Origin of the sequence: Streptomyces caeruleatus (genome assembly GCF_001514235.1) — a bacterium.
Taxonomy (GTDB): Bacteria; Actinomycetota; Actinomycetes; order Streptomycetales; family Streptomycetaceae; genus Streptomyces; species Streptomyces caeruleatus.
Window position 1 is genome coordinate 598,827 of sequence record NZ_KQ948926.1, and the last position, 56,071, is coordinate 654,897.

The 56,071-nt window shown below is 71.3% G+C and carries 52 protein-coding genes (2 of these 52 only partly in view); 20 read left to right on the forward strand and 32 right to left on the reverse strand.

All coding sequences use genetic code 11. The features are described from left to right. Together AQJ67_RS11525 and AQJ67_RS11530 are read right to left on the reverse strand one after the other, a co-directional pair. On the reverse strand, positions 1-1,367 hold the start of the coding sequence (locus AQJ67_RS11525; protein WP_079055888.1) for an ATP-dependent helicase. Its footprint begins 2,041 nt before the window's first position; the window shows 1,367 of its 3,408 coding nt (coding positions 1-1,367); the start codon lies at positions 1,365-1,367; the stop codon falls past the left edge of the window. A gap of 257 nt (positions 1,368-1,624) precedes the next feature. Then, positions 1,625-2,050 (reverse strand): MGMT family protein, encoded by a 426-nt coding sequence (locus tag AQJ67_RS11530; protein WP_062718117.1) that lies wholly within the window; start codon positions 2,048-2,050, stop codon positions 1,625-1,627. A 186-nt stretch (positions 2,051-2,236) separates the two neighbouring features. Between AQJ67_RS11530 and AQJ67_RS11535 the strand changes: the two genes are divergently transcribed. The 3 genes from AQJ67_RS11535 (at position 2,237) to AQJ67_RS11545 (ending at position 8,375) form a co-directional block, all read left to right on the forward strand. Then, positions 2,237-4,999: a lysylphosphatidylglycerol synthase transmembrane domain-containing protein gene (locus AQJ67_RS11535; protein WP_062718119.1), complete on the forward strand. Its 2,763-nt coding sequence runs from the start codon at positions 2,237-2,239 to the stop codon at positions 4,997-4,999. A 148-nt stretch (positions 5,000-5,147) separates the two neighbouring features. Continuing rightward, positions 5,148-6,695 (forward strand): alpha/beta hydrolase, encoded by a 1,548-nt coding sequence (locus AQJ67_RS11540; RefSeq protein WP_062718121.1) that lies wholly within the window; start codon positions 5,148-5,150, stop codon positions 6,693-6,695. 132 nt (positions 6,696-6,827) lie between these two features. Further along, on the forward strand, positions 6,828-8,375 hold the full coding sequence (locus tag AQJ67_RS11545; RefSeq protein ID WP_062718123.1) for an alpha/beta hydrolase: 1,548 nt from the start codon (positions 6,828-6,830) through the stop codon (positions 8,373-8,375). Between the two features lie 161 nt (positions 8,376-8,536). On the opposite strand, the gene moeZ is transcribed toward AQJ67_RS11545, so the two are convergent. From moeZ to AQJ67_RS11600, 12 genes are all read right to left on the reverse strand, one after another. Beyond that, positions 8,537-9,715, reverse strand: a complete 1,179-nt coding sequence (gene moeZ, locus AQJ67_RS11550; protein WP_062718125.1) for an adenylyltransferase/sulfurtransferase MoeZ — start codon at positions 9,713-9,715, stop codon at positions 8,537-8,539. A gap of 63 nt (positions 9,716-9,778) precedes the next feature. After that, positions 9,779-10,558 (reverse strand): spherulation-specific family 4 protein, encoded by a 780-nt coding sequence (locus tag AQJ67_RS11555; protein ID WP_062718127.1) that lies wholly within the window; start codon positions 10,556-10,558, stop codon positions 9,779-9,781. Continuing rightward, the gene (locus AQJ67_RS11560) at positions 10,546-11,550 is read right to left on the reverse strand and encodes an NAD-dependent epimerase/dehydratase family protein (protein WP_062718129.1); all 1,005 of its coding nucleotides are present in this window, start codon (positions 11,548-11,550) and stop codon (positions 10,546-10,548) included. Before AQJ67_RS11560 ends, AQJ67_RS11555 begins: the two co-directional genes overlap by 13 nt. A 158-nt stretch (positions 11,551-11,708) precedes the next feature. Further along, complete coding sequence (locus AQJ67_RS11565; RefSeq protein ID WP_062718131.1) at positions 11,709-13,118, reverse strand: hypothetical protein; 1,410 nt, start codon at positions 13,116-13,118, stop codon at positions 11,709-11,711. Further along, complete coding sequence (locus AQJ67_RS11570) at positions 13,115-14,845, reverse strand: DUF3492 domain-containing protein (RefSeq protein ID WP_062718561.1); 1,731 nt, start codon at positions 14,843-14,845, stop codon at positions 13,115-13,117. The genes AQJ67_RS11565 and AQJ67_RS11570 overlap by 4 nt, the downstream gene beginning before the upstream one ends. Positions 14,846-15,057: 212 nt before the next feature. After that, entirely contained in the window at positions 15,058-16,659 is a 1,602-nt protein-coding gene (locus AQJ67_RS11575; protein ID WP_062718133.1) for a dipeptide ABC transporter ATP-binding protein, read from the reverse strand. Beyond that, positions 16,656-17,654 (reverse strand): ABC transporter permease, encoded by a 999-nt coding sequence (locus AQJ67_RS11580; protein ID WP_062718135.1) that lies wholly within the window; start codon positions 17,652-17,654, stop codon positions 16,656-16,658. Before AQJ67_RS11580 ends, AQJ67_RS11575 begins: the two co-directional genes overlap by 4 nt. Further along, entirely contained in the window at positions 17,651-18,637 is a 987-nt protein-coding gene (locus tag AQJ67_RS11585; RefSeq protein ID WP_062718137.1) for an ABC transporter permease, read from the reverse strand. Before AQJ67_RS11585 ends, AQJ67_RS11580 begins: the two co-directional genes overlap by 4 nt. A 4-nt stretch (positions 18,638-18,641) precedes the next feature. Next, entirely contained in the window at positions 18,642-20,369 is a 1,728-nt protein-coding gene (locus AQJ67_RS11590; protein ID WP_062718139.1) for an ABC transporter substrate-binding protein, read from the reverse strand. A gap of 256 nt (positions 20,370-20,625) precedes the next feature. Next, the gene (locus tag AQJ67_RS50415; protein ID WP_341846150.1) at positions 20,626-20,718 is read right to left on the reverse strand and encodes an Ms4533A family Cys-rich leader peptide; all 93 of its coding nucleotides are present in this window, start codon (positions 20,716-20,718) and stop codon (positions 20,626-20,628) included. Positions 20,719-20,774: 56 nt separating this feature from the next. Then, positions 20,775-22,439, reverse strand: a complete 1,665-nt coding sequence (locus AQJ67_RS11595) for a DUF3152 domain-containing protein (RefSeq protein WP_062718141.1) — start codon at positions 22,437-22,439, stop codon at positions 20,775-20,777. Between the two features lie 8 nt (positions 22,440-22,447). Next, complete coding sequence (locus AQJ67_RS11600) at positions 22,448-23,509, reverse strand: alpha/beta fold hydrolase (RefSeq protein WP_062718143.1); 1,062 nt, start codon at positions 23,507-23,509, stop codon at positions 22,448-22,450. Positions 23,510-23,784: 275 nt separating this feature from the next. Between AQJ67_RS11600 and AQJ67_RS11605 the strand changes: the two genes are divergently transcribed. The 4 genes from AQJ67_RS11605 to AQJ67_RS11620 all read left to right on the forward strand — a co-directional run bounded on the left by AQJ67_RS11605 (position 23,785) and on the right by AQJ67_RS11620 (position 25,725). After that, on the forward strand, positions 23,785-24,009 hold the full coding sequence (locus tag AQJ67_RS11605; protein ID WP_062718144.1) for a hypothetical protein: 225 nt from the start codon (positions 23,785-23,787) through the stop codon (positions 24,007-24,009). A 241-nt stretch (positions 24,010-24,250) separates the two neighbouring features. Then, positions 24,251-24,892: a TetR/AcrR family transcriptional regulator gene (locus AQJ67_RS11610; RefSeq protein WP_030053079.1), complete on the forward strand. Its 642-nt coding sequence runs from the start codon at positions 24,251-24,253 to the stop codon at positions 24,890-24,892. Positions 24,893-25,047: 155 nt separating this feature from the next. Further along, positions 25,048-25,275: a DUF3107 domain-containing protein gene (locus AQJ67_RS11615; protein ID WP_062718146.1), complete on the forward strand. Its 228-nt coding sequence runs from the start codon at positions 25,048-25,050 to the stop codon at positions 25,273-25,275. Between the two features lie 180 nt (positions 25,276-25,455). After that, a complete protein-coding gene (locus tag AQJ67_RS11620; RefSeq protein ID WP_062718148.1) occupies positions 25,456-25,725 on the forward strand; it encodes a hypothetical protein in 270 nt (89 codons plus the stop codon). Between the two features lie 152 nt (positions 25,726-25,877). Here the strand turns inward: AQJ67_RS11620 and AQJ67_RS11625 are convergent, their stop codons facing one another. Then, complete coding sequence (locus tag AQJ67_RS11625) at positions 25,878-26,633, reverse strand: ferritin-like fold-containing protein (protein ID WP_062718563.1); 756 nt, start codon at positions 26,631-26,633, stop codon at positions 25,878-25,880. A 481-nt stretch (positions 26,634-27,114) separates the two neighbouring features. Here AQJ67_RS11625 and AQJ67_RS11630 point away from each other — a divergent pair, with 481 nt between their 5' ends. Further along, positions 27,115-29,796, forward strand: coding sequence for a DEAD/DEAH box helicase (locus tag AQJ67_RS11630; protein WP_062718565.1), 2,682 nt, complete (start codon positions 27,115-27,117; stop codon positions 29,794-29,796). Positions 29,797-29,898: 102 nt separating this feature from the next. Continuing rightward, positions 29,899-30,801 (forward strand): alpha/beta fold hydrolase, encoded by a 903-nt coding sequence (locus tag AQJ67_RS11635; protein ID WP_062718567.1) that lies wholly within the window; start codon positions 29,899-29,901, stop codon positions 30,799-30,801. Positions 30,802-30,814: 13 nt separating this feature from the next. Here AQJ67_RS11635 and AQJ67_RS11640 read toward each other — a convergent pair whose 3' ends face one another. Next, positions 30,815-31,708, reverse strand: a complete 894-nt coding sequence (locus AQJ67_RS11640; RefSeq protein WP_062718150.1) for an NYN domain-containing protein — start codon at positions 31,706-31,708, stop codon at positions 30,815-30,817. Positions 31,709-31,917: 209 nt separating this feature from the next. Between AQJ67_RS11640 and AQJ67_RS48195 the strand changes: the two genes are divergently transcribed. Next, positions 31,918-32,070: a hypothetical protein gene (locus AQJ67_RS48195; RefSeq protein WP_107083726.1), complete on the forward strand. Its 153-nt coding sequence runs from the start codon at positions 31,918-31,920 to the stop codon at positions 32,068-32,070. 78 nt (positions 32,071-32,148) lie between these two features. Here AQJ67_RS48195 and AQJ67_RS11645 read toward each other — a convergent pair whose 3' ends face one another. The 3 genes from AQJ67_RS11645 to AQJ67_RS11655 all read right to left on the reverse strand — a co-directional run bounded on the left by AQJ67_RS11645 (position 32,149) and on the right by AQJ67_RS11655 (position 34,632). After that, complete coding sequence (locus tag AQJ67_RS11645; RefSeq protein ID WP_062718152.1) at positions 32,149-32,754, reverse strand: MarC family protein; 606 nt, start codon at positions 32,752-32,754, stop codon at positions 32,149-32,151. A 161-nt stretch (positions 32,755-32,915) separates the two neighbouring features. After that, complete coding sequence (locus AQJ67_RS11650) at positions 32,916-33,773, reverse strand: PHP domain-containing protein (RefSeq protein ID WP_062718154.1); 858 nt, start codon at positions 33,771-33,773, stop codon at positions 32,916-32,918. 217 nt (positions 33,774-33,990) lie between these two features. Then, complete coding sequence (locus AQJ67_RS11655; RefSeq protein WP_062718156.1) at positions 33,991-34,632, reverse strand: DUF6758 family protein; 642 nt, start codon at positions 34,630-34,632, stop codon at positions 33,991-33,993. Between the two features lie 161 nt (positions 34,633-34,793). On the opposite strand from AQJ67_RS11655, the gene AQJ67_RS11660 reads away from it, so the two are divergent. After that, a complete protein-coding gene (locus AQJ67_RS11660) occupies positions 34,794-36,020 on the forward strand; it encodes an MFS transporter (RefSeq protein WP_062718158.1) in 1,227 nt (408 codons plus the stop codon). A 30-nt stretch (positions 36,021-36,050) separates the two neighbouring features. Here AQJ67_RS11660 and AQJ67_RS11665 read toward each other — a convergent pair whose 3' ends face one another. Further along, a complete protein-coding gene (locus tag AQJ67_RS11665) occupies positions 36,051-36,635 on the reverse strand; it encodes a suppressor of fused domain protein (protein WP_062718160.1) in 585 nt (194 codons plus the stop codon). 504 nt (positions 36,636-37,139) lie between these two features. Between AQJ67_RS11665 and AQJ67_RS11670 the strand changes: the two genes are divergently transcribed. Both AQJ67_RS11670 and AQJ67_RS11675 read left to right on the forward strand, forming a co-directional pair. Next, on the forward strand, positions 37,140-38,255 hold the full coding sequence (locus AQJ67_RS11670) for a magnesium and cobalt transport protein CorA (protein WP_062718162.1): 1,116 nt from the start codon (positions 37,140-37,142) through the stop codon (positions 38,253-38,255). Between the two features lie 33 nt (positions 38,256-38,288). Beyond that, on the forward strand, positions 38,289-38,798 hold the full coding sequence (locus AQJ67_RS11675) for a hypothetical protein (RefSeq protein WP_062718164.1): 510 nt from the start codon (positions 38,289-38,291) through the stop codon (positions 38,796-38,798). Positions 38,799-38,900: 102 nt separating this feature from the next. On the opposite strand, the gene AQJ67_RS11680 is transcribed toward AQJ67_RS11675, so the two are convergent. Then, positions 38,901-39,647: a hypothetical protein gene (locus AQJ67_RS11680; RefSeq protein ID WP_062718166.1), complete on the reverse strand. Its 747-nt coding sequence runs from the start codon at positions 39,645-39,647 to the stop codon at positions 38,901-38,903. 221 nt (positions 39,648-39,868) lie between these two features. Here AQJ67_RS11680 and AQJ67_RS11685 point away from each other — a divergent pair, with 221 nt between their 5' ends. From AQJ67_RS11685 to AQJ67_RS11695, 3 genes are read left to right on the forward strand one after another with little or no spacing between them, the layout of a single operon-like run. Next, positions 39,869-41,164, forward strand: a complete 1,296-nt coding sequence (locus AQJ67_RS11685) for a magnesium transporter MgtE N-terminal domain-containing protein (RefSeq protein ID WP_062718168.1) — start codon at positions 39,869-39,871, stop codon at positions 41,162-41,164. After that, on the forward strand, positions 41,154-41,750 hold the full coding sequence (locus AQJ67_RS11690; RefSeq protein ID WP_062718169.1) for a DUF1003 domain-containing protein: 597 nt from the start codon (positions 41,154-41,156) through the stop codon (positions 41,748-41,750). The genes AQJ67_RS11685 and AQJ67_RS11690 overlap by 11 nt, the downstream gene beginning before the upstream one ends. 42 nt (positions 41,751-41,792) lie before the next feature. Beyond that, the gene (locus AQJ67_RS11695; protein WP_062718177.1) at positions 41,793-42,926 is read left to right on the forward strand and encodes an Mrp/NBP35 family ATP-binding protein; all 1,134 of its coding nucleotides are present in this window, start codon (positions 41,793-41,795) and stop codon (positions 42,924-42,926) included. 79 nt (positions 42,927-43,005) lie between these two features. Here the strand turns inward: AQJ67_RS11695 and AQJ67_RS11700 are convergent, their stop codons facing one another. The 5 genes from AQJ67_RS11700 to sigE all read right to left on the reverse strand — a co-directional run bounded on the left by AQJ67_RS11700 (position 43,006) and on the right by sigE (position 48,748). Beyond that, a complete protein-coding gene (locus AQJ67_RS11700; protein ID WP_062718179.1) occupies positions 43,006-43,674 on the reverse strand; it encodes a hypothetical protein in 669 nt (222 codons plus the stop codon). Between the two features lie 228 nt (positions 43,675-43,902). Continuing rightward, positions 43,903-44,349, reverse strand: a complete 447-nt coding sequence (locus AQJ67_RS11705) for a sec-independent translocase (RefSeq protein ID WP_062718181.1) — start codon at positions 44,347-44,349, stop codon at positions 43,903-43,905. A 218-nt stretch (positions 44,350-44,567) separates the two neighbouring features. Continuing rightward, positions 44,568-46,739, reverse strand: a complete 2,172-nt coding sequence (locus AQJ67_RS11710; protein WP_062718194.1) for a S1C family serine protease — start codon at positions 46,737-46,739, stop codon at positions 44,568-44,570. A 348-nt stretch (positions 46,740-47,087) separates the two neighbouring features. After that, the gene (locus AQJ67_RS11715) at positions 47,088-48,053 is read right to left on the reverse strand and encodes an anti-sigma factor family protein (protein WP_062718197.1); all 966 of its coding nucleotides are present in this window, start codon (positions 48,051-48,053) and stop codon (positions 47,088-47,090) included. Further along, positions 48,050-48,748, reverse strand: coding sequence for an RNA polymerase sigma factor SigE (gene sigE / locus AQJ67_RS11720; protein WP_079055891.1), 699 nt, complete (start codon positions 48,746-48,748; stop codon positions 48,050-48,052). The genes AQJ67_RS11715 and sigE overlap by 4 nt, the downstream gene beginning before the upstream one ends. Positions 48,749-48,983: 235 nt before the next feature. On the opposite strand from sigE, the gene AQJ67_RS11725 reads away from it, so the two are divergent. Next, positions 48,984-49,682 carry an O-methyltransferase gene (locus tag AQJ67_RS11725; RefSeq protein ID WP_341846153.1) on the forward strand — a complete coding sequence of 233 codons (699 nt, stop codon included), beginning with the start codon at positions 48,984-48,986 and terminating at the stop codon, positions 49,680-49,682. Between the two features lie 72 nt (positions 49,683-49,754). Here AQJ67_RS11725 and AQJ67_RS44985 read toward each other — a convergent pair whose 3' ends face one another. Continuing rightward, positions 49,755-49,922, reverse strand: coding sequence for a DUF3117 domain-containing protein (locus tag AQJ67_RS44985; protein WP_003966491.1), 168 nt, complete (start codon positions 49,920-49,922; stop codon positions 49,755-49,757). Positions 49,923-50,069: 147 nt separating this feature from the next. After that, entirely contained in the window at positions 50,070-50,234 is a 165-nt protein-coding gene (locus AQJ67_RS47605) for a hypothetical protein (protein WP_159058755.1), read from the reverse strand. 65 nt (positions 50,235-50,299) lie between these two features. Between AQJ67_RS47605 and chcB the strand changes: the two genes are divergently transcribed. Then, complete coding sequence (chcB, locus tag AQJ67_RS11730; RefSeq protein ID WP_062718203.1) at positions 50,300-51,103, forward strand: 2-cyclohexenylcarbonyl CoA isomerase; 804 nt, start codon at positions 50,300-50,302, stop codon at positions 51,101-51,103. A gap of 24 nt (positions 51,104-51,127) precedes the next feature. Here chcB and AQJ67_RS11735 read toward each other — a convergent pair whose 3' ends face one another. Both AQJ67_RS11735 and AQJ67_RS11740 read right to left on the reverse strand, forming a co-directional pair. Continuing rightward, positions 51,128-51,715, reverse strand: a complete 588-nt coding sequence (locus tag AQJ67_RS11735; protein WP_062718204.1) for a DNA-3-methyladenine glycosylase I — start codon at positions 51,713-51,715, stop codon at positions 51,128-51,130. After that, the gene (locus AQJ67_RS11740; RefSeq protein WP_062718205.1) at positions 51,712-52,062 is read right to left on the reverse strand and encodes a DivIVA domain-containing protein; all 351 of its coding nucleotides are present in this window, start codon (positions 52,060-52,062) and stop codon (positions 51,712-51,714) included. The genes AQJ67_RS11735 and AQJ67_RS11740 overlap by 4 nt, the downstream gene beginning before the upstream one ends. Positions 52,063-52,216: 154 nt before the next feature. On the opposite strand from AQJ67_RS11740, the gene folP reads away from it, so the two are divergent. Continuing rightward, positions 52,217-53,077, forward strand: a complete 861-nt coding sequence (gene folP / locus AQJ67_RS11745) for a dihydropteroate synthase (RefSeq protein ID WP_062718206.1) — start codon at positions 52,217-52,219, stop codon at positions 53,075-53,077. A 118-nt stretch (positions 53,078-53,195) separates the two neighbouring features. Here the strand turns inward: folP and AQJ67_RS11750 are convergent, their stop codons facing one another. Both AQJ67_RS11750 and dapE read right to left on the reverse strand, forming a co-directional pair. Then, positions 53,196-53,954 (reverse strand): LOG family protein, encoded by a 759-nt coding sequence (locus tag AQJ67_RS11750; protein ID WP_062718208.1) that lies wholly within the window; start codon positions 53,952-53,954, stop codon positions 53,196-53,198. Positions 53,955-54,103: 149 nt separating this feature from the next. Continuing rightward, positions 54,104-55,183 carry a succinyl-diaminopimelate desuccinylase gene (gene dapE / locus AQJ67_RS11755; protein ID WP_062718210.1) on the reverse strand — a complete coding sequence of 360 codons (1,080 nt, stop codon included), beginning with the start codon at positions 55,181-55,183 and terminating at the stop codon, positions 54,104-54,106. 96 nt (positions 55,184-55,279) lie between these two features. On the opposite strand from dapE, the gene AQJ67_RS11760 reads away from it, so the two are divergent. Next, a protein-coding gene (locus tag AQJ67_RS11760; protein WP_107122848.1) for a VldE C-terminal domain-containing protein crosses the window boundary here: on the forward strand, positions 55,280-56,071 show its 5' portion. The gene runs 192 nt beyond the window's last position; 792 of the gene's 984 nt are visible here — the first part of the coding sequence; it begins with the start codon at positions 55,280-55,282; its stop codon lies beyond the right edge, outside the window.

A 56,071-nucleotide genomic window follows, 5' to 3' on the forward strand; every position in this document is an offset into this window, starting at 1 on the left:
GCCGTCAGCAGCGGTGCCACCGCCGGCTCGTGCCGCAGCGGCAGATCGTCGCCGTCGATGTCCAGCGGCACCCCGGCCGCGGTGAGCGCCCTGCGCACCGTCGGGATCGTGCGCGAGCCCGCGCGTACCAGGACGGCCATCTCGCCCCAGGGCACGCCGTCCTCCAGGTGTGCCCTGCGCAGGATGTCGGCGATGTTGTCCAGTTCGGTGCCGGCTGTCGGGTAGGTGAAGACCTCGACACGGCCTCCCTCGCGGACCGGGGTGAGCTCGCGGTGGGCGCGTACCTTCTCGGCCGGCAGCCTGGTGAGCGGCATGCGCTGGGTCAGCAGCCGGGTCGCGGCCAGCAGGGCGGCGCCGGAGCGGCGGGAGGTGCGCAGGACCTCGACAGGCGCGGGGCGGCCGTCCGCGCGCGGGAAGGCGTGCGGGAACTCCAGGATGCCGTTCACGTCGGCGCCCCGGAACGCGTAGATCGACTGGTCGGGGTCGCCGAAGGCGACGAGGGTGCGCCCGCCGCCGGCGAGGGCGTGCAGCAGCCGTACCTGGGCCGGGTCGGTGTCCTGGTACTCGTCGACGTACACGGCGTCGTACTGCGCGGCGAGCCGCTGGGCGGCCTCGGGGCGGCGGGCGAGGAGCACCGCGCGGTGGACGAGTTCGGCGTAGTCGAGGACGCCCTGCATGTCGAGCACGTCGAGGTACTCGGCGAGGAAGGCGGCCGCGGCGCGCCAGTCGGGGCGGCCGATGCGGTGGGCGAAGGCGTCCAGCGCGTCGGGGCCGAGACCGAGTTCGCGGCTGCGGGCGAGGACCGCGCGGACCTCGTCGGCGAAGCCTCGCGTGGTCAGACAGGCGCGCAGCTCGTCCGGCCAGCGCACATGGGCGAGTCCGAGCCGCTCCAGGTCCGGCTGGCCCGCGAGCAGCTCCCGTACGGTCACGTCCTGCTCGGGGCCGGACAGCAGTCGCATCGGCTCCGCGAACAGGTCGCTGTCCTGGTGGGCGCGGACCAGGGCGTAGCAGAACGAGTGGAACGTGGTCGCCCGGGGCGCGCGGGCCGCTCCCATGCGCAGCGCCATGCGGTCGCGCAGCTCCACGGCGGCCTTGCGGCTGAACGTCAGCACCAGGATGCGCTCGGGGTCCCCTCCACGGGCGACGCGGGACGCCACCGACTCCACGAGCGTGGTCGTCTTGCCGGTGCCCGGGCCTGCGAGAACGAGCAGTGGTCCGGTCTTGTGGTCAACCACTGCGCGCTGTGCCGCGTCCAGACGAGGGGGAGCCGTTCGCACGACGGGGGTACGCACCAGCCGGTAAGCGCCACGGGTCCCCTGTCGCACCTGGGGGTGCGACAGGCGCCTGGTGGAGGAAGAGGAGCTCACGTGGTTCGCCGGTCCTGGTGGGTGTGCTGGTGGGACGCCCCTCGCGCGTGGAGGGCGGTGGCCGCGGGGTGAGGGGGACACGCGCAGCCGACGCTACGCCGACGGGTGGCGCGGAAGCAGGGCTTCCGATTCATCCCTCGGTTCACTTGCGACACGTACGTCCCTCACCTCACGAACGTACGTCATGCCACGGACGTGCCCTCTTTCCCCCGTACGGATCACGGGTCACACAGCGGGTCCGCCGATGGCGGAAGCTGTCAGGTGTGACCCTGTGCGCGTTCGCCGCCGTCCCAGCGCGCCCGCCTCATGTCGAGGCGCGGCAGGTGGCCCTCGGCGGCCCTGCTCGCCTCCTTCAGCGGCGTGCCCTCCGCGCGGTAGTGCTCCAGCGCCCTCAGCTCGTGCCCGGGCAGCAGGACCCCGTCCGCGCGGACCACCCGCCACCACGGAACGGCGCCCCCGTAGAGGGCCATCACCCGGCCGACCTGGCGGGGCCCGCCCTCCTCCAGCCACTCCGCGACGTCCCCGTACGTCATGACGCGGCCCGGCGGAACCAGGTCGGCGACCTCGAGGACCCGCTCGGCGTACTCCGGCAGCGCGTCCGCGTGCTCCGGGCGAACGTCGTGGTCCGGGCGGACGCCGGCGCGGTCCGGGCGATCATGGTCCGGAAGACTCTCCTCACTCATCCGGCCCATCCTGCACCACCCCACCGACAATGTGACGCGCTCGCCACTGAGCGTGTGCCTCGCCCTGCGGCGGCCCTTCGGGCAGACTGTGCGCCCCCGCATTTGCACCCTGATGCCCCCGTGTGTCGGTGGAGCATGCCACCATCGTGCGGGCGGTGACTGGTGATACGAGATCAAGAAGAGACGATGAAGCAGCAGGGTGTGCACCCGGAGGACGCGGAAAGCACCTCTGACGCTTCGTCGCGCCCGGACACCGCGAACGCCGACAAGAAGGGCACCGGCGAGGGCGGCGACAAGGGCAGCGACAGCGACACCGGCAAGAAGGACGAGGCCGCGTACGACCTGGACGAGGCGCACGCCGACGAGGTCGAGGGCGACGAACCGCTGCTCCCCGCGCGCGTGCACCGTCCCTCCGACCTGATGCGGCTCCTCGTGGGCGTGCTCGGCATCGTGCTGCTGCTCGCGATTGCCGCGTTCGCGCACGGCACCACCTCGGGCCTCGAACAGGACATCAACAAGGGCACCGGCCAGGCGCCCGACGTGTTCAGCAAGATGGCCGGGCTCGTCTCCAGCATCGCCATCCTCCTGGTGCCCGTCGCCTTCGCGATCGAACGGCTCATCAAGCGGGACGGGCTGCGGATCGCCGACGGTGTCCTCGCGGCCGTCCTGGCGCACGGGGTGACGCTCGCCACGGACCTGTGGGTCGCGCGGGCCGCCCCGGAGTCGATCCGGGACGCCCTCACCCAGCCCTCACCCGGCGACATCGGCTCCCTCACCGACCCGGTGCACGGGTATCTCGCGCCGGTGATCGCGTACATGACCGCCGTGGGCATGTCCCGCAGACCGCGCTGGCGTGCGGTGCTCTGGGCGGTCCTGCTTCTCTACGCCTTCTCCATGCTGGTCACCGGCTACACCACACCGTTCTCGATCCTCCTGACGCTGCTGATCGGCTGGACCGTCGCCTACGGCACGCTGTACGCGGTCGGCTCGCCCAATGTCCGTCCCACCGGGCGGACCCTGATGGCGGGCCTCAGGCACGTCGGCTTCCGCCCGGTGAGCGCGGCCCGCGAGGAGATCTCCGACACACAGGAGACCGGCGACCGCGGCCGGCGCTACTTCGTCACCCTGGAGGACGGTCCGCCGCTGGACGTGACCGTGGTCGACCGGGAGCAGCAGGCGCAGGGCTTCTTCTATCGCGCGTGGCGCAATCTGACGCTGCGCGGCTTCGCCACCCGAAGCAGCCTCCAGTCGCTCCGCCAGGCCCTGGAGCAGGAGGCGCTGCTCGCCTACGCGGCCATCGCCGCCGGTGCCAACGCGCCCAAGCTGATCGCCACCTCCGAGCTCGGCCCGGACGCCGTGATGCTGGTCTACGAGCACACCGGCGGGCACACCCTGGACTCGCTGGCGGACCAGGAGATCACCGACGGACTGCTGCGCGACACCTGGCTCCAGGTCAAGGCGTTGCAGTCCCGGCGCATCGCGCACCGCAGGCTGGTGGGTGACGCGATTCTGGTGGATCGTTCCGGCAAGGTGATTATCACCGACCTGCGCATCGGCGAGATCGCGGCGAACAGCCTGCTGCTGCGCATGGACATCTCCCAGCTGCTGGTGACCCTCGGCCTGCGCGTGGGCGCCGAGCGCGCGGTGGCCTCGGCGGTGAGCGTGCTCGGCCCCGACGCGGTGGCCGACTGTCTTCCGATGCTCCAGCCCATCGCCCTGAGCCGCTCCACGCGCGCGACACTGCGCAGACTCGCCCGGGAGAGGGCCCAGCGCGAGCGCGACGCCGTGCTGGAGGCGTCCAAGCACGCCAGACACGCCCGCAGCGAGGAGGCCCCGAGCGAGGCCGGGCCGGCCCTCGACAAGCCGGACAAGAAGACCGTGAAAGCGCAGGCGCGGGCCGAGAAGCGGGCCATCGACGAGGCTCTGGACGAGGCGCGCGAGGAGGATCTGCTCACCCAGATCCGCCACGAGGTGCTGCGGATCAGGCCGCAGGCCCCGGTCGAACCGGCCCGCCTCGAACGGGTGCGGCCGCGCACGCTGATCAGCTTCATCGCCGGTGCCATCGGCGCGTACTTCCTGCTGACGCAGCTCACGCACATCGAGTTCGGCCCGCTCATCTCCAACGCGCAGTGGGGCTGGGTGGCCGCGGCCGTGCTGTTCTCGGCGGCCAGCTACTTCGCGGCGGCGATGGCGCTGCTGGGCTTCGTGCCCGAGCGGGTCCCGTTCCGGCGGACCGTGGGGGCCCAGGTGGCCGGGTCGTTCGTGAAGATCGTCGCGCCGGCCGCGGTCGGCGGCGTCGCTCTGAACACCCGTTTCCTCCAGCGCGCGGGAGTGCGGCCGGGGCTCGCGGTGGCGAGCGTCGGCGCCTCGCAGCTGTTCGGGCTCGGCTGTCACATCCTGATGCTGCTGTCCTTCGGCTACCTGACCGGCACCGAGAAGACGCCGTCGCTGTCGCCGTCCCGGACCGTCATCGCGGGTCTGCTGACGGTGGCGGTGCTGGTGCTCGTGGTGACCTCGGTGCCGTTCCTGCGGAAATTCGTCGTCACGCGCGTGAGGTCGCTGTTCGCAGGTGTCGTGCCGCGCATGCTCGATGTGCTGCAGCGGCCGCAGAAGCTGGTCACCGGTATCGGTGGCATGCTGCTGCTGACCGCCTGCTTCGTGATGTGCCTGGACGCCTCGATCCGCGCGTTCGGCAGCGAGGGCACCTCGCTCAGCATCGCCAGCGTGGCCGTCGTCTTCCTGGCGGGCAACGCGCTCGGCTCCGCGGCGCCGACCCCGGGCGGCGTGGGCGCCGTGGAGGCGACCCTGACCGTCGGTCTGATCGCCGTGGGCCTGCCCAGCGAGGTCGCCGCGCCCGCGGTGCTGCTGTTCCGGCTCCTGACCCTCTGGCTGCCCGTGCTGCCGGGCTGGCTGGCCTTCAACCACCTGACCCGCAAGGGCGCGCTGTAGCGCGAGGCGGCGTACGCGAGCCTGCGGGAGCATGTCGTACGACGAACTCGGCGTCGTACGTTGTAAGGCTCGACAGGTCAGGGCGCCCCCGTACCTCGTACGGCTCGCGCCCCGAGCGCCCCACCCCGCACGACCCCAGGATGGGACCATGCCGAACCCGCCCCGGACGCGTGCCGCTGCCCTGACCGCCGCAGCCCTGCTGCTGTCCTCCTTGCTGACGGGATGCGGCGGCGACGACTCCGGGGACGAGGACCTGACGGCGCAGGAACTGAGCTGGAAGGCCTGTCCGACCCCCTCCCAGGCACAGGGCGGCGCGGGCAGCCCGTCGCCCCTGCCGGACGGCGGGTCATGGCAGTGCGCCACGATGAAGGCGCCCCGCGACTGGAACGATCCCAAGGGCGACACGATCGACATTGAGCTGATCCGGGCAAGGACCAGCGGCGCCGAGAACCGGCGGATCGGCTCGCTGATCTTCAACTTCGGCGGCCCCGGCCTCTCGGGCGTCACCACACTGCCCTCCTTCGGCGACGCCTACGAGAAGCTGCGCACCCGCTACGACCTGGTGAGCTTCGACCCGCGCGGAGTCGGCCGCAGCTCGCCCGTGCTGTGCGAGAACGACCAGCAGCTCGACGCCTTCTTCCAGCAGGACACGACGCCGGACGACGCCGCCGAGCGGACCGAACTGCTGGACAACACCAAGGAGTTCAACGAGGCGTGCGAGGAGAACTCCGAAGGGATGCTCCCGCATGTGCGCACCACCGACGCGGCCCGCGACATGGACCTGTTGCGACAGGTGCTCGGCGACGACAAGCTGTACTACTTCGGCATCTCCTACGGCACCGAACTCGGTGGCGTCTACGCCCACCTGTTCCCGCAGAACGTGGGCCGCGCGGTCTTCGACGCGGTGGTCGACCCGACGCAGAACTCCGAGCAGGGCACACTCGGGCAGGTCAAGGGCTTTCAGCTCGCGCTCGACAACTTCGCCGAGGACTGCACCTCCAAGACCGAGGACTGCCCGATCGGCGACACCGCCCAAGACGTCAAGGACCGCATCGCCAAGCTGTTGAAGGACCTCGACAGCAAGCCGATCCAGGGCGTCTTCCCGCGCGATCTGACGCAGAGCGCGGCGACCAACGGCATCGCGCAGGCGCTGTACTCGAAGGATCTCTGGCAGTACCTCACCGAGGGTCTTGAGCAGGCGTACGACGGCGACGGCAGGATCCTGATGCTGCTGTCCGACTCGCTGAACGGGCGCAGCGAGAACGGCGAGTACAGCAACATCACCGCCGCCAACATCTCGATCAACTGCGCCGACGACAAGCCGCGGTACACCCCGGAATACGTCGAGCGGAAGCTGCCCGAGTTCCGGGCCGCCTCGCCCCTGTTCGGCGATGCCTTCGCCTGGTCCCTGCTCAGCTGCACCGACTGGGCCGTGCCGGGGGCTGCCGATCATCCCGACGTCAGCGCGCCCGGCGCGGCACCGATCCTCGTGGTGGGGAACACCGGCGACCCGGCCACGCCGTACGAGGGCGCGCAGCGGATGGTGGAGGCGCTGGGCGCGGGGGTGGGTGTGCAGCTGACGTACAAGGGTCAGGGACACGGGGCCTACAACAGCAAGAACAAGTGCGTGCAGGACGCGGTGAACGGATACCTGCTGGACGGGAAGGTGCCGGCGACCGGCACGGTCTGCTCCTGAGACCGAGCGGGAAGAAAAAAGTGCAGGTCAGAGAGTTATCCACAGGCCCCGACGGTCTTTTCGTGATCCGCCTACTATGGCCAGACCGCCATCCGCGGCACGGTGCGGACGGCCTGCGAGGGGGGAAGTGAGATGGCGCGTTTCGTACGGTGGACGGCCCTGACAGCGGCCGCTGCCCTGTTGGCCACGGGTTGCAGCGGCGGCTCGTCGGACAGCGCGGATGCCGAGGGAGAGACGAACGGCACGGGTTCGTCGGCCTCCTCCGACAGCACGGCGACCCCACTGCCGTCGTCACTGACCTCGCAGAAGCTCGACTGGGGACGCTGCGAGGCCACCGAGGGCTCCCCCGCGCCGGGCGACGAGTGGCAGTGCGCGACGCTCAAGGCACCGCTGGACTGGTCCGAACCGAAGGGCGAGACGATCGACCTCGCGTTGATCCGCACCAAGGCCACCGGCGACGACCGCATCGGCTCGTTGCTGTTCAACTTCGGCGGCCCCGGCAGCTCGGGGGTGTCCACACTGTCGTGGTACGCCTCCACCGCGTCCGAGTTGGGCAAGCGGTACGACCTGGTGAGCTGGGACCCGCGCGGAGTGGGCGCCAGTGAAGGCGTGCGCTGCCGCGGCGACAAGGAGATCCAGGCCTCCGAGTCCGTGGACATCACACCGGACACTCCGGCCGAGGAGACGGCGTACTTCCGGGACGCCGCCGCCTTCGGCAAGGGCTGTGAGAAGTCCGCGGGGCCCCTGATGGCCCATGTGTCGACCACCGACACCGCCCGCGACATGGATCTGATGCGCCAGGTTCTCGGCGACCGCAAGACGCACTACTTCGGCATCTCCTACGGCACCGAACTCGGCGGTGTCTACGCCCACTTGTTCCCGAAGAACGTCGGACGGCTGATCCTGGACGCGGTCGCCGACCCGGGCGCCGACTCCGCCGGACACGCCGAGAACCAGGCCAGGGGCTTCCAGCGCGCTCTGAACAACTACCTCCGGTCCACCGGCCAAGGCGCCGAGGAGGGCACGCGGAAGATCGTGAACCTGCTGAAGCGGATCGACGTGAGCCCACTGCCGACGTCGTCCGAGCGCAAGCTCACGGAGACGCTCGCGCTCACCGGCATCATCCAGCCGCTGTACAGCGAGTCGCGGTGGCCGACCCTGACCAGCGCCCTGGAGGCGGCCGAGCAGGGCGACGGCTCGGAACTCCTGGCGCTCGGCGACAGCTACAACGACCGCGACCCGTCGGGCCGCTACGGCACGGGGTCCCACTCGCAACGGGTCATATCGTGCCTGGACGACAAGCAGCGGCCGACGGTCGAGGAGACGAAGAAGCTGCTGCCGAGGTTCGAGAAGGTCTCGCCTGTGTTCGGACCCATGCTGGGCTGGGACACGGCCGGCTGGTGTCACGACTGGCCGGTGGCCGGGCAGTACGACACCCCGGAGGTGAGCGCGCCGGGTGCGGTACCGATCCTGCTGGTCGGCAACACCGGCGACCCGGCGACGCCCTACGAGGGCACCCGGAGGATGGCGGACGAACTGGGCAAGGGCGTCGGTGTGGTGCTCACCTGGAAGGGCGAGGGCCACAGCGCGTACGGCAAGGGGAGCGACTGCGTCGACTCGGCGGTGAACGCGTATCTGCTGGAGGGGGCGGTGCCCGAGGACGGCAAGGTCTGCTCATGACGACGGCGGGGGCTTCGAGCACTCGTGGTACTCGAAGCCCCCGCCGTGGGAGCCATGTACGCCTTACCGGCGAGGGCGAGGAAGCCCGCTCGGTGAACCGACTTGGTTCAGCAGACCGGCTCGGGTCAGCGGACCGGCTCGGGTCAGCAGACCGGCTCGGGTCAGTAGACCGGCTTGTCGGGCTCGATCTGGTTGACCCAGCCGATGACGCCGCCGCCGACGTGCACGGCGTCGGCGAAGCCCGCGGACTTCAGGACCGCGAGGACTTCCGCACTGCGGACACCCGTCTTGCAGTGCAGGACGATCTTCTTGTCCTGCGGAAGACCTTCCAGGGCGGTGCCCATGAGGAACTCGTTCTTCGGGATCAGCCGGGCGCCGGGGATCGAGACGATCTCGTACTCGTTGATCTCGCGGACGTCGATGATCTCGATGTTCTCGCCGTCGTCGATCCACTCCTTGAGCTGCTTGGGAGTGATCGTCGAGCCGGCGGCCGCCTCCTGGGCCTCCTCGGAGACGACGCCGCAGAAGGCCTCGTAGTCGATGAGCTCGGTGACGGTCGGGTTCTCGCCGCAGACCGCGCAGTTCGGGTCCTTGCGGACCTTGACCTGGCGGTACTGCATCTCCAGGGCGTCGTAGATCATCAGACGGCCGACCAGCGGCTCACCGATGCCGGCGAGAAGCTTGATGGCCTCGTTGACCTGGATGGAGCCGATGGACGCGCAGAGCACGCCCAGGACGCCGCCCTCGGCGCAGGAGGGGACCATGCCCGGCGGCGGGGGCTCCGGGTAGAGGCAGCGGTAGCAGGGGCCGTGCTCGGACCAGAAGACGGAGGCCTGGCCGTCGAAGCGGTAGATCGAGCCCCACACGTACGGCTTGTTCAGCAGCACGCAGGCGTCGTTGACCAGGTAGCGGGTCGCGAAGTTGTCCGTGCCGTCGACGATCAGGTCGTACTGGCTGAAGATGTCCATCACGTTGTCGGCCTCGAGCCGCTCCTCGTGAAGGATCACGTTCACGTACGGGTTGATGCCGAGGACGGAGTCGCGCGCGGACTCGGCCTTGGAGCGGCCGATGTCGGCCTGGCTGTGGATGATCTGCCGCTGGAGGTTCGACTCGTCGACCTCGTCGAACTCCACGATGCCGAGCGTGCCGACGCCCGCCGCGGCCAGGTACATCAGCGCCGGCGAGCCCAGGCCGCCGGCGCCCACACAGAGCACCTTGGCGTTCTTCAGCCGCTTCTGCCCGTCCATCCCGACGTCGGGGATGATCAGGTGGCGGGAGTACCTGCGAACCTCGTCTACGGTGAGCTCGGAAGCGGGCTCGACCAGGGGTGGCAGCGACACGGGGACTCCGTTGGTCGGTCGATCACTACGGTTGTTCTCTCCGTAACAGTGCCATGGCCTTTTTCATTCCGAGACACCTGTTCCGATCCGCGAGACGATTTCGTCCCAGTAGCCGGGCATGGCCTCCCAGGGGTCGGTGCGTCCGCCGCGGTCCGTGCGGTCGGTGAACCAGACGGTCGCGGCGCCCTGCCAGCGGGCGATGCGCAATGCCTCGTCAAGGTGGCCGAGGGGCACTCCGTGGACGAAGTGGCAGAAGCGGTCGGGCGGGTAGTCCGCCGTCCACTCGGCCACCTGCGACCAGCGGTAGTCACTCCACGAGCCGCGGAAGGTGACCAGTTGGTCGGCGCACTCGGCGTAGCCCGGGTGGGGGTGGGTGCCGTGGCCGAGGACCATGTGGGCCTCGTCACGCAGCGCGCGGAGCGTGGTGACCGTGCGGCGGATCTCGGGCAGAGCGGCACGCTCGGTCGGGCAGCGGTCCAGGAAGAAGCCGTCGACCCGGTACCAGTCGAGATAGCGCTGGGCCTCCGAGATCACCTCGCCGAAGGCGCGGGCGCCCCGTCCCATGTCGATGCGGCCGGCGTCCAGGTGGGCCGTGTCCAGGTGGCCGAGGACGCGGACGCCCGCGTTGTGGAGCATGCCGGCGGCTTGCAGACAGTGCGGGTCGGGACGGGCTCCGGGGCCGTCGGCGACGTTGAGGACGACCCAGTGCACGGGCGTGCCGGGCCGGGTGAGTTCGCCCCACTCGGCCTGGGCGAGCAGGGGGTGTGCGTAGCCGGGGACACCGAGGCCGGCGCGGAAGTCCGTGTTCGCCGTGATCGGCGTGGTGCCGGTCAGATACGGCATGCCGCCTCCATCCAGATGTCACCCAGAGACTCCTCCAGGTTGATCCGGGGCCGCCAGCCGAGCCGGTCGCGTGCGGTGCGCACGTCGGCCTGCTGCCAGCTGCCACAGCCGTCCGGGTACGGGTACACGACCGGGGCGGACTGGCCCGCGTGCGCGGCGTGGACCGCGTGGGTCACGTGCATCGCGTGGTCCGAGTCGCCACGGGGGTGGCCGATGGACGGGCGCAACGGGCCGGGCGGGCCGTCGAGTTCGTGGAGGGCGCCGCCGTAGCCGGCCACGCGGGCGAGCACGGCGGCGGCGTCGCGGAGGCGGACGGCGCGGCCCGAGCCGATGTTGATGACGCCCTGCGCGGCGGACAGCGAGGCGGCGTGGACGGCGCGGGCGACGTCGCGGACGTCGACGAAGTCGCGTTGGGCGCCGAGGCCGGTGAGTTTGAGCTCGCCGTCGCCCGACTGCATGGCGCGGCGCATGGCCTCGGCGAGCCGACCGAGAGGCGAGCCGGCCGGGGTGCCGGGGCCGGCGGGTGAGAAGACCCGCAGGACCACGGCGTCCAGGCCGGAGCCCAGGACCAGTTCGGTGGCGGCGAGTTTGCTGACGCCGTACGGGCCGCCGGGGCGGGGGACGGCGTCCTCGGCCGTGGAGGAGCCGGGCTGGCTCGGGCCGTACTCGGCGCCGCAGCCGATCTGCACGAGGCGGGCGCCGCACCCGCTGCGTCGCAGGGCCTCGCACACCGTGGCCACGGCGACCGTGTTGTGGCGGGTGAGTTCGCGGGCGCCGCCTCTGGTGGCACCGGCGCAGTTGATGACGACACCGGGGTGGACCGCGTCGAGGAAGCGGGTGAGGGCACCGGGGCTGCCGGACGCGAGGTCGAAGCGGACGTCGGCGTCGTCACCGCGGCCGAGGGCGGTGAGTTGGACGGCGGGGTCGGCGAGGAGACGGTCGGCCACGAAGCGCCCGAGGTAGCCGTTGGCTCCGATCAGCAGGACTCTCATCGGGCGGCTCCCGGGGCCGAGGGGTGGTCGGGTCGGGAGGTGATCATTTGGGGTTCTCCTTCAGGGGGTCTCAGACGGAGGGGTCGGGGTGGTGATGCCTCCGGTGGTGGGGCGGTGGGTGCTGTGGTGCGAGGCGGTCGGTGCCGCTCGGCGGGGGTTCACGGCTGGTCCCGAGTCGCGTGTGCGGAGGCCCTCGTGAGGGTGCGGGTCGCGTGCAGCAGGAGGATCAGGGCGGCCGTGCCGCAGGCGGCGGTGGGGATGGCGGACGGGCCCCAGGTGTCGACGAGGGTCTCGACGGGGGTGGCCAGCCATGCGCAGCCGGGGAGGCGGGCCGCGAAGAGGGCGGCCAGGGCCGCGGCCTCGGCCGAGGCCGCGGCGGTGAGGACGAGCCCGGGGGCGTGGGTGAAGCCGTGCGTGGTGAGCAGGCGGGCGAGGAACAGGAGGCCGCCCAGGGTGAGGGCCTGGGGGTAGGCGAGGGGCTCGTCCAGGACGCTGGTGGTGAGGGTCAGCAGGGCCGCCAGCGCACCGAGATAGAGGGCGAAGGCGCCCAGGAGCAGGGGTTTCGCGGAGGTGGCGAACTCCTCCAGGGCCCGGCTGGACGAGAGTTTGCGACGGGCCCGTACGGCGAGGAGGTGGGCGCACCATGCCGCGGGGGCGCAGGAGAGGGTGAGGGCCAGGACGGGGGCGGTGGTGAAAGGCCAGGGGCCGTCGGCCGCGCCGTTCGGGAGGGCGTCGGGCCCTCCGGCGGCGGCTGTCTGGAGGAGCCCGTCGCCGAGGAGGGCGTAGGCGGCGAGCCAGGTGATGCGGGTGGCGCAGGGGTGTCTGCGGTCCTTGCCTGCGAGGGGGCCTCGGGCCAGGGCCGCGCGCAGGGCGAGGGCCACGGCGAGGGCTCCTGCGGCGGCCGCGATCAGGCGGGACTGGCCGTGGGTGAGGTGCAGGGCGATTACGGCCGACGTGCAGAGGGCTCCGGGGAGGAGGCTGAGGAGGATCCAGTCGGCGCGTGCGCGGGGAGCGTCGGGGGGCGCGGGGCTGGGGGGCGCGTCGGCGTCGCGGGGTACTCGGGCGTACATCTCCTCGGCGAGGGAGAAGACGTCCCGGTGCAGGAAGCGTGACGCGGTGCGGTCGGTGATGCCGTGGGCCTCCAGGCCGGCGGCGATCTCCAAGGGGTCCACCGCGCGTTCGCAGAGGGCGCGATGACGGTGCATCAGCGCTTTCACGGGGTCCGCGCCGGTGCGGCGAGGGGAGGCGGGACGGGGGCCGGTGGTGCGGGTGGAGGTCGGTGCGTCGAAGGCGGCGAGCCGCGAGTCGGCAGCGCCTGCCCGGACGCCCCCCTCCGCCGTTTCCGACACGCCCCCCTCCGCCGATTCCGACACGCCCCCCTCCGCCGTTTCCCGGGCGTCCCCCTCCGCCGTTTCCCGGACGTCCCCCTCCGGCAATTCCTGGACGTCCTCCTCCGCCGTCTCCAGGACGGCTCCCTCCGCCGAGAGCCACTCCTCCGATCGCTCGTCCCAGGCCCCTGGGCTGGTCGGAGCCCCGGGGCGGTCCAGTCCGCCCAGGCCGCTGCTCATCGCGCTCCCTCCGTCGCGGGCAGCGCGGTGGCGCGAACGGGGGCACCCGGCGGCCGGGCCGGGCCGCCGCGGGCCACCAGGCGTGCGGTGCGCTCGGTCCAGCGGCCGGGGACATGGGCTTCGGCGGGGACGGCGAAGGGCAGCGGGTCTCCGGCCTCGTCCAGAACGAGACGGCGGACCGGCGTGCGGGACACGATCTCCAGGTAAATGCCGTGAAATGCTGCGACGTTCTGCTCGACGGTGAACAGTTCGAGCGCACGCGCGCGTGCGGCAGCGCCCAGCCGCTCACGGCGCTCGGGGTCGCGCAACAGCGCCACGCAGGCCTCTGCGAGCGCCCGCGGATTGCGTGGCGGGACGACGAGACCGGTGCCGCCGATGACCTCCACCACCGCGCCGACGTCGGTGGACACCGTCGCGCGGCCGCTGAACATGGCCTCGACCAGCCCGATCGGGAAGCCCTCGACGACGCTGGACAGGACGGCCACGGCGCCCGAGGCGTACGCGTCGGCCAGGGTGGGGATCTCGGGACCGCCGATCTCCTCGAAGGAGACGGGGTTGTCGCCGACGGTGTGCGGGCCCTCGGCCTCGTCGGGGAAGAGCTGCGCGGCGAGCGCCCTGCAATGACCGAGGTAGGCGGCGCCCTCGGCGCCCGACGGGCTGCCGACGATCCGCAGGCGGGTCTTCGGCTCCTCCTTGCGCACTTCGGCGAAGGCGTGCAGCAGCGACACGATGTCCTTGGCCGGTTCGATACGGCCGACCCAGACCAGCGAGTCCGGCTCCGCGCACTCCGGGGCCTCGCCGACCTCCGCGAAGCGGGCGGCGTCCATGCCGGGGTAGACCGTGCGCAGCTTCGCGCGGTCGGCGCCGCAGCGCTCCTGCCAGCGGCGGGCGTGGCCGTTGCCGGGCGTGATGAGGGCGGCCCGGGCGTAGGTCTCGGCGGCGAGCCTGCCGTGCAGGGCGGCGAGCAGGGAGCGCACGGCGGGCGAGGCCTCGGGGGCGGCGAGGTAGTGGGTGCGCAGACGGACGCCGTACTCGGTCAGCAGCAGCGGTACTCCGCTGAAGTGGTGGGCGAGCAGGCCGGGCAGGGCCGCGGCGCCGCCGGATGTGGCGTGGCAGAGGTCGACCGAGCCCAGGCCGTCGTCCTCGTACCAGTCGAGCGAGAGGGGGCGCAGGGCGCGTTCCAGATGCGCGGCGACGGTGAGCAGATCGGGTACGCGCGCCTCACGCGCCGTGCGCAGGGCGCCCCGCGCCCGGCAGGCGCGCTCAAGGGCGCGTACGGCGACCTCGGAGCGGAGCGCTCCCACGAGGCCGCCCTCGTCGCGGGCGAGTTCGGCGAGCCCGTACAGCGCGTTGCCGAAACGGTCCGCCTCAGTGGCCGACGCGTGCTGGGCAGCTCCGAATGCGTCTGCGGCGGCCCCCGGCCCGTCCACGGCGCCCCCCGCACAGAGCGCGCCCACCAGCTCTCCGTAGCTCTCGGCGAACCGTCGGCGCGCGCGGCGGCCGTAGACCACCCCGTCGTCTTCGGCCGTCCACAGCGGTGCCGTACGCACGCGGCTGACCTGCGGTGGCAGCGGGACCCAGCCCTCGTCCTCCTGGCGCTCGCTGCGGCTGAGCGCGTAGAGGTCGAACTCGTGCTGTCCGAGCCCGCGCACGAGCCGGTCGCACCAGAGCCTGGCGTCACCGCTCACATACGGATAGCCACCCTCCGCAATCAGTCCGATGCGCACGAGCACACCCCCGATCTCCCTAAGGGGAGCCGCCGTTCCCCCGGCGGCTCACAGCGGGACGAACGTATGCGGACAAGGCGGTGGCGCGACGGACGGTTGTCCATCGCGCCACCAAAAGGGGTGAACGGTCGTAACTTTCCCGTGCAGGTCGCGTTCCGTCGCGCTAGGAGATCAAACGCGCACGCATCGTCACGCGTGGACGGCCCGGACGGTCACAGGGTGGCCAACTCCCGTCGCGCGGAGCGCCGCTGGGCCGCGATCCGGGGGTCGAGTGCCGGTACGGCGGCCAGGAGCTGCCTGGTGTACGGGTCCCGCGGGTTGTCGTACACCTCGTCGGCCGGCCCCTCCTCGACGATCCGCCCGCGCCGCATCACCGCGACCCGGTCGCTGACCTGGCGTACGACGGCGAGGTCGTGCGCGACGAAGACGAGCGCGAGCCCCAGTTCCCGTTGCAACTCGCCCAGCAGGGCGACGACCTGGGCCTGGGTGGTCACGTCCAGCGCGGAGACGGGCTCGTCGCAGACGATGACGCGCGGGTCGGCGGCGAGCGCCCGCGCGATGCCCACGCGCTGGCGCTGACCTCCGCTGAACTCGTGCGGGTAGCGGTCGTAGTGCGCCGCTTCGAGCCCCACGCGCTCCAGCAGTTCCCGTACGCGCTCCCGGATGCGCCCCTCGTCCGACTCGCCACGCGCGCGGAGCGGGTCGGCGACCGACTCGCCCACGCTGCGGCGGGGGTTGAGGGAGGACACGGGGTCCTGGAAGACCATCTGCACCGCGGGACGCACGCCCACGCGCGCGTGGCCGTCGTAACGGACCTGTCCCGCCGTCGGCTCCAGCAGGCCGACCAGCATGCGTCCCAGGGTGGTCTTGCCGCTGCCGCTCTCCCCCACGACCCCGAGGGTCTCGCCGCGGTGGATCGTCAGCGACACGTCGTCCACGGCCGTGAACGCCCGTTTCCCGCGCCCGAACTCACGGCGGAGCCCCCTCGCCTCCAGGACGACCTCGGGCGGCTCCTCGCGCACCTGGGCAGCGGCGCGCGGCGCGTCCACGCGCGGGACCGCACCGAGCAGGTCGCGGGTGTACGGCTGGGAGGGCGATCCCAGTACGGCGGCGACCGGCCCGTGTTCCACCGCCCTGCCGTGCCGCATCACCAGCACCTCGTCGACACTCTCCGCGGCAACGCCCACGTCGTGCGTGACGAGGAGCAGCCCCATGCCCGTCTCCTGGCGCAACGTGTGCAGCAGGTCGAGGATCTGGGCCTGGACGGTCACGTCCAGGGCGGTCGTCGGCTCGTCGGCGATCAGCAGATCGGGCTCGCAGGCCAGCGCCATGGCGATGAGGGCGCGTTGGCGCATGCCGCCGCTGAACTCGTGCGGGCGCGAACGGGATCGCCGCAGCGCGTCCGGGATGCCGACCCGGTCCAGCACCTCCACCGCACGCGCGCGTGCCGCCCGCCGCGACACACGCGTGTGCACGCGGTAGACCTCGGCGATCTGGTCGCCGATCGCGTAGTACGGGTCGAGGGACGACAGCGGGTCCTGGAAGACCATCGCGGCCTTCCCGCCGCGCAGCCGCCGCAGCGCCTCGTCCGGCGCCTCCTGGACGTCCACGCCGGCGACCTCGATCGAGCCTCCGACGCGCGCACCCGTGCCCCGGTGCAGCCCGAGCAGGGCGGAGGCGACGGTGGACTTGCCGGAGCCGGACTCGCCGACCAGGGCGAGGGCGGCGCCCTGTTCCAGTCGGAAGGAGAGGCCGTCGACCGCGCGCAGGGACCCGAACTCGACCGTCAGGCCGGTGACGTTGACCAGACTCATGCGAGCACCACCCGTCGGTCGGCCACCGCGTACAGGACGTCCGCGACGACGTTGGCGACGACCACGAAGAAACCGATGACCAGGACCATGCCGACGACGACCGGAAGGTCGACCACATTGACCGCATGGACCAGTTCCTGACCGATGCCGGGCAGCCCGAACAGCGTCTCGGTGAGCACGGCACCCCCGACCGCGCTGCCGAAGTTGTTGGCGTTGAGCGCGATGACGGGCGCGAACGCCCCGCGCAGCGCGTGCCGCCCGATGACCGACCGCTCCCCGACGCCGTACGCGCGGAAGGTCCGGATGTGGTCCTCGGCCAGGGTCTCCAGCATCGCCGCCCGGGTCAGCCGGGCGAACGCGGCGGCCTCGATCAGGGCGAGCGACAGCCAGGGCAGCAGCAGGTTCCACGCCCACTGCTCCGGGTCGTCGGTGAAGTCGACGTACTGCGGGAACGGCAGCAGTTGGAGCTGCCCGCAGACCACGATCATCAGGACCAGGCCGATGACGAAGACCGGTGTGGCCACGCCCGCGAGCGTGATGCCGGTCAGCAGCCGCTCGGTGAGGCGGCCGCGCCGCCACGCGGACAGCACGCCGGTGCCGACACCGAGGATCAGCCACAGCACCATCGACCCGAACACGAGCGACAGGCTGACCGGCAGCTTCGCGAGGATCAGCTCGGTGACCTGCTGATCGCTCTGGTACGACAGCCCCAGGCAGGGCGCCGAGCAGTGCTGGACGGACGTACCGGTCGAGTAGTCCTGGCCGGCGACGAGGCCCTCCAGGAAGTGCCAGTAACGCACGTACAGCGGGTCGCCGAGATGCAGCTGCTCCGCGACCTGCTGCACCTGGGCGGGCGAACAGCGCGGGCCGCAGGTGATCTGGGCGACGTTGCCGGGGGTGACGTAGAAGACGACGTAGACGATCACCGAGATGGCGAACAGGGTGACGACGGCGCCGACGAGGCGGCGCAGGGCGAATCCTCCGAAGCCGCTCATGCCTTGGCCTCCCTCTTGCGGCCCGTGCCGACGCGCAGCCGGGACGCCGCGCGCGGGTCGAGCGCCGTGCGCACGCCGTCGCCGAGGACGGTCAGCGCGAGGACGGTCACGAAGAGCGCTCCGGCGGGCAGCAGCAGGTACTGCGGGGCCGCCTGGTACCAGACGTCGGCGGCGGTCAGCATCTGTCCCCAGGACGGTGTCGGGGGCTTCACGCCGACGCCGAGGAAGGACAGGGCGGCCTCGACGGTGATGTTGGTAGGGACGAGCAGCGCCGCGTACGTGATGACGGGTGCCGCGATCCCGGGCAGCAGCTCGCGGCGGGCGACCCGCCACGAACCCCAGCCGCTGAGCCGGGCGGCGGAGACGTAGTCCAGCTCCTTCAGGGTGAGCGTCTGGGCGCGCACGATCTTCGCGATGTTGCCCCACGCGATCAGCCCGATGACGAGGGCGACCAGCACGGGCCGCGGGAAGCTCGACGGCACGATCGCGAGCAGTGCCAACGACATGATCATCAATGGCATCGCCACGATGACGTCGGTGATCCGGCTCAACAGTTGATCAACCCATTGATTCCCCAGCGCGGCCGCGACCCCCACCACGACACCGATGACGACCTGGACGACGGTCGCCGCCAGCGCGACCCCGAGGGAGACCCGGGCGCCGTACACGAGCCGTGCGAACAGGTCCCGTCCGGTCTGCGGTTCGACGCCGAGCCAGTGCTCGGCGCTCACCCCGCCGAACGACCCGATGGGCACGCCACCGCGCGCGGAGTCCACCAGGGACGGGTGGTACGTGGTCGGGTCCTGGCCCTCGATCGCGGTGAGCAGCGGTGCGGCGAGCGCGACCAGGACGAGCAGCGCGACGACGACCGCCGCGACGAGGGCGGCGCGCTGCGTCCGCAGCCGTCGCCAGAACTGACGGGCCCCCGAGGCCCCCGGAGCGGACACCCCGGGAGCCTCGACGGCGAGAACTGCCTCACTCACGGCGCTACTTCACCGCGACCTGGGAGATGTCCAGCACACCGGTCCAGTCGCTGATCACGACGTTCTTGACGGCCTCGCCGTACAGCCGCTTGTAGACGGGGTGGAACAGCGGCACGGTCAGCGCCTGCTCGCCGATTTTCTTGTCCAGTGCACCCCACCTCTTGGCCGCGGCGTCAAGATCGGTCAACTTGTTGATCGCGTCAATTTCGGCATTGACCGACTTGTCATTGAGCAGGCCCGTGTTGAAGTTCGCGCCGTCCTTGACGATCTGCCGGCCGTCGAAGATCGGGGCGAGGAAGGGGCCGCCCGAGGGCCAGTCGGCACCCCAGTGCGCCAGGAAGAACCCGGGCTCGGTCCGCACGCTGTGGATCTTGTCCTTGTAGTCGTTCTCCTCGAGGCCCTGGAGCTTGACGGTGATGCCGGCCTTCTTGAGCGCGTCCTGGACCGCGGTCGCGATCTCGGGGCTGGTCTCGAAGTCCTTGCTGTTGGAATGCGTCAGCGTGACGGTGAGCCCGTTCGCGTAACCGGCCTCCTTCAGCAACTCCTTGGCCTTCGCGGCGTTGCCCGCCTCGCCTGCCGGGAACAGGTCGTAGGGCTCGTAGCCGAAGGACTTCTGGTTCGGCAGGAAGGTGGTGGCGGGCTCGGCCAGCGCGGATCCGCCCGCGGCGTTGACGACGGACGAGCGGTCGACGGCGTACGAGATCGCCTGACGCACCTTGACGTTGTTGAACGGCTTGATCGTCGGGTTGAACGCGATGTAGTTGGTGTAGCCGAAGTGTCCGGTGCCGACGCGAGCGGCAAGGTCCTTGTCGCCGGTCACCTTGGCGAGTTCGGCCGGACCGAGGTTGGTGTCGGTGGTGACCGCCGCCGCGTCCGCGCCCTGGGACGCGGACAGTCGCTGGTTGATCACGGACGAGTCGAGCCCGGACCGTACGTCGATCCTGTCCGGGTAGGCCTTGCGTTCGGCGTCTGTCGAGGCGGACCAGTGCGTGTTGCGCTCCAGGACGAGCCGCTCACCGTCGTTGTCGTTGCTGACGACCTTGTACGGCCCGGACGAGACGGGGTGCTCCTCGTACTTCGTGCCGGTGTCCTTGGCCTTCGGCACGGGCGCGAACTGCGTCTGCGTCGCCAGGTACGGGAACTCGCCCTCGGGCTTGTTCAGATGGAAGACGATGGTCCGCGCGTCCGGCGTCTCGATCGCCGAGAGCCCCTTCGTGTCCCGCTTGTCCTTGTACGGCCCCTGGTAGTCGGCCGCACCGACCAGCCAGTCCCTAAGGTAGGGCGCGCCACCGGACAGTTCGGGGGCGAAGGAGCGCTCGATGCCGTACTTGATGTCGGCCGAGGTGATCGCGGTGCCGTCCTCGTACTTGAGGCCCTCCTTGAGGGTGTACGTCCACACGGTGGCGTCCTTGTTCGGGCGCCCGGTGTCGGTGGCGAGGTCGGAAACGACCTTGGCGCCGGCCTCGCCGTTCTCGCGGTTGCGGGTGGTGAGCGTACGGAAGACCAGGGAAGGGACGTTTCCGCCGCCTGACGTGTACAGACGGGCGGGGTCGAAGTCCTGCTGCGGTTGGGAGTTCAGGACCGTGAGCGTGCCGCCCTTGTGGGGCGTGGAGTCGCCACCGGCGCTCTTGGCATCGTTGTCCTCAGGCCCGCAGGCGGCGGCGCCCGCTGCCACGACCAGGCTGACGGATGCCGCGGCCACGCGGCGCGCTATGACGGACGATTGACGCATCGGAGACGACCTCTCGAAATGATGAGTCTCGGATAACGAGACGAAATGACGCGGAGTGAGACGGAAACGAGCAGACGTCTGCCCCAGGGCGTCGGATCGCCGGCCGTCAGATCGGGCCGAGGGATCGGGCCGACGGATCAGGCCGTCGGAGGTCCATGCGCGAGCCAGGTCCAAGCGCGAGCCACGGGCCCAAAAACCCGTCAGAGACTCACAGAAGAGGAAAGGAGATCGCGACGCGCACGCCGAGGGGCGAGCGTCAGCGACAGTGAATGTCGGCCACGCACAGAGCGGTCACGCCGATGAGCGCCAGCTCGATGGCGGCGCGAGAGGAGGCGTGACGGGTCGACATGTGCAGAAATATGTATGAACTCGCTGCACATGTCAATGTGACATATATGTCACCCGTCAACTCCCGGGGTAGACCCAGGGGTTGGGGCGGCAGTGGATTCCGTCGTGGTCGAGGAACTTGGTCTGCTGCTGCATGACCGGGGCGAGCTCGCCGTCCTTGTCGCAGGTCACATGGGGGTAGCCGAGCCGGTGGCCGACCTCGTGGTTGATCAGCATCTGCCGGTACTCGTAGATCCGATCACCGAACGTCTCCGACCCCTGAGCCCATCTGTACGCATTGATCATGACGCGCTCGGTGGCGGCGGAGTCGCACGACACATTGTCGACCGTGGTGTCCAGACCGGACTTGGCACACCAGTCGGCCGTCGTCCCCGGGCTGGCCAGCGTGATCACGAAGTCCGGCTTGCCGGAGTAGATGCGCTCGAAGGTACGGGCGCCGTTGTGGGCCCAGCTCCAGTCGTCGTTGAGCGTATTCTGCACGGCCGCGGCGAAGAGCTCGCCGTCGAGCCCGAGCCCCTCCTCCACGTCCACGCGATAGCTGAACTTCTGCCCCCTGCCGGGCGCCTTGTCGACTCCCGGAATCGCCTCGAACTTCCCCGATCCCTTGAGCGTGGCGCTCAGCGCGTACGTCCTGCCCATCTTCTGCCCGTACGTCAGCGGAGCCAGGCTCGGCGAACCGGACGGCGTCGGCCGCCCGTCACTGCGTGAGGCCGAGTCGCGGTCGTCCCGCGCCCGGTCCGCGGCGGACTGCGACTGCACGTCGCTGTCGTCCCGCCCCTTGGCGACCTGACCGGCGACCACGACGGCCAGCACGGTGACAACGGCGGCGGCCGCGATGCCGGAGAAGGTCCGGCCCTTGCCGCCCTTGGCCGCCGCGGGCTCGCCGGTCGGCGGAGCGTCGTCGTCCAGGTCGGTCTCGGCATCGTCCGCGACGCCGTTGCCGGCACCGGACCGGGTGTCCCAGTCGGTGACGGAGCCGTACGGGTCAGCCGCATGCGCGGTCTCGGACGTACGGGGCTCGAAGACGTCGACGTCCGCGTCGAAGGCCTCCAAGTAGTCCTGCCGGGGCCCGTCGGTCGGCGATGCCCGCCGGGGCCGCGGCAGCGGAACGCCGGTCGCGGGCGGCGCACCGGGGCCCGCGGGAGCGCCGTACGCGACCCCGGTACGCCCCCTCAACTCACCCCAGCCGCCCCCGGGTTCACGCTGCTGAGGGTGCCCGCCACGGGCCCGGGGGGTGCCGTGCGCCGGCGTGCCGTCGGGCAGCCTCGGGACACCCTGGGCCGGGTTGCCGTCGGGGAACCTCGGAGAACCATGGGCAGGCGTACCGTCGGGCAGCCGCGGGCCCCCGTTCGCCGGCGTGCCGTCGGGGAACCTCGGGAAACCATGCGCGGGCGTACCGTCGGGCAGCCGCGGACCCCCCTGCGCCGGCGTGCCGTCGGGAAAGCCCCGTCCGCCGTACGTCGGCGCCCCACCGCCCGGCATCCCCTGCCGGGGTGGCGGTGGTCCCGGCATCCGGCGGCCACCCGGCCCGCCCGACTGCGACCAGCCACTCTGGCCCGGACCCGCGGCCGGACCCTGGCCCGGCACGGACGGGCCCCGCCGGCCCGCACCCGTCTCCGGCGTCACGCCCCGGGACTCACCCCGGGTGTCCTGTCGTGCCGGCGTGTCCGCGGTGTCGCGCTTGGGCTTGGCGGCGGGCCCGCGACGGCTGTGGCGTCCCACGTCGCGCCTCAGCTCCCCGCGTTCTCGGTCACGGCCTCGCCCTGGCCCGCGGCGGCCTGCTTGCCCCGGGACCGGTCCCGAGCAGGGCTCGCGGCCGCCGGCTCTCCTGCCGCCGCCTGCCCCGACTCCGCCAGGAGTTCGCGGAACGCCCGGGCGACCACCTCCGGGTACTCCATCATCGCCACGTGCCCGGCCTCCGGCAGGCTCAGCAGGCGGGAGTCGCGGAAGCTGCGGGCGGCCCTGCGGCACATGCGGTAGCCCACGAGCTGGTCGCGGCCGCCGTAGACGAGCAGCGTCGGCGCCAGCACCCGCTCCGCCTGGCGCCACAGCGCGTGCTGGCCGCCCAGCGTGTAGGCGTTGACCAGGCCGCGCGCGGAACGCGTCAGCGCGTCCCAGAAGTACGGCAGTTGCAGCCGCCGTTCCATCTCCTCGACGGCGTTGGTGAATCCTTCCGGCGACACGCGCGTGGGGTCGCCGTAGCAGAGGTGCATCACACCACGGACCCGTTGTTCCGCCGTCCACTGCTTGGTCACCCGGGTGAAGAGCGTCGTCACGCCGGGCACCGCGAGCAGGGCCGTGGGCACGGCGCTGCGCTGGACGCGGATCTCGGGCAGGGCGGGCGACACGAGCGTGAGCGTACGGACCAGGTCGGGACGGACGGCGGCGACGCGCGTGGTGACGGCGCCGCCGAGCGAGTTGCCGAAGAGGTGTACGGGGCCTCGGTCGGAGGCGTCGAGATAGCGGATCACCGCGCGTGCGTGCGCGGTGATCGAGTAGTCGCCGTCGTCCGGTGGCGGCGAGTCACCGAAGCCCGGCAGGTCGACCGCCTCGCAGTCGACGTCGCCGTCGAGCAGCTCCATCAGCGCCGACCAGTTCTGCGAGGAACCGCCGAGCCCATGGACGTACAGCGCGGGCGGCAGCCCCTCACGCGCGGGCGGTCTCGACCGCACCGTCAGCGTGATCCCCGGCAGCCCGACCGAGCGCAGCCGCTCGCCCTCGGCGACCCTGACGGTCGCCACCTTGGGGAGCACATTGGCGGCCGGCGCTGACGGGAGCTCGGTCGAAGACATGCGGCAATGTTACGAGACGATCACGCACTGGTTCATGTGTTCGCCGTCACAAGTCGACACGTACATGGCAGCTTCCCGGCCGGGAAACCGGGCACCCGCACCATGACCGCAGAAGCCGCCCCGAGCACGTCCGAATCGCCCACGGATCCCCCGCGGATCGCATAGCGTCCGGAACCGGTGTCTCCTAGGCTCGTACGCAGGGCACCCGGATGTTGGACCCCTGCTTCACCCAGGGACGTCGTGCCCACGGGGACGTTCTAGGAAGGGAGCCCGCCATGGCCGTCGATCCCAGCGACCCCGAGACCTTCGTGGACGAGGACACCGAGCAGGACGAGGAGTTCGACGTCGAGGCCCCCGCGGCCGACGCCGCCGAGCAGCAGGCCGACGTCAGGCCCGACCGCGACGACCGGCTGACCGGCGCGAACCAGGACCGGGCCAACGAGGCCGATCTGATCGAGCAGGCGCGCGTGGTCTCCATCGACGAGGACGACTACCGGTGACGCGGAGCGGCACAGGGGGCCGCTGAGTGCGAACTCAGGTACAGAAGGGCACAGAAGAGAGTGCCGTTGAGCAGGAGAGAGGCCACTTCTTGCCCGTTCTGGCCGGGTTTCAAACCTTCTGTGCGACTTTCGCCACCGTCCGGTCCGTGAAATTCTGCGCTCGCACCGCGCACACCGGGGTTACCGAAAAGTACGATGGCGACGCGGCGCACACCGCATGTGGACGACATTGGGAGGCGGCGTGACAGCCATCGAGCAGACAGAGGCGGCACGCCCGCGGGGCACTCGCCTGCCGCGCCGTGCCCGACGGAACCAGCTTCTGGGCGCTGCCCAGGAGGTTTTCGTCGCGCAGGGATACCACGCTGCCGCGATGGACGACATCGCCGAGCGCGCCGGCGTCAGCAAGCCGGTGCTCTACCAGCACTTCCCCGGCAAGCTCGACCTCTATCTCGCCCTCCTGGACCAGCACTGCGAGTCACTGATCCAGGCGGTACGCAACGCGCTCGCGTCGACGACCGACAACAAGCAGCGCGTCCGGGCCACGATGGACGCGTACTTCGCGTACGTCGAGGACGACGGCGGCGCCTTCCGGCTGGTCTTCGAGTCGGACCTGACCAACGAGCCGGCGGTGCGCGAGCGCGTCGACAAGGTCACGATCGAGTGCGCCGAGGCGATCCGCGACGTCATCGCCGAGGACACCGGCCTCTCGCGCGCGGAGTCGATGCTGCTCGCCTCCGGCCTAGGCGGCCTCGCCCAGGTCGTGGCCCGCTCCTGGCTGCACAGCGACCGCAGCGTGCCGCGCGACGAGGCGGTGCAGCTGCTGACGTCCCTGGCCTGGCGCGGCATCGCGGGCTTCCCGCTGCACGGCACCGACCACCACTGAGACGACGGCACGCACGTGTGCCGGGCGTTTGTTCCCGTCCGCTGTTCGCTCCTGGCGTTCTTGGGCGGAGCGTGAACGTCCCCTCACCGGGCTAATGTGTGCTGGGTACGGCGCGGAAGGTCGCGCACTTCACTGACCGTCGGAGGGACATAGCCGTGGAGGTCAAGATCGGCGTGCAGCACGCGCCCCGCGAGATCGTTCTGGAGAGCGGTCAGAGTGCCGAGGACGTGGAGCGGGCGGTGTCCGAGGCGCTCGCCGGCAAGTCGCAGCTGCTGAGCCTCGTGGACGAGCACGGCCGCAAGATCCTGGTCCCGGCCGACCGCCTCGCGTACGTGGAGCTCGGTGAGCCGGCTCCGCGCAAGGTGGGCTTCGGCGCGCTGTAACAGGGCGCGGCGGACAAGCAGAACGGGAGGGGCCCGGCGACCACGGTCGTCGGGCCCCTCCCGCGTTCCTCCACGAACGGAGCACAGGCCTCTCACAGAGGAGGATTGCATTCCGCAGGTCAGGGGTATGACGGGCTACGACCGTTTCGAGCAGGTCGGCCATGTGGGAGGGACCCCAGCATGCTCTTGGAAGCGCTCAGCTCCGCGATCCTCGGCTTGGCCCTGGCATGGGCCGCCGCCCACCGCCTGCCGCACCGCCTGCCCACCCGCTCCCTGGTCCTGCCGACCGGTGTCGCCGGCGCCCTCTTCGGCGCCTTCCTCACCCACACCGCGCTCGACTTCGCCAACCTCTTCGTGATCCTCATCGGCGCGGCGGTCGTCTCCGCCGCCTCCCTCTCCCTGCTGGTCCGCCCCGCGGGAAGACTCAGCCGCCACTCAGCGACCGCGTAAGCCCCGACAACGACCGGCCGCGGGACGACTGACGCCCGCGGCTTCTTCTCGACGCCGGTCCGGGCATTCCCAGGCCGTCCGGCGTTTGAGGACGAGGCCCGAAGGGCCGACAGCGGGGGCCTGGGGGCGGCAGCCCCCAGGGGGCGCGCGCCCTAGGCAGCGAGTCCCAGCGCAGCCATCCGCTTCGTATGCGCCTCAGTGATCCGCGAGAACATCTTCCCGACCTCCGCGAGATCGAACCCGTCCGCGACCCCGCCCACCAGCATCGTCGACAGCGCGTCCCGGTCGGCGACCACCCGCTGCGACTGCGACAACGCCTCCCCCATCAACCGCCGGGCCCACAGCGCGAGCCGCCCACCCACGCGAGGATCCGCGTCGATCGCCGCCCGCACCTTCTCCACCGCGAACGACGCATGCCCGGTGTCGTCCAGCACCGCCAGCACCAGCCCACGCGTGTCCGAATCGAGCCGAGCCGCGACCTCCCGGTAGAAGTCACTGGCGATCGAGTCACCGACGTACGCCTTGACCAGCCCCTCCAGCCAGTCCGAAGGCGCCGTCTGCCGATGGAACCCGTCGAGCGCCGCGACGAACGGCTCCATGGCCTGCGTGGGCTCCGCCCCGATCTCGGTGAGCCGGTCCCGCAGCTTCTCGTAGTGGTGGAACTCGGCGGACGCCATCTTCGCCAGCTCCGCCTTGTCCGCCAGCGTCGGCGCCAGCTTGGCGTCCTCCGCCAGCCGCTCGAACGCCGCCAGCTCCCCGTAGGCCAGCGCGCCGAGCAGATCCACGACAGCGGCCCGGTACTGCGGATCGGCGGAGGCCCGCGCCCAGTCCTGGGCGGCGACCCCGGTGTGCTCGGCGGGGGTGTCGGTGGGGTCAGGGACGTCGGAGGTGTTGTCAGGCGTCGTCATGAAGCGCACAATAGCCCGCTCACCGTGTCACGGAAGTCCCTGGTCAATCACTGTGACGCCGACTACGTGACCAATTCGGCCATCGCATGTGCGCGTTTCCGGGGTATGGTGGTAATGCGCCCGCTGAGTACTCAGACGTATCTCGACGGGCCGCGCGTTATGAGGATGCCCGGTCGGTGGCCCGATCGGCTCCGACCCGACAGCCCTCCCCGGCCGTACGGCACTCTGCGTACGACGACCGGAGGGACACCCTCAGCGGTACGAGCGCTAGAGCGTCGGCAGTGGTCCCGTGCCCTACGGCCAGCCCGTAAGGCAGCCGACGTCCCCGGCACGGTCCGTCAAGACCCCCGCGCTCGCCTCGCACCGCGCACACAGAAGAGGCAGCACCCTGACTACGACTTTCCGAGAGCTCGGAATCCTTCCCGAGACCGCCGAGGCCCTTGAGGCCGTCGGCATCGTGAACCCCTTCCCCATTCAGGAGATGACCCTCCCCGTCGCCCTCTCCGGCACGGACGTCATCGGCCAGGCCAAGACCGGCACCGGCAAGACGCTGGGCTTCGGTCTCCCGCTCCTGGAGCGCGTCACCGTCCCCGCCGACGTGGAGGCCGGGCGCGCCAAGCCCGAGGCCCTCACCGACGCCCCGCAGGCGCTCGTCGTCGTCCCCACGCGCGAGCTGTGCCAGCAGGTCACCAACGACCTGCTGACCGCGGGCAAGGTGCGCAACGTACGCGTCCTCGCCATCTACGGCGGCCGGGCCTACGAGCCGCAGGTCGAGGCCCTCAAGAAGGGCATCGACGTCGTCGTCGGCACCCCGGGCCGGCTGCTGGACCTCGCGGGCCAGAAGAAGCTCGACCTCAAGCACATCAAGGCGCTCGTCCTCGACGAGGCCGACGAGATGCTCGACCTGGGCTTCCTGCCCGACGTCGAGAAGATCATCGACATGCTGCCGGCCCGCCGCCAGACCATGCTGTTCTCGGCGACCATGCCGGGCGCGGTCATCGGCCTCGCGCGCCGCTACATGTCGCAGCCGACCCACATCCGCGCCACCTCGCCCGACGGCGAGGGCGTGACCGTCGCGAACATCGCGCAGCACGTCTACCGCGCACACAACATGGACAAGCCGGAGATGGTCGCGCGCATACTGCAGGCCGACGGCCGGGGACTGGCCATGGTCTTCTGCCGTACGAAGCGCACCGCGGCCGACCTCGCCGACCAGCTCCAGCAGCGTGGCTTCGCCTCCGGCGCCGTCCACGGCGACCTCGGCCAGGGCGCCCGCGAGCAGGCCCTGCGCGCCTTCCGCAACGGCAAGGTGGACGTCCTCGTCTGCACCGACGTCGCCGCGCGCGGCATCGACGTCGAGGGCGTGACGCACGTCATCAACTACCAGTCCCCGGAAGAGGAGAAGACGTACCTGCACCGCATCGGCCGTACGGGCCGCGCGGGCAACACGGGTACGGCGATCACCCTCGTCGACTGGGACGACATCCCGCGCTGGCAGCTCATCAACAAGGCGCTGGAGCTGGACTTCAACGACCCGCCGGAGACGTACTCCACGTCCCCGCACCTCTTCGAGGACCTGAAGATCCCCGCGGGCACGAAGGGCATCCTGCCCCGCTCGGAGCGCACGCGCGCCGGGCTGGCGGCGGAGGAGCTGGAGGACCTCGGCGAGACCGGCGGTCGTGGCGGCCGCGGTCGCGGCGGCCGAGGCGGCCGGGACGAGTCCCGTTCGTCCTCGCCGGAGCGCGAGCGCTCGGCACGCACGCCGCGTCGCCGCCGCCGTACGCGCGGCGGGGCCGCCCTGGACGGGACGTCGGCGCCGGCCGGCGGTCCCGCGACGACGGACGAGACCGTCGAGCCCACCACGGCGGAGGCCGTGACCGCGCCGCGCACCCCGCGCCGCCGTCGCCGCACCCGCGGCGGGGCCGCGGAGCCGACCGCCGCCGTGCCGGCCACGTCCCCCGAGCCCACGGAGGCCGCCGAGGCGGCCGTCGCCACGGCGGAGGGCCCGTCCCCCCAGGTCACCGACGAGGCCCCGGCGAAGCCGCGCCGCCGTCGTACCCGCAAGTCGGCGGAGCCGCAGGCGACTTCGGCCGAGACGACGACGGCGACCGTGACGGCGCCGGAGCCCGAGGCCGCCAAGCCCTCGGAGACCGCGAAGGTCGCGGAGGCCGTCCAGCCGTCCGAGGCCGCTACGGCTTCCCAGGTCGCGGAGTCCGAAGAGGCTCCCGCTCCCGCCGCCAAGCCGCGCCGCCGCACCCGCAAGGCGACGGCCGCGGCGGAGACCGCCGTCGACACGGCCGAGGCCACCACCGAGGCCGCGGCGGAGACCCCGGAGGCCGCGGAGACCAAGCCGCGCCGCCGCACCCGCAAGGCGACGGCTGCCGCCGAGGCCGCCGTCGACACGGCCGAGGGCACCACCGAGGCCGCCGCGGAGACCCCGGAGGCCGCGGAGACCAAGCCGCGCCGCCGCACCCGCAAGGCGACGACCGCGGCGGAGACCGCCGTCGACACGGCCGAGGCCACCGAGGCCAAGCCCAGGACGCGCCGCACCCGCAAGACCGCGGCGCCCGCCGAGGCCGCCGCCCCGGCCACCGCCGACATCCCGGCCCAGACGGCCCAGGAGCCGGAGGCCGCCGAGGCCAAGCCCAAGGCGCGGCGCACCCGCAAGGCGACCGTCAGCGCCGAGGCCGCCGTAGACACGGCCGAGGCAGCCGAGGCCAAGCCGACGGCGCGCCGTACGCGCAAGGCGGCGGCGCCCGCCGAAGCCGCCGTGGACACGGCCGAGGGCACGGAGGCGAAGCCGCGCCGGACCCGCAAGGCCGCGGCGACCGTCGCGGAGCCGGAGGCCGCCGAGGCCAAGCCGCGCCGGACCCGCAAGGCGACGGCCACCGCGGAGGTCGCCGTGGACACGGCCGAGGCAGCCGAGGCCAAGCCCAAGGCTCGCCGTACCCGCAAGGCGACCGCCGCCGCTCCGGCCGCCGACATCCCGGCCCAGGCCACACAGGAGCCGACGGCCACGGAGGCGCCCGCGCCTCGCCGCCGTACCCGCAAGACCGCGGCGACGGCGACGACCGTGGAGGCCGCCGACGGCACGGCCGAGGTGAAGCCCAAGGTGCGCCGCACCCGCAAGGCCACGGCAGCCACGGAGCCCGCGGAGAGCTGATCTCCCGTACGACGGCCCGGTCCCGCCCAGCGCGGGGCCGGGCCGTCGGCGTTCCCGGACCGGTGGGTGGGGGTCTGGCGGCGCACCGGCTACCCTCCCCCCGTGACCACCGAACCCGCCTTCACGCCGCCCCCGAACGCCCGCGCCTACCCCCTCCCCACCTCCCGCGGCACGTTCGCCGTCGTCGACTCCCCGGTCGCCCCCGGCGTCGAGCCCCGAGGTGTCGCCCTGCTGCTCCCCGGGTTCACCGGCAGCAAGGAGGACTTCACGCTGATGCACGAACCGCTCGCGGCGCGCGGCTACCGTACGGTCGCCGTGGACGGGCGGGGCCAGCACGAGTCGGACGGTCCGGAGCGCGACGAAGCCCCTTACGCGCAGGGCGAGTTGGCCAGGGACGTGCTCGCGCAGGCCGCGGCCCTCGGCGACCTCGGCAGCCCGCTCCACCTCTTCGGTCACTCCCTCGGCGGCCAGATCGCCCGGGCCGCCGTCCTCCTCGACCACACGCCGTTCCGCTCGCTGACCCTGATGGCGTCGGGCCCCGCGCAGATCTCCGACTCCCAGCAGCAGCGCGTGAAGCTGCTGCGGGACGCGCTCGGGGTGATGAACATGGCCGAGACATGGGAGGCGATCCTCGCGATGGGCCCGCCCGAGGAGGTCGGCGGTCCGGCACGCGGCATCGGCGGCCAGGAACTGCTGCGCCGCCGCTGGCTCGGCACGAAGCCCGCGCAACTCCTCGCCACCGGGCGTCAGTTGTGCACGGAGCCGGACCGCGTCGACGAACTCGCGGCCCTGCCGCTGTCGTTCCACGTGCTGTCCGGCGCCAGCGACGACACCTGGCCGGTCCCGGTCCTCGACGAGATGGCCGCCCGGCTGAACGCCCGGCGCACGGTCATCCCCGGCGCCGAGCACTCCCCCAACGCCGACCAGCCCCTGCGCACGGCCCAGGCGGTCGCGGACTTCTGGGACACCGTGGACGACGGGGGCGTACGCGCGACCGAGGCCTAGCCCCTGTCCGGGCCTAGTACTGCGCCTGAAGGTGCTCCCAGAACCCGTCCCGCAGCGCCCGCCGCAGATCCGACTGGCCGCGCAGCGAGTACTGGAGCAGCCCTTCCGCCTCGACCAGCAGGTCCTGGTCGACGGAGCCGGGCAGGTACGGGTGGCCGGGCAGCAGTTCCACGAGTGACTCGCGGCCCCGTGCCGCGAGCCACTTCGCCGCGATCTGCGCGCCGACGAAGCGGACGTCCTCCCGCGTCGGCCGGGACCCGGCGCCCTCGTAGGCGGCGGCCGTGCGCCGGGCGACGTACGGCTTGAAGAAGTCGAGGTCGAGGGTGCGCTGGCTGTCGACCTCCCAGAGCAGCGGTTCGGCCTGGTTGCGCCCTTCCGGTGCCTCGATGCCCCACAGGTGCACCCGCGCCCCGTACCCCTGCGCCGCCTCGACCGCGGACACCAGGTCCTCGTCGCCGCCGAGCAGGGCGGCGTCGCTGATGGCCCGGTGTCTGGCCAGCGACTCCAGATCGGTCCTGATCAGTGAGTCGACGCCCTTCTGCTGGTTGTTGGCGTTGAGGTTGCCCAGGCGGACCTTCACATCGGGGAGCTCGGCGATCGACTGCTGTTCCGCCGTGTGGATACGGCGCCGCGCGCCGTCGTACCAGTAGACGCGCAGCAGCCTGCTGTCCGCGAAGATGGTGCGCGCCCGGTCGATGAGCGCCTCGATCAATCCTTCGGCGTCCACGTCGAAGGCCCGGCGGTCCTCCGTCCCGGCGACCAGCCGTCCCGCGGCCGCGTAGAGGTAGCCCGCGTCGACGAAGATCGCATGGGTCGAGGGCGTCTTCGCCACCTCGGCGAGCATGCGTTGCAGCAGCTCGTTGGTGTGGTCGATGCGGGCGGCGAGTGCCGCGAGGTCGTCGTTCATCGCTTCCATTGTCCCGGCGGTCACGCTGCGAACACAACCGGTCCCGGTCGGTCCCCCCCTTGATCGCACGACGACCGCTTACCGGTCAGTAGTTAGTCGTTCGAAAAATTTCTTTAGCGTAGGGAATGTTTGTAACACGCACCCCGTTGCATACGTGTGTAACCCCAGTAGTTCTCCGCAGGAGGATGACCAGACGAAGGGAGAAGCCCATGCGCTTCGAAATCATGCGACTCGACGAGTTCGACGGAACCCCCGTGGACAGCACCGTCGTGGACGCCGCCTCCGTCAACCGGATCGTTCAGCAGGCCGCCGCTATCGGGCAGCGACTCTGGATCCGACCGGCCGAGACCACGGCCTCATAACAGACGCGGATCACCGCGGAAGCTTCGAAGCCCCCGTACGGCACTCAGGCCGTGCGGGGGCTTCGCGCATACGCCGGGTCAGGCGCCCTTGATCACCTGAGTGACGCCGTTGATGATCTGCTGCACCGCGATGGCCGACAGCATCATGCCGGCGAGCCGCGTCACCAGGACCACGCCACCGTCCTTGATGACCCGGATGATCAGCAGCGAGTACCGCATCACCAGCCACAGCACCACGTGGATGGCGAGGATCGCCGTCCAGACCGACACCTGCGTGGCGACACTGCCGGCCTTCTGCACGGCCAGGATGACCGACACGATCGCGCCCGGCCCGGCCAGCAGCGGCATGCCCAGCGGGACGAGGGCGACATTGACGTCCTTGGTCTGCTTCGGCTCGTCCGTCTTGCCGGTGAGCAGGTCGAGCGCGATCAGCAGGAGCAGCAGCCCGCCCGCGATCATCAGCGCGGGCACGGAGACATGCAGGTAGTTCAGGATCTGGTGCCCCAGAAGCCCGAACACCGTGATCACCCCACCCGCCACACAGACGGCCTGAAAGGCCATCCGCCTCTGCACCTTGGCCGGCCGCCCGGCGGTGAGCGCGAGAAAGATCGGGGTGATCCCGGGGGGATCCATGATGACGAAGAGGGTCAGGAAGAGAGAGCCGAAGACAGCGAGGTCGAACATGCGTGGTGGGCCTTGCGAGGTGAGTGAACGCGCGGTGGTCAGGCAGCGCGGGGCTACAGCCGCTGTGCCGCTACCGCTGTGGGCAGTCGTTCCGCGGGGCGGAACGGGTGGGCACAGCCGACAGCGCCGGGTGCCTCGGAACGGACGTGAAGGTGGCCGACCTAGACCCCGCCGGTCCCCGGGACGGGAAACGCTCCGGTGGCCCGCCGCGTGATCTCGCCGTACACCTCGGGATCCGTCGTGTACTCGCCGAGCACGCACGTCTTGCGGCTGCCGTGGTAGTCGCTGGACCCGGTCGTCAGCAGCCCGAGCTCCTTGGCGAGCCCGCGCAGCCGCGCCCGGGTGTCGGGGTCGTGGTCCATGTGGTCGACCTCGATGCCGTCGAGCCCGGCCGCGGCCATCTCCGCGATCACGGCCTCCGGCACCGTACGGCCCCGCTTGCTCGCGGCGGGATGCGCGAACACCGTCACCCCGCCCGCGGCCTTGACCAGCCGGATCGCCTCGAACGGGTCGGTCTCGTGCTTCTCCACGAAGGCCCGGCCGCCGTCGGCCAGCCAGTCCTCGGTAAAGGCGTCCCCCACGGTCGGTACGACGCCCAACTCGACCAGCGCGGTGGCGACATGCGGCCGCCCGACCGACCCCTCACCGGCGATCCGCAGCACCTGTTCCCAGGTGACGGCCACACCCAGCTCGTTCAGCTTCCCGACCATGCCCTGCGCCCGCGGCACCCGGTCGTCCCGCACCAACTCCCGCTCGGCGAGCAGCGCGGGCTCCTCCGGGTCGAACAGATAGGCCAACATGTGCATGCTGACCCCACCGACCCGACAGGACAGCTCGGCACCCGTGACAAGGGTCAGACCCTCTGGCAGAGCGCCGATGGCCTCCGCATACCCACGGGTGGTGTCGTGATCGGTGAGCGCCACCACGTCCAGCCCGGCCGCGGCAGCATTCCGCACCAGCTCGCCCGGCGTGTCCGTCCCGTCGGAAGCGGTGGAGTGGGTGTGCAGATCGATACGCACTACGCGAACTCCAGACGGGTGACGACACGGACGGGGCCGCTCAAGGATAACCGCATTTTCAACGACCTCATGTCACACCCGCACAGCGCGAGAGACCCCTACACGCACCCACCCCAGGGGCGCGGGGCTGCGACATGTGCGGCTCCGCCGCGTGGGCGCGACCAGCCACAGACGACCCGCAGCCGCCACACCAGAGCCGCCCCCTCCCCCGTAGGCGCTACGGCCCAAGCAAGCGCGGCGACAACGCTCCGCAGGGCACCAACTCCACCTCGGCCCCCGCATCCCGCAGATCCGTCAGCACCAGCTCGTCGTACATCAGCAGCCCCGACTGCTCGGGCCACATGACCGCCCACAGCCACATCCCGAGCGCCTCTCCCGCGAACACGGCACGATCGTCGGGCGTACCCGAGACATGCCACAGCGGCGTAGGACGCCCGGCGGCCAGCACCTTCGCTTGGGGTGGCTTCTCGACGTTCATGTACGACCCCGGATCCGGACCGTCGATGCCGGCATAGCGCGCGCCGAGCCCCACCCCGAGTTCCTCGGCGACCAGGATCAGCTCGCCCATGCCGCCGAGCGGGCCGGGTCCGGAGCAGGCCACGGCCGTCGCGCGACCTCCGGTGCGGTCGTCGCCGGCGCTGGCGACACCCGTGAAAAGCCAGCCGATCGGCAGCGGCCACGGCATCCAGACCGGCACCTGCGTGCGATGCACGACCACGCCGAGGGCCTCGACGCTGGGCGGGATCACGGGCTGCACCGGATGCACGGTGCCGTGCACGTCGCACTGCCAGGTGTCGGCGAAGAGTCCGGGAGCCCTGACCCGGCCACCACACTTCGGGCAACTGGGTTCGCCCCTCATGGGCCCCCACGGTCCTACCCCTTCTGCGTCACGTCAAGGACGATCACCCGTCCGGACGGAACCGATTCGCCGGCCCCATATAGATGTAGCTTGCATTAATTAGACTAGCTAACATACTATGTGTAACTGCCAGCTACCTCGGACCGGATGGGAGAAACGGTATGGACACCTTCGACGCGGGAGCGGGCGGCATCCTGCGGCAACCGAAGGCCGTATGGGCGACGGCCGGCGCGTCCGTCGTCGCCTTCATGGGCATCGGACTCGTCGACCCGATCCTGCCGTCCATCGCGAGCGGTCTGAACGCCACGGCCGGCCAGGTCTCGCTGCTCTTCACCTCGTACTTCCTCATCACCGCCGTGGCGATGCTGGTCACCGGCTTCGTCTCCAGCCGGATCGGCGGCCGCAAGACCCTGCTGCTCGGCCTCGCGTTCGTGGTCCTGTTCGCCGGACTCGCGGGCACGTCCAGGTCGGTCGGCGAACTGGTCGGCTTCCGGGCGGGCTGGGGGCTCGGCAACGCGCTCTTCGTCTCCACCGCCCTCGCCGTCATCGTCGGCGCGGCGGCCGGGGGCAGCGCCGCGGCGATCCTGCTGTACGAGTCCGCCCTCGGCCTCGGCATGGCGTGCGGGCCGCTGCTGGGCGCGCTGCTCGGCGACGCCAGCTGGCGTTACCCGTTCTTCGGTACGGCCTTCCTGATGGCGGTCGGCTTCCTGTGCATCGCGGTGTTCCTGAAGGAGCAGCCCAGGCCGGCCCGCAAGACCTCGCTGCTCGACCCGCTCAAGGCGCTCGGCCACGGCGGCCTGGCCTCCGCGGCGGTCTCGGCGTTCTTCTACAACTACACGTTCTTCACGGTGCTGGCCTTCACCCCGTTCGTGCTGGACATGAGCCCGTACCGGTCGGGCGCGGTGTTCTTCGCCTGGGGTGTGCTGCTCGCCGTGTTCTCGGTGGTCGTGGCACCGCGCATGCAGCGGCGGTTCGGTTCGCTGAAGGTGCTCGGTGGGTCACTGGTGCTGCTCGCCCTGGACGTGCTCGTCCTCGGCTATGGCGACCACACCACCGCCGTCGTCTGCACGATCCTGTCCGGCGCGTTCATCGGCGTGAACAACACCGTCTACACGGAACTGGCGCTCGGCGTGTCGGACGCGCCGCGCCCGGTGGCGAGCGCGGGCTACAACTTCGTGCGCTGGTTCGCGGCGGCGGCCGCGCCCTACTTCGCGCCGAGGATCGAGGAGTGGACCGGCAGCATCCGCGTCCCGTTCGTGGTGGCGGCGGTCACGGCCGTGGCGGGCGCGCTCGTGGTCGTCGTACGGCGGAATTCCCTCACGCACGAGGCTGAGGAGCTGGAGACGAGGCACGCGACCGAGGACAGCGTCGCCGTGTTCGCCAACTGACGGGTTTCGGCCACTGGTTGGTGAGGTTCCTCACTCCAGCGGGACGGACTTCCGGGCGGGATCCCGAAGGTCCGTCCCGCTCGTCAGCCAGCGCTCCTGGAGGGCCTGGGCGCCGTGCACACGCTTCCAGGCGGCCTCGTTCGGCGTCATGGGCAGCAGCGGCAGGAACTGCACGGGGTCGGCCGGCGCGTCGAGCTCCAGATCCTCGACCAGGCCGCCCGGCTCGGCGACCAGGACGGAGGTGAACGGGGCGCCGGGCCACAGCGGCTCACCGACGTCCAGGGAGGCTCCTGGAGCGATGATCACGCCCTCCACCTGCGGTGACGCGGCGAGCACGGCGAGTGGACGGAGCACCTTGCCGGTGTCGGCGATCCCGGCGCGGACGGAGAGGACAAGCTCCGCGCGGGGACCCTTGACCGGGTCGGCGACCATCGCGGTGGGGTCGCTCATGGGGTGCGCGGACATGCCGAGCGTGGCGTAGCGGACGAGGTCTCCCTCCTGGAAACGGAGCACCTCGATGCGGTCCGTACCGAGGAAGGTGACCGCCGCGCGCGCGTCCGGTTCGCCCAGCGCACTGCGCAACCGGGCCTCGACCAGAGGAAGAACATCAGCCATGCGGCGAGCATAGAACTCGTCAGTACCGGGCAAAGCAGCGCCTTGACACTTCAGTCGGCTGATACTCTTGCCCGGTGTTCGGGCAGCACGCAGAAGCGTCGCGATCGAGTCCCGACGCTGATGGAGACTCCCCTACGGGGAACCCCTCAGGGGGTATGGAACGTCCCTTACGAGGGACCGGCCGGAGGAGGTGGGGCTGTCATGGATCGAAGTCGACCGTGCAGTACCACTCGCTCTTCCCGCCGCTGATGTAGCTGATCCGGCTGTTCCGCTCCGGCTGACCGCCGTCCTTTCACGCTTGCGTCCTCCCACGGAAGAGCACTTCGTTTCGCTTTGCCTGATCGTCTGATCTGAATCAGCAACGAAGCCTCCACCGCAACGGTGCGGTGCTCCCCGCTTTGTGGACGTGCCAAACATCCTGAGGTCAGGACGTCCCCATTCCGGGCAGTTCCAACCGTGCTGCGGTTCTTCACGCTTCGTTGCCCGTTGCGAAGGAGCCTGCTCATGTCGATGATCCGCGACCTGCGTGCCGTGGTCCGCCCCTCCCGCATCTCGCTGCGCAAGGACAGTGGCGCGTACGACACCACCCGCGACCCCGCGACCCCCTCCGCCGTCGTCGACTGCGCCGTCTACCGCGACGGCCGCCGGCTGGAGACCGACAAGCCGCTGACCCCGCACCAGGCGATGCGTCAGGTGCGGCGCGACGGGGGCTTCGTGTGGATCGGTCTGCACGAGCCGACCGAAGCCGAATTCGCCGGTATCGCGGGCGAGTTCGGACTGCACCCGCTCGCCGTCGAGGACGCGGTGCAGGCGCACCAGCGCCCGAAGCTGGAGCGCTACGACGACTCCCTGTTCACCGTCTTCAAGACCATCCACTACGTCGAGCACGACGAACTCACCGCCAACAGCGAGGTCGTCGAGACCGGCGAGGTCATGTGCTTCACCGGACGGGACTTCTTCATCACCGTCCGGCACGGCGGCCAGGGCTCCCTGCGGGCGCTCAGGCATCGCCTCCAGGACGACCCCGAGCTGCTCGCCAAGGGCCCCTCGGCCGTGCTGCACGCCATCGCCGACCATGTCGTCGACGGGTACATCGCCGTCGCCGACGCGGTGCAGGACGACATCGACGAGGTGGAGACCGAGGTCTTCTCGCCGGGCCGCAAGGGCTCGCCGCGCGGCACGGACGCGGGCCGGATCTACCAACTCAAGCGCGAGGTACTGGAGTTCAAGCGGGCCGTGTCGCCCCTTCTCCGCCCCATGCAGCTGCTGAGCGAGCGGCCGATGCGGCTGATCGACCCGGACATCCAGAAGTACTTCCGGGACGTCGGCGACCACGTCGCCCGCGTCCACGAGCAGGTCATCGGCTTCGACGAGCTCCTCAACTCGATCCTCCAGGCCAACCTCGCGCAGGCGTCCGTCGCGCAGAACGAGGACATGCGGAAGATCACCTCATGGGCCGCGATCATCGCCGTACCGACGATGGTGTGCGGCGTCTACGGCATGAACTTCGACTACATGCCGGAGACCCACTGGAAGTACAGCTACCCGGTGATCATGGGCATCACGGTGGGTATCTGCCTCGGCATCCACCGCACGCTGAAGCGGAACGGCTGGCTCTGACCCGGCCCGATCCCGCTGGATAGGCTGAGGGCCATGACAAGCGAGCTGCTCGATCAGGCCCTCGTCGAGGAGGCCACGAAGAAGTCCGGCCTCATCTGGGTCAAGGGCCCCGGCGTCCCGGCCCGGGCGCTGTGGCACGCGTGGCACGAGGGTGCCGCCTGTGTCGTCGGCGACGGTCCGGGCGAGCAGCCGCTGCCGGGGCTGGCCGACGGCGGCTCCGCCGAGGTCACCGTGCGCAGCAAGGACAAGGGGGGCCGGCTGGTCTCCTGGAACGCGAAGGTCGTCGAACTCGCGTCCGGATCCGAGGCGTGGGAGGCGACGGTCGGCGAGCTGAAGGGCAAGCGGCTGAACGCCCCCGACGGCGAGGCGATGCCGGAGCGCTGGGCGCGTGAGTGCCGGGTGCTGCGGCTGGAGCCCACGGGTGCGTTGGGGGCTCTGCCGGACGGGTCGCTGGCTGCGGCGCCGTTGCCGTCTGCGGCGACTACGCGTCAGCCGGTCCCGGCGGGGTTGCCGCGGCTGTTGTTCAAGAAAAGGCGGCGTTGAGCGGTCCCGACAGGCCGCCTTTTGTCTGCCGCGCCGTCGTGGCTGGTCGCGCCCACGCGGCGGAGCCGCAAATGTCACAGCCCCGCGCCCCTTAGGGGGTGGTCACGAGGTCGGTAGTTGCTTGCCGTAGTCCACGGTGTCGTTCTTGGCCGGCTTCTCCAGAGTGAAGTCCTTGCCCCAGTCGGAGAAGGTCAGGGTGCCACCGCCGCCCGCGCGGGTCAGCAGCAGGGGATACGGGTCGCCCTCCAGGGAGACGTCCAGGGTGCCGCCGGAGCCCTTGTCGCCGGTGATGCGGATGGTGCGGGTGCCCGCCTGCTCGTGGTGGCCGTCCGTCGCCAGCGTGCCGTGCAGGGTCAGCAGGCCGTCCAGGAGCAGGGCCTTGTCGGTGAAGCCGCTGAACTTCTTGTACGTCGGGTCGCCCTGGGGCACCTTCACGTACTTGCCGTTCAGCTTGTCCACGGCGCCGGCGTCCGCCTTGCCGTCGCCGCCCGCGTCGCTCCAGAAGCCGGCGTCGGCCTTCAGATACAGCTGCTCGTCGATCCGCAGCAGTTGGAAGGTGGCCCCCTGTGCGCTGACCGACCCGGTCCCGCCGTCGGACTTCAGCTGCATGTCGAGCTTGTAGGTGCGCCCGCCCGCCACCACGTTCCCGGCGAGATGGACCGCGTCCGCGGAGTCGGCGGCCGTACGGGTCTTGCGCTGGATCTCGGCGGCCGGCAGCTTGCCGACCCCGTTGGTGCCCTCGTCCGGGTCCTCGCTGCATCCCGTCAGTCCTGCTCCCGACACGACCAGCGCGCACATGGCGCTCGCCATCGCGGCCCGGCGAGTACGACCCTGAGGAATCGCAGTCACAGGTGGGGCTGCCTTTCTGTTGTGGGACCCGGTCGGCGTACCGCAGCGTACCGGTGAGTCGAGGCCGCGGCGGAGCCAGTCCGTCCGGACCGCTCACCAGGGCGTATCGGATCCGGACGGGCTAGCCTGAAGCTCACCCGAGCGGGCAATTCGGAAATGCGGCCCGGCAGCGCAGCCGCGACAGCGACACAGCACACCCCGCACACGAAGGAGCCTCAGCCATGGCAGCCGGCGCTCCCCGGATCTTCGTCTCGCACCTGGCCGACGTCGCCGCGTTCGACCCGAACGGCGACCAGGTGGGCCGCGTCCGCGATCTGGTGGTCATGCTGCGCGTCGGCCGGCGCCCGCCCCGGCTGCTCGGTCTGGTCGTCGAACTCTCCACCCGGCGCCGCATCTTCCTGCCCATGACCCGCGTCACCAGCATCGAGTCCGGCCAGGTCATCACCACCGGTGTGCTCAACGTCCGCCGCTTCGAACAGCGCCCCACCGAGCGCCTCGTCTTCGGCGAGCTCCTCGACCGCCGCGTCACCCTCGTCGAGACCGGCGAGGAGGTCACCGTCCTCGATCTGTCGGTCGGGCAGCTGCCGGCCCGCCGGGACTGGGAGATCGACAAGGTGTTCGTACGCAAGGGCGGCCGCAGCGGTGCCTTCCGGCGGGCCAAGGGCGAGTCGCTGACCGTGGAGTGGTCGGCGGTCACGGGCTTCTCCCTGGAGGAGAAGGGACAGGGCGCCGAGAGCCTCCTCGCCACCTTCGAACAGCTGCGCCCCGCCGACCTCGCCAACGTCCTGCACCACCTCTCCCCCAAACGCCGCGCCGAGGTCGCCGCCGCCCTGGACGACGACCGCCTCGCCGACGTACTGGAGGAGCTCCCGGAGGACGACCAGATCGAGATCCTCGGCAAGCTGAAGGAGGAGCGTGCCGCCGACGTCCTGGAGGCCATGGACCCGGACGACGCGGCCGACCTGCTCGGTGAGCTCCCCGAGGACGACAAGGAGCGGCTGCTGAGCCTGATGCAGCCCGCCGACGCGGCCGACATGCGCCGTCTGATGGCGTACGAGGAGCACACGGCCGGCGGGTTGATGACGACCGAGCCGATCATTCTGCGGCCCGACGCCACCGTCGCCGACGCCCTCGCCCGCGTCCGCAACCCCGACCTGTCCCCCGCCCTCGCCGCCCAGGTCTACGTCTGCCGCCCGCCCGACGAGACACCCACCGGCAAGTACCTGGGCACGGTCCACTTCCAGCGCCTGCTGCGCGACCCGCCGTACACGCTGGTCAGCTCGATGGTCGACGAGGCTCTGGAGGCCTTGGACCCGGACGCCGCGCTGCCGGTCGTCGCCGGGTTCTTCGCGACGTACGACATGGTCGCGGCGCCCGTGGTCGACGAGTCCGGGTCGCTGCTGGGCGCGGTGACCGTGGACGACGTACTGGACCACCTGCTGCCCGAGGACTGGCGGGAGACGGAGTTCCATCTGGACGAGGACACGGGTGAGGGGGTGGTGGCCCATGGCTCCTGAGCGGGAGGGGACGCGCGAACGCGTGGCGTCGGGCGCCACCGCGGCCACCCGGGCGCCCCGCGCACGCCTCGACCAACCCAGGCCGCCGCGTCGCCGCATCCTGCCCGAGTGGGACCCGGAGGCCTTCGGACGGCTGTCGGAGCGGATCGCCCGCTTCATCGGTACCGGGCGGTTCCTGGTCTGGATGACGGTCGTGATCGTCGTGTGGGTGCTGTGGAACATCGCCGCACCGGTCGATCTGCGCTGGGACGAGTACCCGTTCATCTTCCTCACCCTGGTCCTGTCGCTCCAGGCCTCGTACGCCGCCCCGCTGATCCTGCTGGCGCAGAACCGGCAGGACGACCGGGACCGGGTCAACCTCGAACAGGACCGCAAGCAGAACGAGCGCTCGATCGCCGACACCGAGTACCTGACCCGGGAGATCGCGGCGCTGCGCATCGGCCTGGGCGAGGTGGCCACCCGCGACTGGATGCGCTCGGAACTCCATGACCTGATGAAAGAGCTGGAGGAACGGCACGACGGTCACCGCGAGCACGGGGTATTCCCGGCAGATCGGTCCCCGGGACGTGACGTAGACGACCGCTGACGGGCTTACCGGGGCATGGCTACCGAGCCGTACCATCGTCCTATGGCTACGGAAGACGCGGTGCGCGAGGCACTGGCGACGGTGAACGACCCCGAGATCAACCGCCCCATCACCGAACTGGGGATGGTCAAGTCGGTGGAGATCGGTGCGGACGGTGCGGTCGCGGTCACCGTGTACCTGACGGTCTCCGGCTGCCCGATGCGCGAGACGATCACGCAGCGCGTGACGGACGCGGTCTCCGCGGTCGAGGGGGTCACCCGGGTCGACGTCACGCTCGACGTGATGAGCGACGAGCAGCGCAAGGAGCTGGCGAACGCCCTGCGCGGCGGGGGCGCCGAGCGCGAGGTCCCCTTCGCCAAGCCGGGCTCGCTGACCCGGGTCTACGCGGTCGCCTCCGGCAAGGGCGGCGTCGGCAAGTCCTCGGTCACGGTCAACCTGGCCGCGGCGATGGCGGCCGACGGTCTCAAGGTGGGCGTCGTCGACGCCGACATCTACGGCCACAGCGTGCCGCGCATGCTGGGCGCCGACGGGCGTCCGACCCAGGTCGAGAACATGATCATGCCGCCGTCCGCGAACGGCGTGAAGGTCATCTCCATCGGCATGTTCACGCCGGGCAACGCCCCGGTGGTGTGGCGCGGCCCGATGCTCCACCGCGCTCTCCAGCAGTTCCTGGCGGACGTCTACTGGGGCGACCTCGACGTCCTGCTCCTGGACCTGCCGCCCGGTACCGGTGACATCGCGATCTCCGTCGCCCAGCTCGTCCCGAACGCCGAGATCCTGGTCGTGACGACCCCGCAGCAGGCCGCCGCCGAGGTCGCCGAGCGGGCCGGCTCCATCGCCGTCCAGACCCACCAGAAGATCGTCGGCGTGGTCGAGAACATGTCCGGCCTGCCCTGCCCGCACTGCGACGAGATGGTCGACGTCTTCGGCACGGGCGGCGGCCGGCTGGTCGCCGACGGCCTGACGCGCACGACGGGCGCCACGGTCCCGGTCCTCGGCAACATCCCCATCGACGTCCGCCTCCGCGAGGGCGGCGACGAGGGCAAGCCGGTCGTCCTCACGGACCCGGACTCCCCCGCGGGCTCGGCCCTGCGCGCCATCGCGGGCAAGCTGGGCGGCCGGCAGCGGGGCCTGTCGGGCCTGTCCCTGGGCATCACGCCGCGCAACAAGTTCTGATTCCGATACGCCGATGGGGGCGCCGTCCGGTGCGACGGCGCCCCCATCGGCGTATCCGTGTCCTGCTGCCGGTCGAGGCCTAGGCGTACGCCGTGATGTCCTTGATCATGGCGAAGCCGAGCCCGTAGGCGCTCATCCCTCTCCCGTACGCCCCCACGTGCACGCCTTCCTGCGTCGAGCCGGCCAGCACCCACCCGAACTCCGACTCCCGGTAGTGGAACGGCGTCGACACCCCGTCCACCGGCAGGGACAGCGTCGACCAGTCAGGCCCGTCCAGATCGTCGGCCAACGCCCACGCCGTCTCCGTCTGCTGCTCCAGCCAGTCGTCCCGCAGCGTGTGGTCCATCTGCCCCGGCCAGGTGAAGGACAGCAGTCCCACCCCCGCGAGCCAGGCCGCCGAGGACACCGACGTGGCCTCCAGCAGCCCCGTGCCGTCGGCGCTGCGCCGGGACGGGTTCGCCGCGACGGTCACGACCACCGCGAACTTCTCCCGGTCCTCCGTCGCCTCGTTGCGTACGGAGGGCTCGTCACCGTGCCCGGTCGAACCGTGTTCCACGGTCCCGTCGGCCGCCGTGCCGACCTGCATCAGCCAGCGCGGCCCCGTGAAGGCCTCGTCGAGGCCGTACCAGGGGAAGGGCGCCAGCAGGTAGCCGTCGACCGTGCGCCGGGCGGAGGGGAGCTGCTGTCCACTCTCCACGGCCGGTTCCTGCGCGACTGCCCGACTCGTCGTCTGACTCGTCGTCTCCATGTGCCCGGACGCCTCCTCGTTCTCGCCGGACCAGCCCGGCCCGCCCCCCTTCGGGCGTACTCGTCCGGTCCGCACAACAACTCGGCAGCATAGCCACACCGCTCCGAGCAGTATGGAAAGCGCCCGGCGCGCGAGGCGCACAGGGAGCGGGTTCAGGCCGTGCGCGACCCGGGCGGAGTATGAGAAGCGTCACGTACGAGCGGTGTCCCGCCCGCGTGTTCGTACGGCTCAGGTGGCGTCCGCGTCGTAGGGCGGGCGCTCGTCGCCGGGCTTCTCGGGCTTCTTCGTCATGTCGACGGTTCCGCCGGAGGAACCCGAGGAGGACGACGAAGAGGAGGACGAGGATTCCGTCTCACGGCCGTGGACGGCGTCGGTGACCTCGGCCATCTCCTTCTTCAGGTCGAAGCCGTTGCGGATCTCCTTGATGCCCAGCTCGTCGTTGTCCAGCTGCTTGCGGATGAACGTCTTGGGGTTGAGGTCCTCGAACTCGAAGTCCTTGAACTCCGGGCCGAGCTCCGACCGGATGTCCTGCTTGGCGCTCTCCGAGAACTCGCGGATCTTGCGAATCGTCCGCGTGACGTCCTGAATCATCTTCGGGAGCTTGTCCGGACCGAAGACGAGCACGGCGAGGACGACGAGCGTCACCAGCTCGAGAGGTCCTATGTCATTGAACACCTGAAGCTCCTTGCGATGTCCTCGGTCCTCGGCCCTCAGTGGTCGAATGCGGGTCTTCCGTGGTCCGGGCCGGCTCCACGGTACCCGGCGATCCGCTACGACCGGTACTGTCCCGAGGCCTCCGAATGCGGGTAGGCGTGCGGTTTTCCGGGTTGTTTGCCTTGTCAGGGCATAAGTGGGGCGGTCGGGCGGCGTTCGGTGTGAGGTTTATGTGAGTCTCAGTTCCCGCTCGACGAGCCCAGCGTCAGCGAGATCCGGACCTCTTTGCCGCCCCGTTCCAAGGTCAGCTCCAGCCGGTCGCCGGGGCGGTGGGCACGGGTCTTGACGATGAGTTCCTCGCCGGAGTGGACGCGCTGGCCGTCGACCTCGGTGATGACGTCGCCCGGCTTGATGCCGGCCTTGTCGCCGGGGCCGCCGTCGGCGACCGCTGAGCCGCCGCCGCTGCCCTTGGTGCCGACGCGGGCTCCGTCGCCGGTGTAGTCCATGTCGAGGGTGACGCCGATGACCGGGTGGGTCGCCCTGCCGGTGTTGATCAGCTCCTCGGCGACCCGCTTGGCCTGGTTGACCGGGATGGCGAAGCCGAGGCCGATGGAGCCGGCCTGGCCGCCGTCGAGGTCGGAGCCGCTGTCGGCGGAACGGATCGCGGAGTTGATGCCGACGACCCGGGCCCGGGCGTCGAGGAGCGGGCCTCCGGAGTTGCCGGGGTTGATGGGCGCGTCGGTCTGCAAGGCGTCCACGTACGACACGTCGCTCCCGTCGCCGCTCTCGCCGCCGGCCGTGATGGGCCGCTCCTTGGCGCTGATGATGCCGGAGGTGACGGTGCCCGCCAGGTCGAACGGGGCGCCGATGGCGACGACCGGGTCACCGACCTGGACGTTGTCGGAGTTGCCGAGCGGCAGGGGCTTGAGGCCGCTGACGCCGGTGACCTTGACGACGGCGAGGTCGTAGCCGCTGTCGCGGCCGACGACGGTGGCCTTGGCGGTGTCCCCGCTGTGGAAGGTCACCGATATCTCGCCGTCGTCGCCCGCGGGTTCGACGACGTGGTTGTTGGTGAGGATGTGACCGCGGTCGTCGAGCACGAACCCGGTACCGGTGCCCTGTTCGTCGCTCCCGCTGACATGCAGGGTCACGACGCTGGGCAGCGCCCGCGCGGCGATCCCGGCGACACTGTCCGGCGACCGCCCGGCGGGCTCGGCACCGGCCTGGGGCAGCTCGACGTCCCCCACCCCGCCGTTGCGCTCCAGATACGCCCCCACGGCCCCGCCGACGCCGCCGGAGACGAGCGCGAGCAGCACGGCGCCGACGAGGAGCACCTTCCTCCCCCGCTTGTGCCGCTGCTCCTGGGTGGTGACGGCGGCGCCGTTCTGCTGAAGGGGCGCCCCGGGGCGGGCCTCGCGCGACCAGGGGTCGTAGTTCTGCCAGGGGTTGGCGGGGGGCGGGGCTTCCGCGTAGGCGGGGGGCGGGACCTCGGCGTAGGCGGGGGCCGGGGTGGCTCGGGCGGGGGCGTCGGGGGCGGAGAGCCCCGTCTGGGCGGGGATGCCGGGGGCCGGGGTCGGGGTCGGGGTCGGGACGGAGGCGGGTTCGGCGGTCGCCAGGGCCGGAATCGGGGTCGGGGTCGGGACAGGGGCGGGTTCGGCGGTCGCCAGGGCCGGTGCCTGTGCCTGGGCCGGGGCCGCAGCCGGGGCCGGGGCCGGGGCCGGGGCCGCAGCCTGGGGCATCGACGGTGCAGGCGTGCCGGGCACCGGCGCGGGCGCGGGCGCGCCATGGGTCGGTGGTGGCGGCGCCGGTACGGCCGTCCCGTGCGCAGGCGTGGTCGCCGGGTGCTGGACCGGTGGGGCGGGGGCCCAGGGGCCGGGCTCACCGTAGGGCGGGGTGCTGTAGGGGTCGGGGTCGTGCAGGGGCTTGGGGCGGGCGTCGCCGGGGTCTGCGGGGGCAGAGGCAGCGGGGGCGGGCGCAGCGGTGACAGGGGCGGCGGGAGCTGAGGGGGCAGGAACAGCGGAGGCGGGGACGGGGGCAGCGTCACCCGCTGACAGGACGGGGGCCTCAGGCGCCCCGGCCGGTCGCGCCAGCTCGAAGTCGCCCTCGGGCAGCACCGGGCCACCGGTCGCCGCGCTCGCCCTGGGGCGCGCCAGCTCGAAGTCACCGCCGTCCGAAGCCCCGTCGCCGACCGTGCCCACCGCGGGCCGCGCCAGCTCGAAGTCACCGTCCGTGTCGTGGGCCGTGTCACCGGCCCGGACCCGCTCACCGGCGTCTTCAGGTGCCGCCGATACGGCCGGCCCTGCCCCGCTCGACTCGTCCGGCGTCGGTGCCACCCCGTCCGCCTGGCCCGAAGGTCCCTGCGGTCTGGGGCGGTTCCACCACTTCGCCTTCGCGGGCTTCCCCTCGTTCATGCTCTGCTTCCTGCTCGCTGCTGACCGTGGCTCGAGTAGGACGCTTCGCTCCGGGCCGCGTCCGCACGGAGAACCGAACGGCGCCGCGTCGGCGGAGGCGGACGCGGGTGACCCTGGTTTCACGGCAGGCCGCCACCGGGAACGCCCGGAACCCGAATGCCTACTCGACTCTGCGCTGTCGCACTCGAGTTCCCTCAGGAAACCGGGCGACCCCGTCCTACCTCCCCCATCCGGCACGCGGCGTCAACGGCGGCCGCGGTTTTTCGACTCCGCGCCCGGCCCACCGGCACGGCGCGCGGCCCACCCCCGGATTCAACCAGGTTCGTGGGCCGCTGCGCAGAGGCCGGGTCAGCGGCCGGTGGCCGAAGAGGTGGAGGGGGAGGAGGTCGCGTCGGGGACGGGTGCGGCGAGCAGGTCGGGAGTGGTGGTGATTCCGGGGGTCGTCGACCACGCCGTCAGGGCGAGCGGCGGGTTCGCGCTGAGCGGGCGTATCAGCGGGGACATGGCGGCCGCGCCGGCCACCACGGGCGCTGTCAGGGTGTGCAGGTCCGCGTCGACGGGCTGGGCCGGCATACCGGGCAGGAGCGGCGCCGACACCTCGGTCGGGGCCACCGGGGTGTCGGAGGTTCCCTGGCCCTGCGCGAGGAGCGGGCCGACCGCGCGGCGGCGCTGGTTCTCGGCTGTCGTCGCGGCGCCGGCGCCCTGGGTCCGGGCCGGTGTCACATTGCTGCCGCCCGAGCCGCCGCGGGCCTCCGCGTCGGTCGGCGCGCTCGATGTGACACCGCCCAGCGCGATGGCGGCCAGCGAGACCGCGCCCGCCGCGACGAACGCGAACCGCATCCGGGAGGACGCGGAGCGGTCGGCGTCCTGACGGCCCACGGGGTGGGTACGGAAGCCGCTGCCGGTGGCGGGAAGCGCGGAGCCGTGCGAACGGGAGGGGACATAGCCGAACTCGAAGCGGTCGCCGCGCTTCATGCCGAAGGTTCCGGAGGCGCCGGGTCGTCCGGACAGTCCGCCGAATCCGCCCCCGCCGAGCGGCGAGCCGCCGCCGTCCAGATCACCTCCCCCGGGGAGCCCCTGAAGACGGGCCAGGAAACTCTCGGAGGGAGGCGGCGGGGCCGCCTCCGCGAAGACGTTCTTCAGCCGGCGCTGGGCGTCGACCTCGGACTTGCACCGGGCACAGGTCGCCAGGTGCGCCAGGACACGCTCACGCGTCTCATGACCGAGCTCTCCGTCGACGAGGGCGGAGAGTCGGTCGCCAAGGTGCTGCTCGGCGAGGAGCCGTTCAGCCGGGTTGGGTCGGGAGCCATTCACGCGGTCGCGCCCCCTCCCCCCAGAGCGGCCACACGCGGCACGAAGGAGCGACGCTCGGCGCGCGCCTCCGGCGAGCGGTGGGCGAGGGCCTTGCGCAGCTGCGAGCGACCGCGGTGGATCCGGGACCGGACGGTGCCGAGCTTGACGCCCAGGGTCGCGGCGATCTCCTCGTACGACAGTCCTTCGATGTCGCACAGGACGACCGCGGCGCGGAACTCGGGCGCGAGCGTGTCGAGGGCCTGCTGGACGTCGGCGTCGAAGTGCGCGTCGTTGAAGACCTGCTGGGGCGTGGGCTCCTTGCTGGGCAGCCGCTCGGCCGCGTCGTCGCCCAGGGCGTCGAAGCGGATGCGCTGCTTGCGGCGGACCATGTCCAGGAACAGGTTCGTGGTGATGCGGTGCAGCCAGCCCTCGAAGGTGCCCGGCGTGTACGTCGACAGGGAGCGGAAGACGCGGACGAATACTTCCTGCGTCAGGTCCTCGGCGTCGTGCTGGTTGCCGGTGAGGCGGTACGCCAGTCGGTAGACGCGACCGCTGTGCGTGCTGACGATCTCCTCCCAGGTGGGCGGAGTCCACGCCTGCCCGTCCGCGTCGGTGGAGAAGGTCGCGGTCTGGGCGTAGTCGCCGGCGTGGCTGTGGTCAGCGGTGTTGTTCACGGATTTCGGCCTGCCCGCCGATCCGAGAAAGCGCCGCAGCACTCCTCCCCGATCCACAGGCGCAGCCGCACCTCCCCTATCGGCTCTGGTGGTGTCCAGTGGAGCCCCTACCATAGCCACCTCGCCCGTTAGCTCCGGATAAGCGGTTTTACGAGAATTTGATCTGGGCTGGCACGGCTGATGCGCGTGCGTCAGCACTTGCTCGCCGCCCCGCTCGTCATCGTGATCCAACTGTGTCCCCCCGGTCGTCTTCCCACCCCTCTAAACGCCCGGTCCCATCTGCGGGTTCCCGCCCGCAACGGATACAGTCACGCCCAGGCAACCACGGGGACAGGAGAGGGTCATTACCGGCAACCGGCAGACGAGCTGGGCGTTCGCCGACGCCTACGTCGCCGAGGACGAAGTCCTGCGCTGGGCCCGGGACCGGGCCCGTGAGGCGGGACTGCGCTCGGTGTCGCCCGGCACGGGCGCCGCGCTGCGACTGCTGGCCGCCTCCGTGGACGCGAAGGCGGTGGCGGAGATCGGCACCGGCACCGGCGTCTCCGGTATCCACCTCCTGCACGGCATGCGCCCCGACGGCGTCCTGACGACCGTCGATCCCGAGCCCGAGCACCAGCAGTTCGCCCGCCAGGCCTTCCGCGCCTCCGGCTTCGCCAGCAACCGCGCCCGTTTCATCCCGGGCCGCGCCCTGGACGTCCTGCCCCGCCTCGCGGACGCCGGTTACGACCTCGTCTTCTGTGACGGCGACCGACTGGAGTTTCTCGACTATCTCGCTGAATCGTTGCGTCTGCTGCGTCCGGGTGGCCTCGTCGTCTTCGAGGGCGTCTTCGCCAACGGCCGCACGGTCGACTCGGGCCCCCAGCCCACCGAGGTCATACGCATCCGGGAGCTGCTGCGCGCGGTGCGCGAGAGCCAGGAGCTGGTGCCGTCGCTGCTGCCGGTCGGGGACGGCCTGCTGTGCGCGGTCAAACGCTGACCGCGGGGAAAGCAGCGACCCCGGCACCATGTGCGATGCCGGGGTCGCCGAAAAGGTAGGGTCGCTGCCGCGTCAGCCGACGACCTTCTTGAGGGCGTCGCCGAGCGCGTCGGCCTCGTCAGGGGTCAACTCGACGACGAGCCGACCGCCGCCTTCGAGCGGAACGCGCATGACGATGCCCCGCCCCTCCTTGGTCACCTCGAGCGGGCCATCGCCCGTCCGCGGCTTCATGGCCGCCATGCTCGTTCCCCTTCCTGAAACCAGCTCATCGTCAAAGCCGACGGCCCCATGGGAGGGCACGTGTGTCTGGCATGAGACACGCGACACCGGCATCGAACACATTGCTTCCAAGCCATTATCCCGCATCTCAGGACCCGATGACCAACATCAGTCGGCATCGCTTGGGCAACGCGCGCGAGCAAAACCACTCAATTCGGCGATGTGACTGCGATACTGCGCCACCGCACTCGCTTCCGCCGAACGGAACCGGACACGAATTCTTTGACGCAGGTCACACGTCCGGTCAGGCCCGTTGTCGGTGATCTCCGCCATGCTGTCCTTCAGACAGGCGCGTACCGACCAGTACGCCCAAGCCACGACAGCGGAGGGGACACCCCATGGCCGACACCGTGCTCTACGAAGTGAGCGACGGACTCGCGACGATCACGCTGAACCGCCCCGAGGCGATGAACGCGCTGAATGTCGAGACCAAGGTCGCCCTGCGGGACGCGGTTCGCTCCGCGGCGGACGACAGCGCCGTGCGCGCGGTGCTGCTGACCGCTGCCGGGGACCGGTCCTTCTGTGTGGGACAGGACCTCAAGGAGCACATCGGGCTGCTGCTGACGGACCGGGAGACCGGGTCCCGGCAGACGATGAGTACGGTGCGGGAGCACTACAACCCGATCACGCGGGCGCTGACCGAGATGCGCAAGCCCGTGGTGGCCGGGGTGAACGGGGTCGCTGCCGGGGCGGGCTTCGGTTTCGCGCTGGCCGCGGACTACCGGGTCGTGGCCGACACGGCTGCCTTCAACACGTCGTTCGCGGGGGTGGCGCTGACCGCCGACTCCGGGATCTCGTGGACGCTGCCGCGGGTGGTCGGGCCCGGTCGCGCCGCTGACCTGCTGCTCTTCCCTCGGAACATCAAGGCGCAGGAGGCGTACGAGCTGGGGATCGCGAACCGGGTCGTGCCCTCGGCCGACCTGCGCGCGGAGGCCGAGAAGGTGGCGCGGGCGTTGGCGGAGGGGCCGACGGTGGCGTACGGGGCGATCAAGGAAGCCGTCGCGTTCGGGATGTCGCACTCCCTGGAGGAGACCTTGGAGAAGGAGGACGAGCTGCAGACTCGGGCGGGGTCTTCCGAGGACCATGCGATTGCGGTGCAGGCGTTCGTGAACAAGGAGAAGCCCAAGTATTTGGGCCGGTGAGCGTGGGGCTGCAGCCCCGCGCCCCTAAAGGGCGCTTCTCGCGACGCACGTCTCCAAGTGGTCGTCCACCAGGCCGCACGCCTGCATCAGGGCGTATGCCGTCGTCGGGCCCACGAAGCGCAGGCCCCTCTTCTTGAGGGCCTTGGACAGGGCCGTCGACTCGGGTGTGACCGCGGGGACGTCAGCGAGCGTCCTCGGGGCCGGACGAGTCGACGGGTCCGGGGCGTGGGACCAGATCAGTTCGTCCAGGTCGCCCGGGGTCCAGTCGGCCAGTGCGCGGGCGTTGGCGAGGGTCGCGTCGATCTTGGCCCGGTTGCGGATGATGCCCTCGTCGGCGAGGAGACGGTCCCGGTCGGTGTCCGTGAAGGTCGCGACCTTGGCGATCTCGAAGCCCGCGAAGGCGGCGCGGAAGCCTTCGCGGCGGCGCAGGATCGTGATCCAGGACAGGCCCGACTGGAAGGCCTCCAGGCTGAGGCGTTCGAACAGGGCGTCGCCGCCGTGGACCGGGCGGCCCCACTCCTCGTCGTGGTACGCGACGTAGTCCGGGGTGGACAGGGCCCACGGGCAGCGCAGGGCGCCGTCCGGTCCGGCGAGGGCCGTGCCGTCGCTCACTGCTGGTCCTCCTGCGCGGGCTTCTCCATCGACACATGACCGGTCGAGGCCTGCGCGCCGGACAGCGCGGACTCCAGGTCGGCGATCCGGGCGTCGCGCTCGGCGAGCTCGGCGGCGAGGCGGCTGAGGGCGTCGTCGACGTCGGACATGCGGTAGCCCCGGGCGGCGAGCGGGAAGCGGAGGCTGTCGATGTCCGCGCGGTCGAGCGGGCGGTCCAGCGGCAGCAGGTCCTGGAGCCGCTCCGGCGCGGCCTCCGGCAGCGGACCGTCGCCCTCGCCGCCGCCCACCACGGCGAGTGTCACCGCGGCGACCACCACGGCCAGCGCGATGACCAGGAACAAGAACATAACCATCGCGGCGGCCCCCACGGTCGGTGCAGTCGGTGAATACGAGCGGTCGGATCTGTCAGTGTCCGATCGTGCCATGCGACTCTGACAGTTAGGGTCGCAGGCGGCCGAAAGGCCAGGACATGCCAGGACACACAGGGAGAGGTCACAGGGGATGCTCAGGCTGGGCAGGCGTGAGTTCGACACGCACGAGCCGGTGATCATGGCGATCGTGAACCGGACCCCGGACTCCTTCTACGACCAAGGGGCGACGTTCCGGGACGAGCCGGCCCTCGCGCGCGTGGAGCAGGCCGTGGCGGAGGGTGCCGCGATCATCGACATCGGTGGGGTGAAGGCCGGCCCGGGCGAAGAGGTGACCGCCGAGGAGGAGGCGCGGCGGACGGTCGGCTTCGTGGCGGAGGTGCGGCGGCGCTTCCCGGATGTCGTGATCAGCGTGGACACCTGGCGGGCCGAGGTGGGGGCGGCGGTGTGCGAGGCGGGGGCGGATCTGCTGAACGACGCGTGGGGTGGGGTGGATCCCGGGCTCGCGGAGGTCGCCGCGCGCTACGGGGTGGGGCTGGTGTGTACGCATGCCGGGGGTGCGGAGCCTCGGACTCGGCCGCATCGGGTGGCGTACGACGACGTCATGGCCGACATTCTCCGGGTGACCGTGGGACTCGCGGAGCGGGCGTTGGAGCTGGGGGTGCCGCGGGAGTCGATTCTGATCGATCCGGGGCATGACTTCGGGAAGAACACCCGGCACAGTCTCGAGGCGACCCGTCGGCTCGGGGAGATGGTGTCCACGGGATGGCCGGTGTTGGTGTCGCTGTCCAACAAGGACTTCGTCGGGGAGACGTTGGACAAGCCGGTGAAGGAGCGGGTGGTGGGGACGCTGGCGACGACCGCGGTGTCGGCGTGGCTGGGGGCGCAGGTGTACCGGGTGCACGAGGTGGCGGAGACGCGGCAGGTGTTGGACATGGTGGCGTCGATCGCCGGGCATCGGGCTCCCGCGGTGGCCCGGCGGGGGCTGGCCTAGCGTTTCCTCGCCCCCGCCGCCCCTACCCGTCCCGTCCCTGGGGGCTGCGCCCCCAGACCCCCGCTTCGGCCCTTCGGGCCTCGTCCTCAAACGCCGGACGGGCTGAAGATGCCCGGCGCTAGCGTCCCGCCTCCTTCGACACCAGGGCCACCGCCTCGTCCACGTCGTCCGTGACGTGGAACAGGAGGAGGTCCTTTTCCGAGGCCTTGCCCTGGGCGATGAGGGTGTTCTTGAGCCAGTCGACCAGGCCGCCCCAGTACTCGCTGCCGAAGAGGACGATCGGGAAGCGGGTGACCTTCTGGGTCTGGACGAGGGTGAGGGCCTCGAAGAGTTCGTCGAGGGTGCCGAGGCCGCCGGGGAGGACCACGAAGCCCTGGGCGTACTTGACGAACATCATCTTGCGCACGAAGAAGTACCGGAAGTTCAGGCCGATGTCGACGTACGGGTTGAGGCCCTGCTCGAAGGGCAGTTCGATGCCGAGGCCGACCGAGACTCCGCCCGCCTCGCAGGCGCCCTTGTTCGCGGCCTCCATGGCGCCGGGGCCACCACCGGTGATCACCGCGAAGCCGGCCTCGACCAGGCCTCGGCCGAGGCGGACTCCGGCGTCGTACTCGGGAGAGTCGGCCGGTGTGCGGGCCGAGCCGAAGACGCTGATCGCCGCCGGGAGTTCGGCGAGGGTGCCGAAGCCCTCGATGAACTCCGACTGGATGCGCAGGACCCGCCAGGGGTCGGTGTGGACCCAGTCGGAGGGCCCGCCCGCGTCCAGCAGCCGCTGGTCGGTCGTGCTCGCCGTCACCTGGTCCCGCCTGCGCAGAACCGGTCCCAACCGCTGCTCCGACGGTGGCTGCTTCTTCCCCTCGGGGTTGCCGGTAGCCATGTGCGCTCCCTCCGCTGCGGGGCCTGCGAGTGTTGCAGGTCGTTCCACCTCAGCGTAGATCCACGTGGGTTACGGACGGGGGACGTGAGCATGACTGCCGTGAAGCGCCGCCCCGGCGCACCGCGGCGGCGCCCGGCTGCCACGCGCCACTACGCCGTGAGCCAGGCCTTCAGCCGCTGCTCCCCCGCGAGGATCTTCGCCGTGTCCACACGCTCGTCCCGCTTGTGCGCCAAGTGCGGGTTGCCGGGGCCGTAGTTGACCGCCGGGATACCCAGGGAGGAGAAGCGGGAGACGTCCGTCCAGCCGTACTTGGGGCGCGCGGTGCCCCCGACCGCCGCCATGAACGCCGCGGCCGCCGGGTGGGACAGGCCCGGCAGCGCGCCGCCGCTGTGGTCGTCCACCACGAACTCCTCCACGCCGCAGTCGGCGAAGACCTCGCGGACGTGCGCGACGGCCTCCTCCTCGGTGCGGTCCGGCGCGTAGCGGAAGTTGACGGTCACCACGCACTCGTCGGGGATGACGTTGCCGGCCACGCCGCCCTTGATGCCGACCGCGTTCAGGCCCTCGCGGTACTCCAGGCCGTCGATCACCGGGTAACGCGGTTCGTACGAGGCCAGGCGGGCCAGGATCGGGGCCGCCGCGTGGATCGCGTTCGAGCCCATCCAACTGCGCGCCGAGTGGGCGCGCTCGCCGGTGGTCTTGAGGAGCACCCGGAGCGTGCCCTGGCAGCCGCCCTCGACCTCGCCGTCCGACGGCTCCAGGAGCACCGCGAAGTCGCCCTCCAGCCACTCGGGGCGGGCCTCGGCGATGTGCTTGAGGCCGTTGAGGTCCGCGGTCACCTCCTCGTTGTCGTAGAAGACGAAGGTCAGGTCGCGGTTGGGGGCCGGGACCGTCGCGGCGATACGGAGCTGGACCGCGACGCCCGACTTCATGTCGCAGGTCCCGCAGCCCCACAGCACGCCGTCCTCGTCCAGCCTCGACGGGACGTTGTCCGCGATCGGCACCGTGTCGATGTGCCCGGCCAGGATCACGCGCTCCGGGCGCCCCAGGTTCGTCCGCGCCACGACGTTGTTGCCGTACCGGTCGACCGTCAGGTGCGGCAGGGCGCGCAGGGCGGTCTCGACGGCGTCCGCGAGGGGCTGCTCGGTGCCGCTGACGGAGGGGAAGTCGACGAGCTGCGCGGTGAGCTTCGCGGCGTCCAGCGTGAGGTCAAGGGAGGTGTCGGCCATGGCTCCGACCCTAACCCGCCGGGCCCTCACCTCACTTTTCCCACCGATTCTCAACTACGCCAATACCCCTCAGTAACCTCAGCTACCTTGTAGGGCGTGCCAAAGCCGTCACCCTCTCCGAAACGCCGTCGCCGTGGCCGCCTCCTCCGTCGCGGGGCGGCCTTCGTGGTCCTGCTCGCCGTCGCGGGGTATCTCGCGGTGCAGTACGTCACCGGCGGCACGGGCACACCGGGCTGCGAGGTCGTCTCGGGCAAGGCCGACGGGGCGCGGTACGAGTTCACGCCGGAGCAGGCGGTGAACGCGGCGACCATCGCCGCCGTCGGCACCGGCCGCGGGCTGCCCGAGCGGGCCGTGACGATCGCGCTCGCCACCGCGCTCCAGGAGTCGGGGCTGCGCAACATCGGCCATGGCGACCGTGACTCGCTGGGCCTGTTCCAGCAGCGGCCCTCGCAGGGCTGGGGCACCGAGAAGCAGATCCAGGACCCGATCTACTCGGCGGGCATCTTCTACGAGCACCTGGTCAAGGTCCGTGGCTACACGCAGTTGCCGCTCACCGTCGCCGCCCAGCGCGTCCAGCGCAGCGGCTTCCCGGAGGCGTACGCCAAGCACGAGCCGGACGCGACGCTGCTCGCCGCGGCCCTCACCGGGCGTTCGGCGGCCACGCTGACCTGCGAGGGCCGTCCGGGTGCCACGCGGACCTCGGGTCCGGACGCCGTACGGGCGGCGCTCGTACGGGACTTCGGGCAGGACGCGCTCCAGTCGGCCGGGGCCGAGGTGGGCGACCGGAAGGCCACGCCCTCGCCCACTCCCACGGTGATCCAGCGCGACGGGCAGACCGTGCTGCTGCCGGTGACCGGCGGCTCGGGTTCCGGTGCGGGGCGCGGGGTC

What these genes read in the sequence shown, in the direction of transcription:
- AQJ67_RS11530 (WP_062718117.1), bottom strand. Translation starts at nt 2,050, where the DNA reads ATGAGTGAGGAGAGTCTTCCGGACCATGATCGCCCGGACCGCGCCGGC.
- AQJ67_RS11535 (WP_062718119.1), top strand. Translation starts at nt 2,237, where the DNA reads ATGAAGCAGCAGGGTGTGCACCCGGAGGACGCGGAAAGCACCTCTGAC.
- AQJ67_RS11540 (WP_062718121.1), top strand. Translation starts at nt 5,148, where the DNA reads ATGCCGAACCCGCCCCGGACGCGTGCCGCTGCCCTGACCGCCGCAGCC.
- AQJ67_RS11545 (WP_062718123.1), top strand. Translation starts at nt 6,828, where the DNA reads ATGGCGCGTTTCGTACGGTGGACGGCCCTGACAGCGGCCGCTGCCCTG.
- AQJ67_RS11555 (WP_062718127.1), bottom strand. Translation starts at nt 10,558, where the DNA reads ATGCCGTATCTGACCGGCACCACGCCGATCACGGCGAACACGGACTTC.
- AQJ67_RS11560 (WP_062718129.1), bottom strand. Translation starts at nt 11,550, where the DNA reads ATGAGAGTCCTGCTGATCGGAGCCAACGGCTACCTCGGGCGCTTCGTG.
- AQJ67_RS11565 (WP_062718131.1), bottom strand. Translation starts at nt 13,118, where the DNA reads ATGAGCAGCGGCCTGGGCGGACTGGACCGCCCCGGGGCTCCGACCAGC.
- AQJ67_RS11575 (WP_062718133.1), bottom strand. Translation starts at nt 16,659, where the DNA reads ATGAGTCTGGTCAACGTCACCGGCCTGACGGTCGAGTTCGGGTCCCTG.
- AQJ67_RS11580 (WP_062718135.1), bottom strand. Translation starts at nt 17,654, where the DNA reads ATGAGCGGCTTCGGAGGATTCGCCCTGCGCCGCCTCGTCGGCGCCGTC.
- AQJ67_RS11590 (WP_062718139.1), bottom strand. Translation starts at nt 20,369, where the DNA reads ATGCGTCAATCGTCCGTCATAGCGCGCCGCGTGGCCGCGGCATCCGTC.
- AQJ67_RS50415 (WP_341846150.1), bottom strand. Translation starts at nt 20,718, where the DNA reads ATGTCGACCCGTCACGCCTCCTCTCGCGCCGCCATCGAGCTGGCGCTC.
- AQJ67_RS11600 (WP_062718143.1), bottom strand. Translation starts at nt 23,509, where the DNA reads ATGTCTTCGACCGAGCTCCCGTCAGCGCCGGCCGCCAATGTGCTCCCC.
- AQJ67_RS11605 (WP_062718144.1), top strand. Translation starts at nt 23,785, where the DNA reads ATGGCCGTCGATCCCAGCGACCCCGAGACCTTCGTGGACGAGGACACC.
- AQJ67_RS11620 (WP_062718148.1), top strand. Translation starts at nt 25,456, where the DNA reads ATGCTCTTGGAAGCGCTCAGCTCCGCGATCCTCGGCTTGGCCCTGGCA.
- AQJ67_RS11625 (WP_062718563.1), bottom strand. Translation starts at nt 26,633, where the DNA reads ATGACGACGCCTGACAACACCTCCGACGTCCCTGACCCCACCGACACC.
- AQJ67_RS11630 (WP_062718565.1), top strand. Translation starts at nt 27,115, where the DNA reads ATGACCCTCCCCGTCGCCCTCTCCGGCACGGACGTCATCGGCCAGGCC.
- AQJ67_RS11640 (WP_062718150.1), bottom strand. Translation starts at nt 31,708, where the DNA reads ATGAACGACGACCTCGCGGCACTCGCCGCCCGCATCGACCACACCAAC.
- AQJ67_RS48195 (WP_107083726.1), top strand. Translation starts at nt 31,918, where the DNA reads ATGCGCTTCGAAATCATGCGACTCGACGAGTTCGACGGAACCCCCGTG.
- AQJ67_RS11645 (WP_062718152.1), bottom strand. Translation starts at nt 32,754, where the DNA reads ATGTTCGACCTCGCTGTCTTCGGCTCTCTCTTCCTGACCCTCTTCGTC.
- AQJ67_RS11655 (WP_062718156.1), bottom strand. Translation starts at nt 34,632, where the DNA reads ATGAGGGGCGAACCCAGTTGCCCGAAGTGTGGTGGCCGGGTCAGGGCT.
- AQJ67_RS11660 (WP_062718158.1), top strand. Translation starts at nt 34,794, where the DNA reads ATGGACACCTTCGACGCGGGAGCGGGCGGCATCCTGCGGCAACCGAAG.
- AQJ67_RS11665 (WP_062718160.1), bottom strand. Translation starts at nt 36,635, where the DNA reads ATGGCTGATGTTCTTCCTCTGGTCGAGGCCCGGTTGCGCAGTGCGCTG.
- AQJ67_RS11670 (WP_062718162.1), top strand. Translation starts at nt 37,140, where the DNA reads ATGTCGATGATCCGCGACCTGCGTGCCGTGGTCCGCCCCTCCCGCATC.
- AQJ67_RS11675 (WP_062718164.1), top strand. Translation starts at nt 38,289, where the DNA reads ATGACAAGCGAGCTGCTCGATCAGGCCCTCGTCGAGGAGGCCACGAAG.
- AQJ67_RS11685 (WP_062718168.1), top strand. Translation starts at nt 39,869, where the DNA reads ATGGCAGCCGGCGCTCCCCGGATCTTCGTCTCGCACCTGGCCGACGTC.
- AQJ67_RS11690 (WP_062718169.1), top strand. Translation starts at nt 41,154, where the DNA reads ATGGCTCCTGAGCGGGAGGGGACGCGCGAACGCGTGGCGTCGGGCGCC.
- AQJ67_RS11695 (WP_062718177.1), top strand. Translation starts at nt 41,793, where the DNA reads ATGGCTACGGAAGACGCGGTGCGCGAGGCACTGGCGACGGTGAACGAC.
- AQJ67_RS11700 (WP_062718179.1), bottom strand. Translation starts at nt 43,674, where the DNA reads ATGGAGACGACGAGTCAGACGACGAGTCGGGCAGTCGCGCAGGAACCG.
- AQJ67_RS11710 (WP_062718194.1), bottom strand. Translation starts at nt 46,739, where the DNA reads ATGAACGAGGGGAAGCCCGCGAAGGCGAAGTGGTGGAACCGCCCCAGA.
- AQJ67_RS44985 (WP_003966491.1), bottom strand. Translation starts at nt 49,922, where the DNA reads ATGGCGGCCATGAAGCCGCGGACGGGCGATGGCCCGCTCGAGGTGACC.
- AQJ67_RS47605 (WP_159058755.1), bottom strand. Translation starts at nt 50,234, where the DNA reads ATGGCGGAGATCACCGACAACGGGCCTGACCGGACGTGTGACCTGCGT.
- chcB (WP_062718203.1), top strand. Translation starts at nt 50,300, where the DNA reads ATGGCCGACACCGTGCTCTACGAAGTGAGCGACGGACTCGCGACGATC.
- AQJ67_RS11740 (WP_062718205.1), bottom strand. Translation starts at nt 52,062, where the DNA reads ATGTTCTTGTTCCTGGTCATCGCGCTGGCCGTGGTGGTCGCCGCGGTG.
- folP (WP_062718206.1), top strand. Translation starts at nt 52,217, where the DNA reads ATGCTCAGGCTGGGCAGGCGTGAGTTCGACACGCACGAGCCGGTGATC.
- AQJ67_RS11750 (WP_062718208.1), bottom strand. Translation starts at nt 53,954, where the DNA reads ATGGCTACCGGCAACCCCGAGGGGAAGAAGCAGCCACCGTCGGAGCAG.
- dapE (WP_062718210.1), bottom strand. Translation starts at nt 55,183, where the DNA reads ATGGCCGACACCTCCCTTGACCTCACGCTGGACGCCGCGAAGCTCACC.